This is a genomic window from Marinomonas polaris DSM 16579, assembly GCF_900129155.1.
In the GTDB taxonomy this organism is placed as follows: domain Bacteria; phylum Pseudomonadota; class Gammaproteobacteria; order Pseudomonadales; family Marinomonadaceae; genus Marinomonas; species Marinomonas polaris.
Genome location: NZ_FQVF01000003.1, coordinates 1 through 57,671 on the forward strand (window position 1 = coordinate 1; position 57,671 = coordinate 57,671).

55 protein-coding genes (1 of these 55 running past the window's edge) are annotated in these 57,671 nt (G+C 42.2%); 29 read left to right on the forward strand and 26 right to left on the reverse strand.

Annotation, left to right across the window (positions count from 1 at the left end; translation table 11 throughout):
• On the forward strand, positions 1–256 hold a 256-nt coding region (locus BUA59_RS02115; protein WP_139248825.1), incomplete at its 5' end, for a transposase.
• Between the two features lie 83 nt (positions 257–339).
• Here BUA59_RS02115 and BUA59_RS02120 read toward each other — a convergent pair.
• Entirely contained in the window at positions 340–1,653 is a 1,314-nt protein-coding gene (locus tag BUA59_RS02120; RefSeq protein ID WP_072838089.1) for a DNA recombination protein RmuC, read from the reverse strand.
• 195 nt (positions 1,654–1,848) lie between these two features.
• Here BUA59_RS02120 and BUA59_RS02125 point away from each other — a divergent pair, with 195 nt between their 5' ends.
• The 5 genes from BUA59_RS02125 (at position 1,849) to BUA59_RS02145 (ending at position 7,104) form a co-directional block, all read left to right on the forward strand.
• Entirely contained in the window at positions 1,849–2,466 is a 618-nt protein-coding gene (locus tag BUA59_RS02125; RefSeq protein ID WP_072838090.1) for a YigZ family protein, read from the forward strand.
• A gap of 2 nt (positions 2,467–2,468) precedes the next feature.
• Positions 2,469–5,297: an RNA polymerase-associated protein RapA gene (rapA, locus tag BUA59_RS02130; RefSeq protein WP_072838091.1), complete on the forward strand. Its 2,829-nt coding sequence runs from the start codon at positions 2,469–2,471 to the stop codon at positions 5,295–5,297.
• 6 nt (positions 5,298–5,303) lie between these two features.
• Positions 5,304–5,954, forward strand: coding sequence for an RluA family pseudouridine synthase (locus BUA59_RS02135; protein ID WP_245813076.1), 651 nt, complete (start codon positions 5,304–5,306; stop codon positions 5,952–5,954).
• A gap of 641 nt (positions 5,955–6,595) precedes the next feature.
• Positions 6,596–6,805 (forward strand): addiction module protein, encoded by a 210-nt coding sequence (locus BUA59_RS02140; RefSeq protein ID WP_072838092.1) that lies wholly within the window; start codon positions 6,596–6,598, stop codon positions 6,803–6,805.
• Positions 6,802–7,104, forward strand: coding sequence for a type II toxin-antitoxin system RelE/ParE family toxin (locus BUA59_RS02145; protein ID WP_198515332.1), 303 nt, complete (start codon positions 6,802–6,804; stop codon positions 7,102–7,104). Before BUA59_RS02140 ends, BUA59_RS02145 begins: the two co-directional genes overlap by 4 nt.
• 907 nt (positions 7,105–8,011) lie before the next feature.
• On the opposite strand, the gene pdxR is transcribed toward BUA59_RS02145, so the two are convergent.
• Positions 8,012–9,502 carry a MocR-like pyridoxine biosynthesis transcription factor PdxR gene (gene pdxR, locus BUA59_RS02155; protein ID WP_072838093.1) on the reverse strand — a complete coding sequence of 497 codons (1,491 nt, stop codon included), beginning with the start codon at positions 9,500–9,502 and terminating at the stop codon, positions 8,012–8,014.
• A 95-nt stretch (positions 9,503–9,597) separates the two neighbouring features.
• Here pdxR and BUA59_RS02160 point away from each other — a divergent pair, with 95 nt between their 5' ends.
• The 3 genes from BUA59_RS02160 (at position 9,598) to BUA59_RS02170 (ending at position 12,220) form a co-directional block, all read left to right on the forward strand.
• Positions 9,598–10,794, forward strand: a complete 1,197-nt coding sequence (locus tag BUA59_RS02160; RefSeq protein ID WP_072838094.1) for a benzoate/H(+) symporter BenE family transporter — start codon at positions 9,598–9,600, stop codon at positions 10,792–10,794.
• A 70-nt stretch (positions 10,795–10,864) separates the two neighbouring features.
• The gene (locus BUA59_RS02165; protein ID WP_072838095.1) at positions 10,865–11,320 is read left to right on the forward strand and encodes a GNAT family N-acetyltransferase; all 456 of its coding nucleotides are present in this window, start codon (positions 10,865–10,867) and stop codon (positions 11,318–11,320) included.
• A 315-nt stretch (positions 11,321–11,635) separates the two neighbouring features.
• Complete coding sequence (locus tag BUA59_RS02170; protein ID WP_072838096.1) at positions 11,636–12,220, forward strand: DUF6151 family protein; 585 nt, start codon at positions 11,636–11,638, stop codon at positions 12,218–12,220.
• A 4-nt stretch (positions 12,221–12,224) separates the two neighbouring features.
• Here the strand turns inward: BUA59_RS02170 and BUA59_RS02175 are convergent, their stop codons facing one another.
• Both BUA59_RS02175 and BUA59_RS02180 read right to left on the reverse strand, forming a co-directional pair.
• Positions 12,225–13,151 carry a histone deacetylase family protein gene (locus BUA59_RS02175; protein ID WP_072838097.1) on the reverse strand — a complete coding sequence of 309 codons (927 nt, stop codon included), beginning with the start codon at positions 13,149–13,151 and terminating at the stop codon, positions 12,225–12,227.
• A gap of 108 nt (positions 13,152–13,259) precedes the next feature.
• Positions 13,260–14,360 carry an HD domain-containing phosphohydrolase gene (locus tag BUA59_RS02180; protein ID WP_072838098.1) on the reverse strand — a complete coding sequence of 367 codons (1,101 nt, stop codon included), beginning with the start codon at positions 14,358–14,360 and terminating at the stop codon, positions 13,260–13,262.
• A 150-nt stretch (positions 14,361–14,510) separates the two neighbouring features.
• Here BUA59_RS02180 and BUA59_RS02185 point away from each other — a divergent pair, with 150 nt between their 5' ends.
• Positions 14,511–14,969, forward strand: a complete 459-nt coding sequence (locus tag BUA59_RS02185; protein ID WP_072838099.1) for an EVE domain-containing protein — start codon at positions 14,511–14,513, stop codon at positions 14,967–14,969.
• Between the two features lie 85 nt (positions 14,970–15,054).
• On the opposite strand, the gene BUA59_RS02190 is transcribed toward BUA59_RS02185, so the two are convergent.
• Entirely contained in the window at positions 15,055–15,741 is a 687-nt protein-coding gene (locus tag BUA59_RS02190) for a hypothetical protein (RefSeq protein WP_072838100.1), read from the reverse strand.
• A gap of 217 nt (positions 15,742–15,958) precedes the next feature.
• Here BUA59_RS02190 and miaB point away from each other — a divergent pair, with 217 nt between their 5' ends.
• Genes miaB through lnt form a run of 5 tightly spaced genes read left to right on the forward strand, consistent with a single transcriptional unit; the run spans position 15,959 to position 21,290 of the window.
• Positions 15,959–17,314: a tRNA (N6-isopentenyl adenosine(37)-C2)-methylthiotransferase MiaB gene (gene miaB / locus BUA59_RS02195; protein ID WP_072838101.1), complete on the forward strand. Its 1,356-nt coding sequence runs from the start codon at positions 15,959–15,961 to the stop codon at positions 17,312–17,314.
• A gap of 13 nt (positions 17,315–17,327) precedes the next feature.
• Positions 17,328–18,374, forward strand: a complete 1,047-nt coding sequence (locus BUA59_RS02200; RefSeq protein WP_072838102.1) for a PhoH family protein — start codon at positions 17,328–17,330, stop codon at positions 18,372–18,374.
• Positions 18,374–18,838, forward strand: coding sequence for an rRNA maturation RNase YbeY (gene ybeY, locus BUA59_RS02205; RefSeq protein WP_072838103.1), 465 nt, complete (start codon positions 18,374–18,376; stop codon positions 18,836–18,838). Before BUA59_RS02200 ends, ybeY begins: the two co-directional genes overlap by 1 nt.
• A gap of 12 nt (positions 18,839–18,850) precedes the next feature.
• Positions 18,851–19,717 (forward strand): CorC family transporter, encoded by an 867-nt coding sequence (locus BUA59_RS02210; protein WP_072838104.1) that lies wholly within the window; start codon positions 18,851–18,853, stop codon positions 19,715–19,717.
• On the forward strand, positions 19,659–21,290 hold the full coding sequence (gene lnt / locus BUA59_RS02215; RefSeq protein WP_232728823.1) for an apolipoprotein N-acyltransferase: 1,632 nt from the start codon (positions 19,659–19,661) through the stop codon (positions 21,288–21,290). The genes BUA59_RS02210 and lnt overlap by 59 nt, the downstream gene beginning before the upstream one ends.
• Before the next feature lie 336 nt (positions 21,291–21,626).
• On the opposite strand, the gene BUA59_RS02220 is transcribed toward lnt, so the two are convergent.
• Entirely contained in the window at positions 21,627–22,073 is a 447-nt protein-coding gene (locus tag BUA59_RS02220) for a hypothetical protein (protein ID WP_084122097.1), read from the reverse strand.
• Positions 22,074–22,250: 177 nt separating this feature from the next.
• Between BUA59_RS02220 and leuS the strand changes: the two genes are divergently transcribed.
• The 7 genes from leuS to BUA59_RS02255 all read left to right on the forward strand — a co-directional run bounded on the left by leuS (position 22,251) and on the right by BUA59_RS02255 (position 32,671).
• On the forward strand, positions 22,251–24,698 hold the full coding sequence (gene leuS / locus BUA59_RS02225; protein ID WP_072838106.1) for a leucine--tRNA ligase: 2,448 nt from the start codon (positions 22,251–22,253) through the stop codon (positions 24,696–24,698).
• Between the two features lie 17 nt (positions 24,699–24,715).
• The gene (locus BUA59_RS02230; protein WP_245813077.1) at positions 24,716–25,279 is read left to right on the forward strand and encodes an LPS-assembly lipoprotein LptE; all 564 of its coding nucleotides are present in this window, start codon (positions 24,716–24,718) and stop codon (positions 25,277–25,279) included.
• A 25-nt stretch (positions 25,280–25,304) separates the two neighbouring features.
• A complete protein-coding gene (holA, locus tag BUA59_RS02235; protein ID WP_072838107.1) occupies positions 25,305–26,333 on the forward strand; it encodes a DNA polymerase III subunit delta in 1,029 nt (342 codons plus the stop codon).
• Positions 26,334–26,464: 131 nt separating this feature from the next.
• Entirely contained in the window at positions 26,465–28,474 is a 2,010-nt protein-coding gene (locus BUA59_RS02240) for a methyl-accepting chemotaxis protein (RefSeq protein ID WP_072838108.1), read from the forward strand.
• An 89-nt stretch (positions 28,475–28,563) separates the two neighbouring features.
• Complete coding sequence (locus BUA59_RS02245; protein WP_072838109.1) at positions 28,564–29,223, forward strand: TIGR02466 family protein; 660 nt, start codon at positions 28,564–28,566, stop codon at positions 29,221–29,223.
• Positions 29,224–29,420: 197 nt separating this feature from the next.
• The gene (locus BUA59_RS02250) at positions 29,421–30,029 is read left to right on the forward strand and encodes a flavin reductase family protein (protein WP_072838110.1); all 609 of its coding nucleotides are present in this window, start codon (positions 29,421–29,423) and stop codon (positions 30,027–30,029) included.
• Between the two features lie 26 nt (positions 30,030–30,055).
• Positions 30,056–32,671, forward strand: a complete 2,616-nt coding sequence (locus BUA59_RS02255) for a cyclic nucleotide-binding domain-containing protein (RefSeq protein WP_072838111.1) — start codon at positions 30,056–30,058, stop codon at positions 32,669–32,671.
• Positions 32,672–32,724: 53 nt separating this feature from the next.
• Here BUA59_RS02255 and BUA59_RS02260 read toward each other — a convergent pair whose 3' ends face one another.
• Entirely contained in the window at positions 32,725–33,345 is a 621-nt protein-coding gene (locus BUA59_RS02260; RefSeq protein ID WP_072838112.1) for a LysE family translocator, read from the reverse strand.
• 367 nt (positions 33,346–33,712) lie between these two features.
• On the opposite strand from BUA59_RS02260, the gene dapA reads away from it, so the two are divergent.
• On the forward strand, positions 33,713–34,585 hold the full coding sequence (gene dapA / locus BUA59_RS02265) for a 4-hydroxy-tetrahydrodipicolinate synthase (protein WP_072838113.1): 873 nt from the start codon (positions 33,713–33,715) through the stop codon (positions 34,583–34,585).
• 71 nt (positions 34,586–34,656) lie between these two features.
• Here dapA and BUA59_RS02270 read toward each other — a convergent pair whose 3' ends face one another.
• Positions 34,657–34,896 carry a GlsB/YeaQ/YmgE family stress response membrane protein gene (locus BUA59_RS02270; RefSeq protein WP_012070611.1) on the reverse strand — a complete coding sequence of 80 codons (240 nt, stop codon included), beginning with the start codon at positions 34,894–34,896 and terminating at the stop codon, positions 34,657–34,659.
• A gap of 239 nt (positions 34,897–35,135) precedes the next feature.
• On the opposite strand from BUA59_RS02270, the gene BUA59_RS02275 reads away from it, so the two are divergent.
• The gene (locus tag BUA59_RS02275; protein ID WP_072838114.1) at positions 35,136–35,819 is read left to right on the forward strand and encodes a P-loop NTPase family protein; all 684 of its coding nucleotides are present in this window, start codon (positions 35,136–35,138) and stop codon (positions 35,817–35,819) included.
• Positions 35,820–35,925: 106 nt separating this feature from the next.
• On the opposite strand, the gene BUA59_RS02280 is transcribed toward BUA59_RS02275, so the two are convergent.
• Both BUA59_RS02280 and BUA59_RS02285 read right to left on the reverse strand, forming a co-directional pair.
• Positions 35,926–36,789, reverse strand: coding sequence for an isocitrate lyase/PEP mutase family protein (locus BUA59_RS02280; protein ID WP_072838115.1), 864 nt, complete (start codon positions 36,787–36,789; stop codon positions 35,926–35,928).
• 287 nt (positions 36,790–37,076) lie between these two features.
• Positions 37,077–38,813 (reverse strand): tannase/feruloyl esterase family alpha/beta hydrolase, encoded by a 1,737-nt coding sequence (locus tag BUA59_RS02285; protein WP_072838116.1) that lies wholly within the window; start codon positions 38,811–38,813, stop codon positions 37,077–37,079.
• A 359-nt stretch (positions 38,814–39,172) separates the two neighbouring features.
• Between BUA59_RS02285 and BUA59_RS02295 the strand changes: the two genes are divergently transcribed.
• Positions 39,173–40,459, forward strand: coding sequence for a cation:proton antiporter (locus BUA59_RS02295; RefSeq protein WP_072838118.1), 1,287 nt, complete (start codon positions 39,173–39,175; stop codon positions 40,457–40,459).
• A 251-nt stretch (positions 40,460–40,710) separates the two neighbouring features.
• Complete coding sequence (locus BUA59_RS02300) at positions 40,711–41,562, forward strand: alpha/beta fold hydrolase (RefSeq protein ID WP_072838119.1); 852 nt, start codon at positions 40,711–40,713, stop codon at positions 41,560–41,562.
• 21 nt (positions 41,563–41,583) lie between these two features.
• On the opposite strand, the gene BUA59_RS02305 is transcribed toward BUA59_RS02300, so the two are convergent.
• Positions 41,584–42,231 carry a hypothetical protein gene (locus BUA59_RS02305; RefSeq protein WP_072838120.1) on the reverse strand — a complete coding sequence of 216 codons (648 nt, stop codon included), beginning with the start codon at positions 42,229–42,231 and terminating at the stop codon, positions 41,584–41,586.
• 115 nt (positions 42,232–42,346) lie between these two features.
• Here BUA59_RS02305 and BUA59_RS02310 point away from each other — a divergent pair, with 115 nt between their 5' ends.
• Together BUA59_RS02310 and BUA59_RS02315 are read left to right on the forward strand one after the other, a co-directional pair.
• Positions 42,347–42,952, forward strand: coding sequence for an MSMEG_1061 family FMN-dependent PPOX-type flavoprotein (locus BUA59_RS02310; RefSeq protein WP_072838121.1), 606 nt, complete (start codon positions 42,347–42,349; stop codon positions 42,950–42,952).
• Between the two features lie 87 nt (positions 42,953–43,039).
• The gene (locus BUA59_RS02315; RefSeq protein WP_175550741.1) at positions 43,040–43,951 is read left to right on the forward strand and encodes a homocysteine S-methyltransferase family protein; all 912 of its coding nucleotides are present in this window, start codon (positions 43,040–43,042) and stop codon (positions 43,949–43,951) included.
• An 82-nt stretch (positions 43,952–44,033) separates the two neighbouring features.
• Here BUA59_RS02315 and BUA59_RS02320 read toward each other — a convergent pair whose 3' ends face one another.
• From BUA59_RS02320 to rluF, 9 genes are all read right to left on the reverse strand, one after another.
• A complete protein-coding gene (locus BUA59_RS02320) occupies positions 44,034–44,636 on the reverse strand; it encodes a PqiC family protein (protein ID WP_245813078.1) in 603 nt (200 codons plus the stop codon).
• A 14-nt stretch (positions 44,637–44,650) separates the two neighbouring features.
• Entirely contained in the window at positions 44,651–46,297 is a 1,647-nt protein-coding gene (pqiB, locus tag BUA59_RS02325) for an intermembrane transport protein PqiB (protein WP_084122099.1), read from the reverse strand.
• Positions 46,294–47,565 (reverse strand): paraquat-inducible protein A, encoded by a 1,272-nt coding sequence (locus BUA59_RS02330; RefSeq protein WP_072838409.1) that lies wholly within the window; start codon positions 47,563–47,565, stop codon positions 46,294–46,296. Before BUA59_RS02330 ends, pqiB begins: the two co-directional genes overlap by 4 nt.
• Positions 47,566–47,745: 180 nt before the next feature.
• Complete coding sequence (locus BUA59_RS02335) at positions 47,746–48,246, reverse strand: DUF2867 domain-containing protein (RefSeq protein ID WP_072838122.1); 501 nt, start codon at positions 48,244–48,246, stop codon at positions 47,746–47,748.
• Between the two features lie 121 nt (positions 48,247–48,367).
• Positions 48,368–49,210 carry an LEA/WHy family protein gene (locus tag BUA59_RS02340; protein ID WP_072838123.1) on the reverse strand — a complete coding sequence of 281 codons (843 nt, stop codon included), beginning with the start codon at positions 49,208–49,210 and terminating at the stop codon, positions 48,368–48,370.
• A 6-nt stretch (positions 49,211–49,216) separates the two neighbouring features.
• Entirely contained in the window at positions 49,217–50,218 is a 1,002-nt protein-coding gene (locus BUA59_RS02345; protein WP_072838124.1) for a hypothetical protein, read from the reverse strand.
• A 26-nt stretch (positions 50,219–50,244) separates the two neighbouring features.
• Entirely contained in the window at positions 50,245–50,598 is a 354-nt protein-coding gene (locus BUA59_RS02350) for a DMT family protein (RefSeq protein WP_012070624.1), read from the reverse strand.
• Positions 50,599–50,789: 191 nt separating this feature from the next.
• Positions 50,790–50,939 carry a hypothetical protein gene (locus tag BUA59_RS23790; protein ID WP_175550742.1) on the reverse strand — a complete coding sequence of 50 codons (150 nt, stop codon included), beginning with the start codon at positions 50,937–50,939 and terminating at the stop codon, positions 50,790–50,792.
• A gap of 554 nt (positions 50,940–51,493) precedes the next feature.
• Complete coding sequence (gene rluF / locus BUA59_RS02355) at positions 51,494–52,543, reverse strand: 23S rRNA pseudouridine(2604) synthase RluF (protein WP_072838125.1); 1,050 nt, start codon at positions 52,541–52,543, stop codon at positions 51,494–51,496.
• Between the two features lie 245 nt (positions 52,544–52,788).
• Between rluF and BUA59_RS02360 the strand changes: the two genes are divergently transcribed.
• On the forward strand, positions 52,789–53,274 hold the full coding sequence (locus tag BUA59_RS02360; RefSeq protein WP_072838126.1) for a cytochrome b: 486 nt from the start codon (positions 52,789–52,791) through the stop codon (positions 53,272–53,274).
• Between the two features lie 14 nt (positions 53,275–53,288).
• Here BUA59_RS02360 and BUA59_RS02365 read toward each other — a convergent pair whose 3' ends face one another.
• The 6 genes from BUA59_RS02365 to BUA59_RS02390 form a co-directional block, all read right to left on the reverse strand.
• Positions 53,289–53,648, reverse strand: coding sequence for a ribbon-helix-helix domain-containing protein (locus BUA59_RS02365; RefSeq protein ID WP_072838127.1), 360 nt, complete (start codon positions 53,646–53,648; stop codon positions 53,289–53,291).
• A gap of 147 nt (positions 53,649–53,795) precedes the next feature.
• A complete protein-coding gene (locus BUA59_RS02370) occupies positions 53,796–54,365 on the reverse strand; it encodes a DJ-1/PfpI family protein (protein WP_072838128.1) in 570 nt (189 codons plus the stop codon).
• Positions 54,366–55,093: 728 nt separating this feature from the next.
• A complete protein-coding gene (locus BUA59_RS02375) occupies positions 55,094–55,705 on the reverse strand; it encodes a LysE family translocator (protein WP_072838129.1) in 612 nt (203 codons plus the stop codon).
• Between the two features lie 388 nt (positions 55,706–56,093).
• Positions 56,094–56,873, reverse strand: a complete 780-nt coding sequence (locus tag BUA59_RS02380) for an alpha/beta fold hydrolase (protein WP_072838130.1) — start codon at positions 56,871–56,873, stop codon at positions 56,094–56,096.
• A gap of 154 nt (positions 56,874–57,027) precedes the next feature.
• Positions 57,028–57,333: an NIPSNAP family protein gene (locus BUA59_RS02385; RefSeq protein WP_012070633.1), complete on the reverse strand. Its 306-nt coding sequence runs from the start codon at positions 57,331–57,333 to the stop codon at positions 57,028–57,030.
• Positions 57,334–57,463: 130 nt separating this feature from the next.
• On the reverse strand, positions 57,464–57,671 hold the 3' end of the coding sequence (locus tag BUA59_RS02390; RefSeq protein WP_072838131.1) for a hypothetical protein. The gene runs 365 nt beyond the window's last position; 208 of the gene's 573 nt are visible here — the last part of the coding sequence; its start codon lies beyond the right edge, outside the window; its stop codon occupies positions 57,464–57,466.

Genomic DNA, 57,671 nt, shown 5'->3' on the forward strand with positions numbered 1-57,671 from the left:
CAAGCACAACGAATCTGGTAAACGGGCAGGAAAAACAACCTTGAGTAAGGAAGGGCCAGGCTATATCAGAGCGAAGTTGTATATGGCCGCAATCGTAGCTGGGCAACATAATACCGATATAAAAGCGCAGAAAACGAGATTACTAAAACAAGGCAAAACAAAAATGCAGGCGCTAGGTGCAGCGATGAGAAAGTTGTCACAAATATGTTTTGGTGTTGTTAAGAATCAAACAGAATATCAGCCTCAAGTTAGTTAAATAAAAACTTGAGGCTGATTAGGAGAGATGGTATCTACAATTTACGCAAAAAACGACGAGTAATGAAACACGACAAGATTCAATTACTCGTTCGGTTCATCGGTAAAAACATCATCATTTAGATACCCTACTGGCAGCGCCTTACTGGTCTTCGCCCCCATCAACTTTAGCTTCTCCGCTCTCGCCACCAAATTACCGCGTCCTGCCGTTAGCTTTTTCAAGGCTGAATCATGAGTACGACTCACGGCTTCTAGCTTGCTACCAATGTCATCCATATCCTGTACGAATCCCGAAAACTTGTCGTACATTGCACCGGCTTGACGCGCAATTTCAATAGCGTTTTGACTCTGTTTTTCATTGCGCCAAATGTTTTGAATGGTACGTAAAGTCGCTAATAAATTAGACGGCCCGACGATAATAATATTGTGTTCGAAGGCTTCACTAAACAAACCATTGTCGCCTTGTAAGGCTAAACCAAACGCCGCTTCAATTGGGATAAACAACAACACAAAATCCAACGAAGTGACGCCCGGTAAATCGTGATAAGACTTTGCGCTCAGCTCCTTCATATGACGACGCACTGCATCCAAATGCTGTTTAAGCGCTCGATTTCTGTCTTCATCGGTTTCGGCTTCCATATAAGCCAGATAACTAATCAGCACCATTTTGGAGTCGACAATGATTTGCTTACCTTCAGGCAAATGGATCACTACATCTGGCTGTAAACGTCGACCTTCTGTAGTTTGATAAGAAGCTTGCGTCTCATATTCACGGCCTTTTTCCAAACCTGAACGCTCTAAAATTCGCTCCAGAATCACTTCGCCCCAACCACCCTGCAGTTTATTTTGACCTTTCAATGCATGGGTTAGACTCACCGCATCATCGCTGATTTTTTGATTCAGTAACTGCAGACCTTTAATTTCTTTCACCAACGAAAAACGCTCGCGGGCTTCTTCTTGATAACTCTTTTCTACACTTTCTTGAAACTTCTGGATTTGCGAACCAAGCGGCGTTAATAAAGAACCTAACTGGCGCTCGTTTTCTTTCGCCAATTGCTGCCCCTGCTGACTCATGATTTCATGGGCCATTTGCTTAAATTCGGTTTCGTTTTGCTTTTTTTGCTCGCGGTAAAAGGCTTCCTTTTCCTGCCAAACACTTTGCGCGGCAGCAAATTGTTGCTCTAAAGTCAGTGACTCTTTCTCCAAATAATGAATCTGATCTTTCGATTGTTCTAAAAGACGCTTTAATTCCTCATTTTGTTGCTGCATTTTTTCTTGTGTGTGCTGCCACTGACGGCGCATAGCCTGTACAATAGCGCCAGCAATGCCAGATAGAAGAATCGCGCCGATACAAAAGCCCGATAACACCCAAACTGATTGCGAAAGCCAATCTGTCATATGAATTAAAACTCGCTATTTTAAATGTCTGTTTTTAACAAAGTGAGGCATTTGCATGACGTCACGAGCAAAGGCAAGACGAGGCAAAAATAGACGAAAAAGCGGAGTTTATAGGTTATAAATGAGCATTTTGAGTCTATTTTTAACACTGTATTGGCGCGCGCAGCAGTCATGCTAAGGTCTCGATAAGTTTACATGGATTACTACCTAAGCCCAACACACACGCAACGCTTTGATCTAGAAATAAAAAATAGTCAGTTTATTACGACGGTTTGTCGTACGAACGGCCGTGATGCGGCAAAGGCTTTTATTGAAAAAATGCGCCAGCGTTACCCTGATGCTAACCATCATTGTTGGGCGTTTATTGCAGGTATGCCAAATAATGCCCATCTATGGGATCAAAGTGACGATGGTGAGCCTAAAGGCACAGCGGGTAAACCTATGTTGAATGTGTTACAGCATTCAAATTTTGGTGAAACCACAGTAGTCGTGACACGCTTTTTTGGCGGTGTGAAACTCGGTGCGGGAGGCTTAGTAAGAGCCTACAGCCAAGCTGTACAAGAAGCGCTTTCGCAAACAGAATATGAAAATGTGTACCCGCGCAGCCCCGTTCAGCTGAAAATCGCCTACTCTTTATTGGGTAAGGTTGAATATTGGCTAGAACAGAGCGATATAGAAATAACCAACAAAACATACAGTGACAGCATAGTAATTGATCTTGCTGTTATTGAACGTACTTGGCCTGAACATAAAATCGCATTGACGGATTTATGCCAAGGCAGTTTAACTTTAATTGAACCGGACAACGAATAACTATGTACCAAACTGGACAAAGATGGAGTAGCCGCAACGAGCCTGATCTCGGCGTAGGCATGATAGTAGACAAACAAAACAAGTCTTTTACCTTGCACTTCCCTGATGCGGAAGCGGATCGTCAATACTCAAATGACCAGACTAGTCTTGTTCGACGCACTTTAACTGTCGGCGATCAACTGCACTTTCAAGATGAGACCTTCACCATATTGGAAGTAGAAGAAATTGATGACCTTATCGAATACCGTATCAGCGAAGACGATGATTGGTTAGAAGAATCCATCATTCAATTCCCACGTAACGACAAGAACGAGCTCGATTCTTTATTGGCACTTTCGCCAGCTCGTCGCATGTGGTTCGACCTACGTCGCCATACGCTTGAACACCAAGCGGCCAACGCAGCATCACCAGTTCGCGGCTTAATGGGCTTGAAAGCAGAGCTTCTACCGCACCAGATTTATCTGGCTCATGAGATTGCCAATCGCCCGAAAGCTCGCGCGCTTTTGTGTGACGAAGTCGGTATGGGTAAAACCCTAGAAGCCGGTTTGATCCTGCATCAACGTCTACTAAACGGCCTCTGCAAACGCGTACTTATTCTGACTCCAACCAACCTGCAACATCAGTGGTTGGTTGAGATGCTACGCCGCTTCCACCAGCCATTCTCACTGATCAACGAATCCGTGTACGAAGACTTTATGGAAGGCGACGACAACCCGTTTGAGCAACAACCTTTTGTTATCTCGCCAATCGATTGGGCGAGCCAACACCCGAAAGCCACTCAGCATATGCTAGATGCGGAATGGGACATGGTTATTGTCGACGAAGCCCATCACCTTGCTTGGCATCCAGAAACACCAAGCATTGGTTATCAGGTCGTGGCACGTCTAGCCGCGAAAACAGAATCGTTATTGCTGTTGAGTGCAACCCCAGAACAAACTGGCGAACGCGAGCATTTCTCCCGCTTGCAACTGTTGGATGCTGATCATTATCACGATTTCGAGCATTACCAAGCACAACAACAAGCATTCAAACAAGCGGCTGAATTAGCAGAAGCTCTGTTGCCGTTCAGTCAAGAAGACGGCTCACCAGAAGCGCTAGATTGGAACACGGCGTTTGGCTCTTACTTACAAGAAGTCAGTGCCAAAGACTGGTTCCAAGCACTTACAACCAAATCTGGTGCAGAACAAACCGAAGCCGCAAAAGAAGCCATTAGCTGGCTGATTGACCGTCATGGAACTGGACGCGAAATGTTCCGTAACACCCGCGCCGCTGTGGGTGGTTTCCCGGATCGTTACCTTCATTCTTATCCGTTAGAAAACAATGAACACTTCGAATCTGCAGATCGCCATGTGCAACCAGAAACCGAAGTGTCTGACGGCTTGTGGGAAAAAGATCCACGCTGGGTTTGGCTAAAAGAATTCCTAGAATGCCAAGCAGACAAAGTCCTCGTCATTTGTCACACCGCCGACATGGCGCAATGGCTAAATGACCAACTGACTTTTGCTGGCTTCCAAAGTGCCGATTTCCACGAACAAATGCCACTGATCCACCGTGACCGAGCTGCTGCTTATTTCGCAGACGATAACGGTGCACAAATTTTAGTGTGTTCTGAAATCGGCAGTGAAGGCCGTAACTTCCAGTTCAGCCATCACATCGTTATGTACGATTTGCCAGAGCACCCAGACTTACTCGAACAGCGTATTGGTCGTCTTGATCGTCTAGGACAACTAAACGACGTGCAAATTCACGTCCCTTATATCAAGAAAAGTGTGCAAGAGCGCCTATTCAACTGGTACCACCACGCCCTAAACGCATTTTGTCGTACTACGGGTTCTGGCGATAAAGTCGAAGAAGCTTTTGGCGACAGCTTGCATGCCTACTTGCATGGTCAAGACGACGACACTGATTTGCTAAAAGAAGCAAACATCTACCATGAAGCGCTACTAAAACAAATGGAAGAAGGTCGTAACCGCTTGCTAGAAATGAGTTCGTGCCGTCCAGAACAAGCGCGTGCATTAATCGAACAGATTAACAACCAAGCGACAAAAGGCCTGCATCATTACATTGAGCAAGTTACTCACGCGTTCAACATCTACGCAGATTGCATCAATGATGATCCAGATCGCGCCGCTTGGTTCTTGCGCCCTTCTACTGACATGATGCTCGAAGCACTGCCAGGCATAGAAGAAGAAGGTAAAATGCTCATGCTTGATCGCCGTCAAGCTAGCCAGCGTGAAGACGTAGCGTTCGCAACTTGGGAACACCCTCTGATCACCATGCTAATGGACGAAGTTCAAGGCTTTGACTCTGGCAAGCTTACTTCGGCTATCTTGCCAATCGCTGCATTGCCAGAAGGCACAGTATTGGTAGAAAGTATGTTCGTCATCGAAGCGACGGCTCACCCACGTTTGAAATTGGCGCAATCTCTGCCAATGACACCAATGTGGCAATTGTCTGACTCAAACGGCAAATTCCTCCATCAACAATTTACTGCCGACAAATGGGCCGAAAAACTGAAAGGCGTGCCAAACCGCGTCGCGGAACAATGGGTTGCTGCCTTGCGCAAAAACCTTATTGAAGTGCTGCAAGCTCACCAGCTGAATGCCCAAGAGCAAGCGCGTCCGATCGTTCACGCAGCGAAAACGTCTTACCAACATCGTTGCCAAAATGAAATCGAACGTTTAGTGGAATTGAAAGCCTTCAACGACACCATTCGTGATGAAGACATAGAACGTCTTGAAACCAACATGCAAGAAGGTTTGACACGCATCGACGAGCACCAAATCCGCTTGGATGCGATTCGTATCATCTTAACCACTAAGCCGGAATAACATTCTGTGCAGGATGCCGTGCCGAGTTTAGAGCTATCTCGCTTAGAGATATTGTACGAAGACGAATGGTTTGCTGTGATAAACAAACCTGCTAACTGCTTATCTGTGCCCGGTCGTGGCCCAGATAAGCTCGATTCTATCTTGCATCGAGCAGAGTGTTTATTTGGCGAAGCCTTTGCCATACATCGACTGGACGAAGCCACCTCAGGCTTAATCCTCGTGGCGAAAACCCACGAATGTCAAAAACGTATGTATGCGCATTTTCGTGAACGAGAAGTCCAAAAAGAATACCGCGCCTTGCTGCGCGGTCATCTTTTGGGTGAAAAAGGCGAAGTACGAAAACCACTGCGCTGCGACTGGCCAAATCGCCCAAGACAAATAATCTGCACCGATGAATGGAGCAAAGACTCCATCACCTACTGGGAAAAAATGGCCTACGAAAACAACACCACCCGTGTTAGACTCGTGCCCTTTACTGGTCGTTCTCACCAACTTCGCGTCCACATGCAAAGCCTAGGACACTCGATTATTGGCGATGAATTCTATGACCCAGAGTTTCAGAACGACCCTCGGTTGTTATTGCACGCCTATCGGCTAGAGTTTAGGCATCCGTTTACCAAAGCATGGGTTGCGTTTGTAGCGGCTTGCCCTTTTTAACTCCCGCCCACAGCCCTAGAAGCTGAGCAACATAATTCGTGCTTAAACCACTACACGTCATTCCTGCTTAAACAAAGTCATTCCCGTGAAAGCGGGAATCAATCTCTTTTTGGACTACGGTATTTAGGTTCCATTCGAGTACTTTATATTCCCGACCTTTTTTCCGCTCTGCTGCGCGGGTAACTTTTTGCTAGCACCCAAAAACTTCAGTTTAAAGGAAAGCAAAAAATCGCTTTATCGGGCTATCACCCAAACGTCTCATTCATTTTGTTTAATACTGGTTTAGCAAGACGGTTTACATCGTAAGGCCTAGATTGTTCACTCGGTGGGAGATAGATCATCAAACAATGACTCTGAAACTCCATAAAGTCGCGCAATCAGGATTGCGTCGAACTGACTTCATCGGGATCTCAAGCGCAAAAGGTAACAACTACTTATTACCAAGTCCCTTCCCCTTTTTCTTCCAAGGGGAAGTCGGAGGATGGGGTTAATCTCTTCTTTGGCTCCATTCAAAAAGTGATGCCCTACGAAAACAACATGTACGAAAATAAAATAGGAAAGAACCAAGTGAAAAAGAGGAAATGATTATTTTGTTAATATAGGTATACTTATTTTCAAGAAACCAAACAAAGGAGCTTGGTATGTTGATTGACACGAAAAAAATCTCAGAACTGCCATTTGATGGGCAAATTGAATTAATGGAAGCCGTAATGAGTGCATTGGCTCAGAACCAAGCTGAATTTGACTCACCTAAATGGCACCTGCAAGAATTAGAAGCTCGCACACATGAGCTTAACGAAACTGAAAAATGGCGTAGTTTTGAAGAGGTACGAGAAAGGCTTAAATCGTGATATTTAACATTTTCTTTACGCCATCGGCCGAAAATGATTTGCTCAATGCGAAAAAATTCTATGCAAAAATAAATGAGGCACTTGGTCAGTATTGTGTTGATAGTTTGATGTTAGACATTGAACGGTTGCGATTTTTCGCAGGTATTCATCCTAACATTAATGGCAGATTCCGAGTGCTTTCACGCAGCTTTCCTTTTTCAATTTACTACCAAGTTATAAAAGACCAAGTCTTGATTTTAGCCGTATTAGATAATCGCCAGAATCCTAAAAGCATTGAACATAGACTTACCAACAGTTAAATATGATACCGTAAGCCAGATGAGACGAGGCGCTTACCTGTAAAAAAAGTGGCAATATTACATCACGATTATAACCGGTATTACCTTTTAACAAGAGCCGCTTTACTCACGATGCCCTACGAAAACTGACTCCCCCGTAGATCGAAATTTATCTCGACGCGGAATGTAGGTTCCATTCTAACACTTTGTATTCCAACCTTTATTCCACTCTTTAATTAAGGGAAAGCTGAGCATATAACTTTTGCTAGTGCCCAAAAACTTAAGTTTAAAGGAAACCAAAAATTCGCTTTAAGATCTTTAATGCCTCAGTTCCTTCATAGGCACATGATTGCTACCTACGCTCGTTATACCTGATAGTAGAACCAAAGAACGCAGGTCAGATAAGACGAGGAACGAGGCATAATCTGACGATGGAAGCGAAGCTTTCATTTTGTGGATTAACACTGGTTCGAAAAAACTAAAGCGTCACGTGAAATAACCATTAATTGGGCAATAAAATTAAAAACATATACTAAAATAGCGCTGGCTCGTCATAAAAAATAGACTGAACACATTATAAGCTTCACCTGAATACGGTCGCCAAAGGCTTTACCAGTTTCGCTTCTTATTGATAGCGGTTTTGTGTATCACAAAGGTCGATGGTATGTTGTATGTTTAACCAAAACTCTGGTGTATTGCCAAAAGCGGTTTAGGATGGTGTGTGAATGATGCCGATACAACAGTAATTACTCATCAGAACCCTGAGGATTCGGTTGTTATGTCATTGGATATTACACAAGAGCCTGCCGTTACTACGCTCTCCTGCCAATCCTGAGCATTTGAAACGTTATCTTACGTAATACCAATCAAATTAAAGTTATTCAGATTTTCTGCAGCTCAGGACTAAAGGTGTATACAGTCAGTTTTATTACTCCTTTCTCAGTAAGGTTCGAAACACCTTAGCAAGGAGCTTTATAGCGGCATCCATTTCCATTGGAGTATACGCGGCGAAGCCCAACAAGAAACCAGCTTGGGGCTGGGCAGATGCGTAAAGCGCAGTTAATCCGAAAAGGTCTATACCTTCACGACGAGCACTATCAATAACCGTCTGCTCAGAAATTTCACACACCAACTTGCAGAATATTTGCATGCCTCCATCCGGTACTATTGGAATAACGTACTCAAAGAGATGCTTTTCAATTAATTGCACCAACACATTCAAACGTCCGGCGTAGATGAGTCGCATACTTCGTACATGAGCACCAAAGTGGCCAGCTTCGATAAAACGTGCAAGCGTTAATTGCGGAATCGGTGCACTGTGCCCGTCCAACAGAGTACGTGCGCGAGTCATTGGTTCGACAAGGGAATCAGGCAATAGCATGTAACCTATACGAACACCAGGAAACAACGACTTAGTAAATGTCCCCACATAAATCGTACGCTCGTAACGGTCCATCCCCTGAATACAAGCAGTCGGCTTACCTGCATAATGAAATTCACTGTCGTAATCGTCTTCGATAATCCAAGCCTTCTGTTGAGCGGCCCACTCTATTAATGTCAAACGCCGGTCCAGTGTCAATGTTGCCCCAGTAGGAAACTGGTGTGATGGGCTTAAAAACACAACCCTAGCCGACACCGATGAATTACAAAGAGCATCAACCTGCAAACCGTGCTTATCAACTGGAATCGGAATACATTCAAGTCCAGCAGCTTCAAACGCCTTTCGCGCGCCATGGTAGGCTGGGTCTTCCATAAAAATCCGCTCACCGGTATCCAATAACATCTGCGCACAAAGCGCTATGGCCTGCTGTGAACTTGTTAAAATCAGAATACGTTCCGGAGTTGCCCGTGCGCCACGTTCAAGATTAATATAATCAGCAACAGCACAACGTAACGCCTCCATACCTTGCGGCGGACCTGCCTGCAACGCTAGATGGCCGTATTCTTTCAACACCTGTCGTTCCAAACGCTCCCAGACCGGCAACGGAAAATTACGTGTTTCTGGCACGCCCTGAATAAAAGGTCTAGGAGCTGAAAAATTTTTAATACCTCCGTCAAGAAACATAGCCATACCTCTTTGGCTCAACATTGTTTCATGACTCTCCGACGGAATTGAATGCTGCACAGGCCGTTTAGATAATCGATGAGCCCTCATTGAAACAAAACTACCACTTCCTACGCGCCTATCTATAAAACCTTCAGCATGTAGCTGGCCATAGGCGGTTTCAACAGTATCCCTAGAAACAGCCAATGACTTTGCCAGAGCACGTGTTGCAGGCAAGGGCTTTCCGGAGGTAAGAACGCCATCAAGAATGAGCTGTTTTATCGCTCGCTGAATTCTTATATGCAATGGAAATGCCGAATTGATTGGGTTAACCAACCAAGTCTTTACCGTCTCCAATTGGGAAGATTTAAACAATTGGACTGGACTCCTTTAAAAAAGTGGATGGGTAAATCAGGCCATTTAATTGCTATAAATACAAGTCTAATTTATTGCCAAAAGAGTTGCCGACCATGTACGCATATTTGAAAAAATCCAAACAATCACTTGATGTACTCCCCCCTGCCATAGCTGCACTGATGACTGTAATCGTCAATTATGGAGGGACCTTTGTACTGGTATTTCAGGCCGCAAAAATGGCAAACTTATCGCCGGAATTAACAGTATCTTGGGTTTGGGCTTCATCCATTGGCGTTGGGCTTACCTGTATTTTTCTGAGCTGGCGTACCCGTGAACCTATCATCACAGCATGGTCCACACCGGCAGCAGCATTTCTGATTATCGCATTACCGACGATCTCCTACGCGGAAGCTATTGGCGCCTACTTGGTATCTGCCGCTTTATTTATCATGCTAGGTCTAAGTGGCTATTTTGAAAAAGTAATCCGGTTAATTCCACCCGGCATTGCCGCTGGCTTACTCGCTGGCATTTTGTTGCAATTTGGTATTGGTGCCTTTGCTGTTATCAATGTCGAGCCATTCTTAGTGGTGTTAATGGTATTAAGCTATCTAGTATTAAGACGGAGTGCTGGTCGTTACGCCGTAGCAGGCATGATGATAGCCGGACTAATATGGCTATTGCTGCAAAAACGACTGGATTTATCTAGCATCGAGCTGATCGTAGCAACACCAGTTTTTACTACACCGGTTTTTTCGTGGAATGCACTGCTAAGTATAGCGCTGCCGTTATTCCTGATTACGCTAACAGGCCAATACATTCCTGGAATGCTGGTACTACGCAATGATGATTATAAAACCAGTGCCAGTCCTATTTTGACCTTTACCGGTCTAGGTTCATTGCTATTTTCGCCGTTTGGCTCTCACGCAATAAATATTGCAGCGATTACTGCTGCTATTTGTACTGGCAAAGAAGCACATCAAGACCCAACGAAACGCTGGATTGCTGGTGTTATTGCAGGCGTGTTGTACATTCTTGTGGGGATATTCGGCGTTACGCTGGCCACACTATTTATGGCATTTCCTACTGCCTTTATAACAGCTCTTGCCGGTATAGCCTTGATCGGAACCATTTCCAGCAGCCTTACTGCTGCCATCAGTGACTCAGCTTCGCGTGAGGCATCTCTCATTACCTTTTTAGCAAGCGCATCTAATATCACTCTGTTCGATATAGGTGGCGCTTTCTGGGGGCTGCTAATCGGCCTCGCTGCCTATGCTTTATTAAGCACAAACTTTTCAATGAAAACAAAATAATATTTGTAATCAGTATTTAATCAAAAACTTTATGAAATAAATTTTCACCAAAAAAAAGCGAGTATGAACTATGAGCCAAAGCCCTAATATCATTATCACAAGCGTTAAACCGGAAGACTATACCCAATGGCTGCCCTATTGGCTGAGCTACCAAGAATTTTACAAGGTCCAATTAGCTGATGAAGTGACTGCAGCCACTTGGAAACGCTTCTTTGATGAAAACGTGCCGGTGTATTGCGCAGTAGCAAGGGAAGGGGAAAAAATTCTCGGCTTTGCCCATTATTTATTCCACGATTCAACTTGGGGAATAAATAACTTCTGCTACCTCGAAGATCTATTCGTACATCCAGCCACCCGTGGGAAGCACATTGGAAAAAAACTAATTCAATATGTAAAAGAAAAGGCACAGGCTAAAAACAGCGACCGCTTCTACTGGCATACCCAAGAAAGCAATAAAGTTGCGCAACGGCTTTATAATTGGGTTGCAGAAGAACCAGGCGTTATTGAATACAGAATGACACTGTAAGGGCCCATTACAGTAACAACTCAATAACGCCTTTTAAATAAAGAGCCTCGTCTGAGGCTCTTTATTACTTAAAAACTCAATCTTATATATTAGGAACTACTTTCATGCTTCTCATAAAAAACTGACCTAAATAACACCTAACATTCATTAGATAATCTAGCTTGTTCGAAAGCCCATTTAACTAACACAATTGTTAAATCAAACATCATGATAATCCCCAATTGAGTTCTATTCATTCACTCGCATTTCCCATTTATTTTTAAAACGCTGCTAAACTGTGAACGATGCGTTTTCACAGCAAGGAGACTTAACCCAATGCCTGAAATAGATTTGAAATGTGCCTGCGGAACCGTAAAAGGAAAAGCCACTGCGGAAAGTGCCAAAATGGGCACAAGGATTACTTGCTGTTGTGACGATTGCCAAGCATTTGCTCAATTTCTAGGGCAAGAAGATAGTGTTTTAGATCAGTACGGTGGAACGGATATATTTCAAATACCGGTGTCTTATCTCACGATTAGTGAAGGAAAATCAGAAATTGCCTGTATCAAGCTTAGTTCTAAAGGCATGTATCGCTGGTATGCAAAGTGTTGCAATACACCAATTGGCAATACGTTTGGCGTTGGCGGCCCATTTATTGGGGTGATTCATAGCTTCATGGATAATACGCAAACACGTGACGCTGATTTAGGAAAAAGCAGAGGTTACGTTCTTACTAAGTATGCCAAAACACCTGTTCCAGAGAATCTTAAAGCTTCTTCGTTGAGTATTAACTTTAGAATGGTGACCAAAATCCTTTCATGGAAATTAAAAGGTCTAAATAAGCCCTCTGAGCTTTTTAATAATGACGGACAGCCAATTTGTGAACCTCACATCCTTGATAAAAAGGTTCAGGGCTCTTAAAAAGCTACAAAAGATATTCCTTCCAAACCTGATTCGCTGCTTGATGCAGCAAGCTATGTCGCCATGCGACTTTTTCTTCTTGTCTATCGTAACCACCGCCGATGACGCAAGCTGTCGGCAGTTTAAGGGCGACGCAAGTTTCGATAACGTATTTATCGCGTTCTAAAATACCTTGATCGGTTAAGTTAACGTAGCCGAGTCGATCGTCTTGGTGGACGTCAACTCCAGCATCGTAGAAGATGAAGTCTGGCTGGTGTTCTGCCAGTATCGCTGACAAGCTGCTTTTTAGGATGGATAGGTATTCTTGGTCATTTGCGCCTTTGGGGATGGCGATATTGAGGCCAGCAGTTTGTTTGATTGGAGGATAGTTTTCTTCACAATGCCACGAGACCGGAATGATATCGGTTCTATCTTTGAAGAAGGCAATAGTTCCGTCGCCTTGGTGTACATCGCAGTCTAGGATGAGGATTTTCTTCGCCCTACCCGATTCGATCATGGCAAGTGCGGCGACAGCAAGATCGTTGAAAATGCAGAATCCCGATCCATGAGAAGGATGCGCGTGATGTGTGCCACCAGCAAGATGACACGCCAAGCCATGTTGCAGCGCGAGTTCGCTAGTGAGTATGGTGCCAGAGACAGCACGTAAGGTTCGTTCGACTAACCATTCAGACCAAGGTAAACCAATTTCTTTTTCTTCTTGCTTGCTCAGCTCGCCACGAATAAAGCGTTGTACGTATTCTTTATGATGAGCAGCCATTAATACTTTAAGAGAAAGCGGCGTTGGCGTGTATTCGTTTTCGTCCGTCAGGATCCCCTGCTCTCTTAAGGACTCCGCCAACAGACCAAACTTGCGCATGGGAAAACGATGCCCTGCGGGAAATGGGATGCTGTAATTAGGATGGAAAACGAGTGGTAACAAAGCGGCATTCATAAAACAGATTACTTAACTCTTCAGAAAGAGAGCTATGCTAGCAAGGGTCGCTTAGGTTATGCCACTTTCTTTTGAGACTTGTTTTACTTAATGAATACAAAGCAGAGATTATTTACTCTTGGCAACGAGGACTTTTCGAATTGCACCATTAAAAGACTCAATAAGATGTGGCGGGAAACCTTTACCACTTTCGAAGTTCACCATTTGTACGGCGCGCATGGCACTTTTGTTATAATCACTACCGGATTTCCCCCAAACAGCATCAATAAACATAACAGCCATTGATAAGATAAAAGCACCTTGAGGAATCAAAGAGCCCACCAAACCTTCGGGGAAACCTGTACCATCAAAACGTTCTTTATGAGCCTGAACCATGGCAACCGCGTCTTCCCAGCCTTCATGTTTGGAAAGAAGTTTAGCGCCAACCATTGGATGGTTATGCTCTGCTTGGCGTTTTGCAGCTTCATCGTCTTTGCAGTTTAGAATCAGCGCCATACCCATATTATGCATATAAGCCGCTGCACTTAATTGAGCTGGATCTATAGAGCTTTTACATTCAGCATTGATCAATTGACAAAGCTTGAGGATACGCTCGCTCCGTTCTGATGAATAACCAAGTAAGCGGTTTAATTTTTGGCTAAACCCAATAAATGACTCAATGTCATCCTTTTGTTCATCGGTATATTCAACTTTAACAATCACAGAAGTAGCTGCTGGTTCTTCTTTTACTTCTTCTGTTACTTGGTTGCATTGCCTGAGTAAGGTTGCAGCCATTTCGGGGCGTTTGCTATCATCCTCTTCGGCATAAATTTCATCTAAACCGCGCTGTAATTGATCACGCACTGCAATTTCAGCGACATGGGATCGATAAATTTGCTGAAGCAAATCGTAAACTTTTTCAATAACCACAATAATCAGTTCACCCAAATAAGGGTGATATTGAATGTACCCACCGCGCATGCCATCAACTATTTCTTCTAACTTGTGAAGCACACCAACCAAGGGATCAAGAAAACAAACGGAACAATTACCTTTCATGCTATGCAACGAACGAAAAAGCTTGTCTAATTTATCGAATGAAAAACCATCGCCTTCGATGCTATTAATGGTTTCTTCAATTTCTTGTTGTGCTTCCACATAGCATTCGAGCAAGTCATCCTTAAGTTCTTTTTCCAACGCTGAAAACGCTTTACACGCAAAATGGCTCATTTTTCTCTTCCATTACAAGGAACTTACAACCCCGACACATACTTAAGTCTGCCCAAAGAATTGGCAATTTATAGCATCATCCTCTTATTGTAGTTAGAATAATTGTAAGCGTGCACATAGAGTATGTTTCATTATGCAAACGAGGTATCCATGCCAAATTACTGGCTTATGAAATCTGAACCCGATGCGTTTTCAATAGATGATTTAAAACGACTAAAACACTCACCTTGGGATGGTGTAAGAAATTACCAAGCCCGAAACTTTATGAGAGAAATGAAAGAAGGTGATTTGGTGTTTTTTTACCATTCAAGTTGCACTCCAGCAGGCATAGTTGGAACAGCCAAAGTCTGTAAAAGTGCTTATCCAGACCACACCAGTTGGGACAAAAATAGCGCGTACTATGATGCGAAATCAACGCCAGATAGCCCACATTGGTTTATGGTGGACGTAGAATTTATTGAAAAGTGGCCGTCCATTCTGACGTTAGCAGAATTAAAACAAAACCCTGAATTGACTGAGATGTTATTAACAAAAAAAGGCAGCCGTCTATCTGTAATGCCTATTACACAAAGTGAATGGGAATACATCTCGACCATACTGAAAAAATAAATGATGACCTTTGCACGATTACTACGTTAGTAACCTTGTGAAAAGGTCTCAAATATTTAGAAAAAGTTAATGCTAAATTGATGTTTTAATGGAACTCTCGATCCCGCTGTTTTAAAGACACCGCGTAATCGAAGTAATACTGAACAACTACACCTAAATAATCGTAATCATCCCCTGTTCTTGCAATGACACCAACGCTCCCCATTTGACGGTATTTTTTCGGTTGGAAGTACGTTTCAAGACGCCAGCCAACTTCATCTAGATTATACTTTTCCCTATACAGTGAAGTTCGTAGATCTTCATTGAAATAATAACCTATACCGATACGTGAACTAGTCACATTACTCAATGTTGTATCAGTGGATATATAGTTGGTCGTCAACGAGAAAGATCCTAAAAATGCTTCTCCGATAAACTGCCCAATCACATCTCTCTCGCTTTCTAACTCTTCATCCATAGGCTCTAGTTCAGAAATGCCAACTCCAACCCCCAAACGACCATATTCGTTATGAAGAAACCAGTTCGAAGAAAGCTCGGATTGGGCAAAGCTACTTTTTGATGAGCCAGTGATAAGATAGTTGCTGTTTAACAATACTTGGGTGGATAAATAATCGTTAATAGGAATATTGACTTTAAAGTCAATATTCATCAAAGACTTCTCATCCAAAAGCCCATAACCTAAACCAAAAGCAAAGTTAGGCGGCTCTCTCTCTGCGTGGGCAGCACCACTAACAAAAAGACATGAAACAAAAATACGGGCTAATACAGTCAAAACACTCTCTCAATAAAAAGACGCTCGTAAAAACAAATTGTGCAATTATTGTGGCTGATGTTTTGCAAAAGCTCCAGTAAGAAAACAAGACTATTTCAACTTACTTTTTTACGTTAAATTACAGGGAATTCAGAACACCTCTGGGATTCGGAAGCAAAGCCCAATATAATAGCGCCAAAGTCGATTAGACGAACACATTTTTAGGTTAATACGTTACATGGCAAAAAAACTTTTTATCCAGACTCATGGCTGTCAAATGAACGAATACGATTCATCTCGCATGGCAGATTTACTTGGCGAAAGCCATGAAATGGAACTCACAGACAATGCAGAAGAAGCAGACGTACTGCTGCTTAACACCTGTTCTATTCGTGAAAAGGCGCAAGACAAGGTCTATCACCAACTAGGACGTTGGAAAAAACTTAAGCAAAAAAATCCTAACCTTGTTATCGGTGTTGGTGGTTGCGTAGCGAGCCAAGAAGGCGATGCTATCCGTAAACGAGCTAAACACGTGGATATGATTTTTGGACCTCAGACACTGCATAAATTACCAGAGATGATCAATGCAGCCGGAAAACATATTCCGATCACTGACGTGACCTTCCCTGAGATCGAAAAATTTGATCATCTACCAGCCCCTCGCGTTGATGGTGCTGAAGCGTTTGTTTCTATCATGGAAGGCTGTAGTAAATACTGTACTTTCTGTGTTGTGCCTTACACCCGAGGCGAAGAAGTAAGCCGCCCGTTTGACAGCATTTTGAAAGAAGTCGTACAGCTTGCTGAGCAAGGCGTACGTGAAATTCACTTGCTAGGACAAAACGTTAACGCGTATCGTGGCGATACTGCAGAAGGTGACGAAGCTGATCTTGCTGACATTATTCATGCGGTTGCACAAATCGATGGTGTTGAGCGAATTCGTTTCACTACGTCGCATCCAGTGGAATTCAGCGACAGCTTAGTAGAAGCGTTCCGCACGCAGCCGAAACTGGTTAGTCACTTACATCTACCAGTACAGAGCGGTGCAGACAATATCCTAAGCGCAATGAAACGTGGTCATGATCGTCAATATTACATTGATAAAATCAACCGTATTAAAGACGCGCGCCCAGGGATCAGTTTGTCTTCTGACTTTATCATTGGCTTCCCAGGCGAAACAGATGACGACTTTGTTGATACCATGAATCTAATTCAGGAAATCGGCTTTGATCACTCGTTCAGTTTTGTATACAGTCAACGACCAGGCACACCGGCGTCTAATCTAGAAGATGACACGCCAGAAGACGTGAAAAAAGAGCGTCTAGCCATTTTACAACGTCGTATTAGCCAACAAGCCTACGACATTAGTTTGTCTATGGTCGGTGAAGTGCAACGTATTTTGATCAGCGGTTATTCACCTCGCGATCCTGGACAGCTTCAAGGTCGAACTGAAAACAATCGGATTGTAAATTTCCGTGCGTTCGATCCGCAATTGATTGGTAAATTCGCAGATGTTGTTATCACAGATGCTTACCCTAACTCCCTATTGGGTGAGTTAGTAGGCTCTGAACTCGACTCTGACTTTGTACTACAATAATCAAAGGTAAATCTTGGAAATCACACAGACAACTCAACAAATCCGTTTAGTCCCTGCCGAAGCCGATGCTTTGGTTGGACTATGCGGTCAACTCGACGAGAACATCAAGTTAATAGAAAAGAGACTTGATGTTTCTATCAAATACCGTGGCGAGCTATTCGACATTTCCGGTGAAGATTCTGAGCACGTAGCTGCAACAAAAACGCTACTAGCAAACCTCTACCGTGAAGCATTGGCGAATACAGAAATCACACCTGAAATGATTCACCTTTACCTGCAAGAGTCAGCAATTGAATCACTGACGAGCAGTAAAAGAGAGAAAGCTGACCAGCTAGTGATTAAAACTCGCAAAGCCTTCATCAAGCCAAAAGGCAAAAACCAGCAAGGCTACGTCAAGCAGATTCGTAAGCACGATATTAACTTTGGTATCGGACCAGCTGGTACAGGTAAAACCTATCTAGCCGTAGCTTGTGCAGTCGAAGCGCTAGAAGCTGATCGTGTTGAACGTATTATGCTGGTTCGTCCAGCAGTCGAAGCAGGCGAAAAACTGGGATTCTTGCCAGGTGACTTGTCACAAAAAATCGATCCATACTTGCGCCCTCTTTATGATGCTTTGTACGAAATGCTTGGTTTTGAATTGGTTGATAAGTTGATCGAAAAAAATGTCATCGAAATCGCACCGCTTGCTTTCATGCGTGGCCGTACCCTGAACAACGCCTTCATTATTCTTGATGAGAGCCAAAATACCACGCGCGAGCAAATGAAAATGTTTTTAACGCGTATTGGTTTTGGCTCAACCGCAGTAATCACTGGAGACACAACGCAGGTAGATTTACCACGCGGCACTACATCTGGCTTAGCGCAAGCAATGCACGTTTTAAAAGACGTAAGCGGCATCAGTATGACGCTATTTAGCTCTTCTGACGTTGTCCGTCATCCGCTGGTTCAGCGTATTGTTGAAGCTTATGATAAATTTGACGTTGAAGTGGAAGCTGAAAAAAAAGCACGCACCGAAGCTCGTCTAACCGCACAAGCAGCACAGTCTGCAGGTAGCAAATAATGGCGTATTTAGAGCTTGATTTACAAATAGCAACAGAAGAAACTGCAAATTTACCAAGCGAAGCGGATTTTAGACTTTGGGTCGAAAAAGCCCTTCCAGACGTAGATGAAGAGTTTGAAGTTACCATTCGCATAGTCGACGAAGAAGAAAGCCACGCACTTAATCACGAGTATCGTGGTAAAGACAAACCTACCAACGTCCTATCTTTCCCATTCGAGGCACCTCCTGGGTTAGAGCTTCCATTATTAGGCGATTTGGTCATCTGCACTCAAATTGTGGCAAAAGAAGCCGCAGAGCAAAATAAAGAGTTATTCCATCATTGGGCTCATATGACTATTCATGGCATCTTGCATTTACGCGGCTATGATCATATAAATGATGATGAAGCAGATGAAATGGAATCGATAGAAACAGAGCTACTGGCTTCCCTATCTATTTCCGATCCTTATTTGATTAAAGAGTGAGCTAATACCCTAATGAGTGACGACCGATCGAGTTTATCCAACGATCAACAAAAATCTTGGTTTGAACGTTTAACCCAAGCATTCAATGATGAACCACGCAGCCGTGGTGACATCGTTAAACTTCTAGAAGCTGCAGTGAAATCCGATGTTATTGATCGCGATGCTTTCACTATTGTTGAAGGCGCACTAGAAGTTTCTGAAGTTCAGGCACGTGACATCATGATTCCACCATCTCAAATGGTGGTCATTAAGTCCGAAGATGACCCTAAAACGTCAATCCGCAAAATAATAGATTCTTCTCACTCACGGTTCCCTGTTGTAGGTGAGGATTCCGATGAAATTCTCGGCGTCCTGCTTGCCAAAGACTTATTGCCTTTATTATTTAAAGAAGGCGATGTAACAATAGAAGATATCTTAGCGCGTTTACGCCCTGCTAATTTCATTCCTGAAAGCAAACGCCTAAACGTATTGTTGAATGATTTTCGCACCAAGCGTTATCACATGGCATTAGTTCTAGATGAATACGGCAGCGTGTCTGGCTTAGTGACGATTGAAGACGTATTAGAACAAATCGTTGGTGAAATAGAAGATGAAACCGACAAACTTGATGACGAAGGCATTCAAGTAACCACCGAACCCGGTGTTTATCTTGTGCCAGCATTATGTCCAGTTGAAGACTTTAATGAGTTCTTCAAAGTCGAACTAAACGAAGAAGAGTTCGACACCATTGGCGGAATACTTGTGCAACAGTTTGGCCATGTGCCATTGCGTGATGAAGAGCTTTTCTTCAACAACTTCCATTTCCGCGTGGTGAAATCGGATGGACGCCGCATTAAAACCATTCAAGTCACCAAACCAACCATCAACACACCAGATTAATATGAACATGCCTCACCCCGACTTAACCAATACCAAGACGGGGTGGGAGCCTCTCTTGGTGGCGAAAATATCCAAACTCCCTCCCCCTTTTATTGGCCTTATCGGCATTATTGCTGGTGCTTTAGGCGTAACCAGTTTCTCACCTTTTCATTTTTGGCCCGGCTATTTTATTAGCTTAATCGTATTTAGCCTGCTCGTTTTAACAAGTACAACAGCAAAATCTGCCTGCTGGCGTGGTACAGCTGTCGCGTTAGGCTTTTTTGGCGCAGGCGTTTCTTGGGTTTATGTCAGCATTGCTGAATACGGGCAAGTTGGCAGCATAATAGCCGGACTTATCACCTTTGCATTTGTCGCTGTGCTCTGCGTTTTTTGGGCACTTTCAGCCTGGGCATCATGGAAACTCATTCAGCGCTTTCAGAAAATACCTGCGAGTCTATGGGTCACACTAGGTTTATTGATTGCTGAGTTCGCCCGTAGCACTCTTTTTACTGGCTTTCCTTGGTTATTGCCCGGCTATTCGATTGAAAACACCTGGTTATTTGAGCTTTTGCCCGTTGGAGGAATTTGGCTCACTAGCGCATGTGTAGTATTAACCTCTAGCGTGATCGCCAGCATACTGCTTAAGCAAACCAATCAACTCATGCTAGTTTTCGTGCTCGTTATTGTCTGGTTAGGTTCGGCCTATTTAAGCTATTACCCAGTTTCATGGGTACAACAAACTGGCACATTAAAAACCACCTTGGTGCAAGGCAATGTAAAGCAGGACGAAAAATGGCTGGCTGAAACAGCAGGAAAATCTCTAGCCTATTACCAACAAACTACCATTGAACATTTAGACAGTGAATTAGTTGTCTGGCCTGAAACCGCAATTACTTATTCTTATCCACGAATAAAACCCTATTTTGAAGGCTTCAGCAAAGAACTTGAGGACACTAATACCACTCTGATTACTGGTATTCCAGATGTTAGTGAAGACAATAAAGATTACTACAATGCTATCTGGGCAACAGGAAATGGTTTTGGGCTTTATTACAAACGCAGACTCGTTCCTTTTGGCGAATATATTCCGTTTGCACAATACATAGGTCCGATCCTAGATGTGTTTGGTATGCCTATGTCGAGCTTTAAACCCGGCGATGAAAACCAACCTGTACTACAAGTCGGCGAATGGGGTATAGCGCCGTTTATTTGCTATGAAATTGTTTATGCCGAACAAGTAAGACGCATGGTAAGAGACAGTGATTTCTTAATAACCATTAGTAATGATGGTTGGTTTGGCACATCTTTTGGTCCTTGGCAGCATTTACAAATAGCGCAATTTAGAGCGAAAGAAGCCGGTCGTTATGTCATCCGCGCCACAAACACTGGCATTACTGCGTTCATCAATGAAAAAGGCGAAGTGGTCGCACAAGCGCCGCAATTTGAAAGAACAACGCTGACAGCTGAGGCAAAAGCCTTTACAGGTAATACACCATACGTGCAATGGGGTTATTGGCCAACACTTTTGCTAATGGGGATTTGTGTGATATTTGCTTATTTAAACGGCTTAATTCTAAACCGCAAAAACAGATAACCAATAACGAAATGAACCTTGGAATTTGATTCACGCTGACGCTTGGATCTTGCGAAACAGGCGCAAGTATTTTTTATTTTAAGAACTGAATACCAAGGTTCATGGTATGCATTACTACGCAGGACACCTACAGGGATGTAGGGGGTAGAGCCAAGTCAGGAACAGAGACCGAGCGTGGGAACAAGGAAAGAACAAGGGTAAACAACGGATAAAAAAGAGCCTTGGTATTTGATTCACGCTGACGCGTTGAGCTTGCGAAACAGGCGCAAGTGAATGGAATACCAAGGCTCATGCTATGCATTACCACGCAGGAGCGTGGGAACGAGGAACAATGAATTACTCAGTTTTATTGGTCTGATCATCATGGGTCGACATCAAACCATAATGGCAGATCTCACATGGCGCTAATGCTTGCTTGGTTTCGATAACGTTATCATGTCCACAAGACATACAATGATAACTTCCTGGCTCAACAACCGTACCAACCACATGACACTCTTCAAGCGGCACAGGGTTGTTATTCGCATGGTTAATCAGCCATAACAAAGCTGTATCCTCTTTTTCGTCAAGCTCTTCGACCAATTCATGACTCTCATCAAGCACGTAATGCCAGTTCGCATCTACCCATGCTTCGGTGTAACCCATTTTGTCATGCCAATAGGCCGTCATTAAAGCAACATCTTCTAAAAACCAATCCTTTGCTCCAATCAATGTCTTACGCGCTTCTTCAACCAAATTGGAATCGATTTCGCTTTTTGATGAATCTTTTTTCATAGATTTCATAACTCCTCCTCTATGCACCTTCTAATTAGGGCTCCATCTCTATAAAATAACGGATATTTTCAAACTCTGCTGGCCATTGCACCATTATCTTGCGTTATGTCGCTATAATGGTCCTCTTTTCATTAAAGAGAATACAGGTCTACCAACCTTTCGTCGATCACGGGATAAGAATACATCATGCAAGAGCAATATAATCCGCAGCAAATAGAACAAGCTGCCCAATCTTTTTGGGACGAGAACAAAGTCTTCAAAGCCATCGCTGATTCTAGCAAAGAAAAGTTCTACTGCCTTTCTATGTTCCCTTACCCAAGTGGTCGTCTGCACATGGGTCACGTTCGTAACTACACTATCGGCGATGTCATTTCTCGCTACCAACGCATGCAAGGCAAAAATGTCCTACAGCCAATGGGCTGGGATGCTTTTGGTCTTCCTGCTGAAAACGCAGCGATCAAGCACAAAACTGCACCAGCAAAATGGACCACAGAAAACATCGCCTACATGAAAGGCCAGCTTAAAGAACTTGGTTTTGGTTACGACTGGGATCGTGAGATTGCTACCTGCACTCCTGAATACTACAAATGGGAGCAATGGTTCTTCACACAATTAGTTGAAAAAGGCTTGGCATACAAAAAAACCGCTGCCGTTAACTGGTGTCCTGAAGACCAAACGGTATTGGCTAACGAGCAAGTTGAAGATGGTTGCTGCTGGCGTTGTGGCACTAATGTAGAGAAGAAAGAAATCTCTCAGTGGTTTATTCGCATCACAGATTATGCAGAAGAACTATTAAACGATCTTGATCAATTAGATGGCTGGCCAGAAAAAGTAAAAGCCATGCAACGTAACTGGATTGGTCGTTCAGAAGGTCTAGAATTTAGCTTTGCTGTAGAAGGCAAAGACGAGCGTCTATCTGTTTACACAACTCGTCCAGATACCATCATGGGTGTGACTTATGTTGCAGTAGCAACACAGCACCCTCTTTCTTTAGAAGCGTCTGCTAACAATACTGATCTTGCGACGTTTATCGAAGAAAGTAAAAAAATGTCGACTACTGAAGCTGATATGGCAACGGTTGAGAAAAAAGGCATGGACACTGGCTTCAAAGCCATTCATCCGATTACTGGTGAAGCAGTTCCGGTTTATGCGGCTAACTTTGTGTTGATGGATTACGGTTCAGGCGCGGTTATGTCGGTTCCTGCTCATGATCAACGCGACTTTGAATTCGCGAAAAAATACAACCTAGCAATCAAACAAGTTGTTCAGCCTGCTGGCGACGACGTGATTGATCTAGAAAAAGCCGCTTTCACTGAAAAAGGCGTATTATGCAACTCTGGCGAATTCGACGGCTTAGCATTTAAAGAAGCATTTGAAGCCATTGCAGCTTGGATGGTTGAACGTAAGTTAGGCGAAATAAAAGTGAACTATCGTCTACGTGATTGGGGTGTTAGCCGTCAGCGCTACTGGGGAACGCCAATCCCGACAATCAACCTAAAAGATGGTTCTGTTGTACCAGTACCAAAAGATCAGCTACCAGTTGTACTACCAACAGATGTGATCATGGACGGTGTTAACTCACCGATCAAAAACAACCCAACTTTTTCTTCAGTTATGTTTAATGGCGAAGAAGCAGAACGCGAAACCGATACTTTCGACACCTTCATGGAATCGTCTTGGTATTTTGCTCGTTACTGCTGCCCAGAAGCAACAGATGCGATGCTAACAGAAGAAGCGAATTACTGGCTTCCTGTTGACCAATATGTTGGTGGCGTAGAGCACGCTATTCTTCACCTATTGTACTCACGCTTTTTCCATAAATTGTTACGTGATGCGGGTCTTGTGAACTCTGATGAACCATTCAAACGTCTGTTGACGCAAGGTATGGTAAACAAAGACGGCACTAAGATGTCTAAATCCAAAGGCAATACGGTCGATCCACAAGAAATGATTGAGAAGTACGGCGCCGATACCGTTCGCTTGTTCATGATGTTCAGTGCACCACCAGAGCAATCACTTGAATGGAACGATGCCGGTGTAGATGGTGCTTCTCGCTTCCTGCGCCGTTTATGGGCGTTATCTTACCGTCATACCAATGCGGGTAAAGTTGGCGAACTAAACATTGCCGAATTGAATGGTGCTCAAAAAGCTTTGCGTCGTAAGACTCATGAAACCATTCAGAAAGTATCAGACGATATCGAACGTCGCCAAACCTTCAACACAGCCATTGCGGCCGTGATGGAGCTTTGTAACGAGATCAGCAAGTTCGAAGACACATCCGAATTGGGTCTTGCTGTAGAACAAGAAGCATTAGAAGCCGCGACTTTGTTGTTGTCTCCTATTGTGCCTCACATTGCCCACCAGTTATGGAGCGAGCTAGGCCATAGTGACAATATCGTTAATACACCTTGGCCAACGCTAGATGAAGACGCATTGATCAAGGACGAGCTAACTATTGTTGTTCAAGTACTTGGTAAAAAACGTGCTGAATTGACCGTTTCCGCTAGTGCTGACAGTAAAACAATTGAAGCAGAAGCACTTGCTCATCCAAGTGTTGCCAAGTTCCTTGAAGGCAAAACAGTTCGAAAAGTTATTGTCGTTCCAGGTCGTTTGGTCAACATTGTTGCCAACTAATTGAGGTACACTAAGGGATGGCTGAGCCATCCCTTTTTACCAACAACAATACAGAGATCACGGATATGATAGCCGCACTTACACAAACAACTCGTCTACTATTATTGGCATTACTGACCATGAGTCTTGTCGCCTGTGGATTCCATTTACGTGGCCAAACTAACATACCAGCAAAGCTTAAAGTTATAACACTAACGTCAGAAAGTGGCTCTGATAGTTTCGATAGAGCGCTGCGCATCGCACTTACTAAAGCAGGCGTTGTTATCGTCGATAAAAACAGTGCGAATAAAGACACCCTTAATCTGAAAATCAATGCTATTACAAAAACTGATATAGAACTGGCTCGTGATTCAGACAATGATTTATCACAATTGCAGCGCCGCTTAACCAGCCACTATTTTGTTCGTCAAGCCGACGGCAAATCCCTCTATGGCCCTAGAACCATCAACACAACAAAAACACTGACTAATCAAAATGCGGAAGAAAGCGCCAAGTTATCTTATAACCAAGCGCAAGAAGAAAGCATGAATGAAGATCTAGCCAATCAACTAGTTTACGACTTAAGTTATGCCCCATTATAACTCGCATCACTTTTAGGCGGACATTATGAAAGTCAGAGCTGACCAACTAGAATCTCAGCTAAAAAAAAACTTGGCGCCTATTTATATTATTTCTGGTGACGAAGTTTTATTGTGCCAAGAAGCGGCGGACAGCATTCGTAAAGCGGCCCAACATCATAATATTGATGAACGTTTGCGTTTCGTGGCAGATGCACAATTTGATTGGCAAGATGTCATCAACGAAAATCAAAGTTTGTCGTTGTTTTCCACGCGTAGAATGTTTGATATTCAAATAGACAAGATGGGCGAAAAACATAGCAAAGCATTGGCTCAATTAAGCCAATCGCTTAGCGAAGACAATATCATCTTGCTCACCTTGCCTAAAATTGACGCTCGAACTCAAAAAGCCAAATGGTTCACGCAATTGGAATCGCAAGGTGTTTTTGTACAAATCTGGCCAATAGACGCAAACCGACTTCCTGCATGGGTACAGCAAAGAGCACAAGCGCTAGATTTATCTCTTACTCGTGATGCTGCCAGCATGATTTGCGAACGCGGAGAGGGAAATCTTCTAGCCCTTTCTCAAGAGCTAGAAAAGCTTGCCCTAGTCCATGGACAAGGCGTGCAAATTGATGCCGAAAAAGTTGCTGAATCCGTGGCTGACAGCAGTCGTTACTCAATTTACGATTTGAGCGATAGACTGTTAATGGGCAAAACCAAAGACGCTATGCACTGCCTACATCAGTTGCTAGGCGAAGGGGTTGAAGCCAGCATCATTCTTTGGCTATTTAATCGCGAAATTCAAACCTTAGCGAACCTACTACAAAGCATGCAATCCTCCAGCTTTAAGCAAGCCTGCCAAAATGAAAAAATTTGGGACAAGCGAGTACCCTTTTATGAAAGCGCTATGTCGCGACACAACAAAGTCACCCTGCCTTACATGCAAAACTACCTAGCCTTGATTGATAAAAGCATCAAGGGATTAGAAGGCCCAGACAGCGAAACAGGCTTTCGCAACCTAGTGATGATGTTTTGTGGCTACAAACCTGTGGTGACTGAATTGGACTTACCATAAATAATATTTATTGAAATATTTTTTATTATCAATATGTTACGTATTTAAACTAATAGAAACATAAAGCTGACATTGTTCTATCCTTAATAATGGGATGATAAGAAAAATAATCTAGCTTTATGGAGACTTCTATGTCTTGGTTTAAACGAAAAACATTAGCGCCATCTGATAGTACCGGTAAAAATCAAGGCGTTAAAATCCTTCAGTTAACTCACGCTGAACTGTCTGAAGCCACTCTTGCTGCATTAAAATTTCCAGAAAAGAAAACACAATTAATCCTCGCCTTTGTGTCTTCCAATCTCGACTTTGAAAGTACTGTTGAAAAAATCCAGCGATTCACGCCTTTCTGTGAAAAAGTCGTTGCTGTGATGACATCTGGCGAACTTAACAGCCAACAAGCAAATTTTTATCAAACGACCGATGGAAAATGGGACTCGATCGTCTTACAAAGCTACAGTGAAGAGCTGCTAGCATCCACTGAAATAAAAACTATCCCGCTGCATTGCGAAGATTTAAAGCAAGGTAAAGTAACCAAAAACAAGCAAGATAGAATTCGCACTATTCAGTCCGAGATAGAAAAAATAAATGTGAAAATGGCCATCAACTACCAAGATACCATTGCCATTACATTTATTGATGGGCTGTCGTCCAGCGAAAACTTCTTTATGAAAGCCTTGTACGATAGCCAGCGTTTTCCTTGTCATTTCATTGGTGGATCGGCGGGTGGGAAGCTAGACTTCAAACAAGCGTCTGTCTACGACGGCAGCAAAGTTGCTCACAATTGCGCTGTGGTTATTTTCACTAAGTTAGCAGACAATATTCGCTACGGCATACTAAAAACACACAATTTCCAAAAGACCAAACGCTCTTTTTATATTGCAGAATCAGACCCACAAAGACGTACTGTTACTACAGTCATTTCCAAATCTACTGGTAAAATAGTCAACATTGTCGACCACCTTTGTGACTATTTTAAATGCCAACCAAACGATCTAAATACAAAATTAACAAACCACTCATTTGCCGTTGAAATTGGTAGTGAATTATTTATACGCTCCATCGCCAGCATTGATTTAGATAACAAGATCATTCATTTTTTCTGCGACCTAGATTTTGGCGACGAGCTTATTCTGGTAGAAGCTAAAGGCTTTGCCGATAGTACCAAACAAGCCTTTGACGAATTTATGAAAGGCAAGCCTCAGCCAATCGCGATGCTAGCTAATGACTGTATTTTACGTCGTTTAAATAATGCAAAAGCACTCAAAGAGCTAACAGCCTTCCAGAACATTAAAGCCGCGGGCTTTTCTACTTTTGGCGAGCTATTAGGCGTGCATATGAACCAAACACTCACTGCATTATTTCTATTCAAAGTGTCAAAAAACGAACCATTTTCGGACCCTATTGTTGATAATTTTCCGATTCATTACAGTTATTTCAAAGAATTTTTTACGTTATCTAGATTGAATAGTTTAATGCAAATCAATCGCTTACAGGCAGACCTGATTAACTATCTATCTGAGTATCGCCCTTTACTTGAACAAGTGGTAGTCAGCTTTAACAAAATCACAAAGTACTCGCAGCAGACAGAAGCGATTATTAGCGATGTAAGTGGCACCTTCCATGACCTAAGAAATGACATTAATGCGCAAGAAGATGGCCGCAAGGCACTGAATGGAAACGTAGCTCAGCTAAAAAACAATTCAGAGCAAGTACTTGCCATTTTAAAAGTTATTTCCGGAATTGCTGATCAAACTAACCTTCTCGCACTTAACGCTGCGATTGAGGCGGCGCGAGCAGGCGAAGCTGGTAGAGGGTTTGCTGTGGTTGCCGATGAAGTTAGACAACTATCTAAAAACACTCAAGACAGCTTAAATAAAACGGGAGAAACGATCTCATCTGTCACCAAATCAACCAGCTCTATCAGTCAGTCGATCGAAAGTATTGAACAGTTTATGTCTCGGCTCACCAATAATACTGGCGAGTTAACGGCACAAATTCAATCCCTAGGTGATGCTTCCAACATGGCAAGTAGAGATGTCAGCGAGAACATACGAGCGATTCAAGATATGACTGCTCGCATGTCTGAAATAGATAAAGAAGTCAAAGTAATAGAGAGCCTAAAGCAGGCTAATAACCTGTAACGCGATAAAGTGAAGTTTACTTTGCTAGACTTCACTTATTCTCGCAGCCTGTTATTATGCGGCCTCATCATGCCCTAGGTAAAAAATAAATGAATAATGAATCCGTTGTCTTGGAAGAACTCACAGTTTGGAGCACACCACTTTTCGTCACCCAAATGCCAGATCATGACTTTTTAAAAGAGGCATTACTCGCGGCGGTATACCAACAAAAAGCGACTCAAACCACTGCAATTGAGAGCCAAATTGCTCCAAAAGCAAAACATGCACTCCACGAAAGTACATTGGATTTTCTGGATCTCGCTGACGCCAATGTTATGGAAGCCAAACGCGCTTTTGAAGAGCTGATTCTAGAGATTGCGGCTTCGGTAAATCAAGCTTTTTGGCCAGAAGATATGGAAGCGGACGCACATATTATCGAGTCTTGGTATCATGTTACGCAAAAAGGCGGCTACCATGATGCCCACTCTCATCCAAATTGCTCTTGGTGTGGCATTTATTATTTAGAACCCGGTGATGCCAATATCGAAGGCAATGGTGGCCTCAATCGTTTTTACGATCCAAGAGTCAACGCGGAACATTATGCTGATCCAGGCACCGCTTACTTAGGTGGACATGGAGTCTGGGATTTCACTCCTACAGATGGGCAAGTGATCATTTTTCCGTCTTACTTAAAGCACTCTGCTTTGCCGTATTTTGGTGATAAAGATCGTGTTGTCATTGCTTTTAACGCCATTATCGAAGCCTACTGACCCGCCGACATAAAACATTTCTATAAATTACGAGCCTTCTAGCTTTCATAAAGGATTGAGTTGGCTCGTATAACCACTTACCCATCCAAAACTCTGCTTTTTTACAATAAATTTCATAAGTTTCCACTCAAAGATTCACAATGGATTGGTATTTGTAGTAATTTAACAAGTAATGTTTCATAACCACGGGGTAGTCTATGCGTTTCCAGTTTGATCAACTCAGCGGTAATCAACGCTACCACCTGATCACTCAGACAATTACTCCACGCCCTATTGCGTGGATCATGACGAAAAATGAAAACGAGAGTTTCAACCTCGCCCCATTTTCATATTTTGCTCCTATATCTTCTGACCCTGCTCTCTTAATGGTTTCCATTGGCAACAAAACAACAGATATCGCCAAAGATACGAAGTACAACCTACTTAGGGAAAAGGAATGTGTTTTGCATATTCCAAGCGGGGACTTAATAAATGCCGTCAATGAGAGCTCGGCAAGCTTATCCTATGGTGAATCTGAACTAACCAAAACAGGCTTGTCACTGACTGAATTCACCAAAACATTACCCCGTATTGCAGAAGCAAAAGTCGCTATCCACTGCAAACTGTTTGACATGCATACGTTAGGAAACACGTCGTTCAATGCGATTTATTTGGAAATACTAGACTTATACGTTGATGAAGATCTTGTAACTGAAGAAAAGTCTCGAATTTTCATCGACAACAAAAAACTCAACCCTCTTGCACGAATAGGTGGCGATGACTATGCACTTTTAGGCGAGACAGTGACGATCAAACGTCCTAACTAGGGCAATACAGATTTGAGGTAAAAAAGATGGACATAACAAAACACATAAATACATTTCCTTTCATGGCAGATATTGATGCTGAGTTAGCATCATCCTTAACAGATCTCGCGTCTATTAAAACACTAAAAGCTGGTGACATTCTGGCCAAACAATTTGAGATTGGTCAGAACATCTATTTCCTTCTAGAAGGCGAAGTCGCCATTTCCGTTCCATTGCAAGATACCGGTAAATCTTACAACGTCGGCATGATCAGTAACCTCCTTTCTCCTATTGGCTGGTCTGCTTTTCGTCACCCTTCCCGTTATGCGACCACATTCACAGCGACCAAGTCTTCTAAACTACTCTATTGGCCGATTGTTGAATTACAAAAAATTCTCGATGCCAATTTGCTTTTCGCTAGCCAATTTCTGCAGTTTGTATATCAAGAGTCCTTACCTGTTCTCACCAACGTACAGAATCAAACACGCCCTTTCTTTTCCAATGAATCATTAGCTTTTGAAGAAACGCGCCCTTTAATCGATTCTGAAACGCAAGTTCATGCACTAAAAGATGCCATCAGCCTTCTAAACTACGCGCCTTTTTGTGAGACGTTTACTCAAGCTGAAATACATACTTTAGCCAAAAAATCGTCCATTTTATTAGCACATCAAGGGGATATTTTAAGCCAACAAGATCAACCAGCTAATGGCTTATATATTCTAATCAAGGGTAAAGTCGTCATCAGTTATCAAACTGACTCTGGCGACATTATTACCACCAGAACGATTTCCCGTACCGGAACCGTACTGGCTTGGGCAACCCAAAATAAAGAAATGAAAAATCGCACTTCGATCATTTCATCCAGAGACAGTAGCGTTTTGTTTATCAAACGCGATGATTTGTTAGAAATGTTCGAAGACAGCCCTAAGTTTTCAGTTAAATACTTATATCGACTCATTTGGTTGATTGGCGCACATCTATTAGCGGCCAGAATGCGCTACCTTTCACAGATAGCGAACGATGAAGTATTAGCGGTAAGTAACGTAATAGACCAAAATGCTGCACTTTTACCCGTTAGCTCGCCTCTGTATAAAGTAAGCGAATTACTGAAAAGCGCGATTACTACCGACGAAGCATTCGGTGTACTTTATAAATGCCTACACTTTGGCTGTGTGCTGGAACGCACCATTTCCGGTATGTGCTTGGACATTCTAAAAGATTTACAGCGCGAAAATGCTTTTTATCGCCATCTACAAAATGTCTATGACACGATAAATAATTTGCCAAAAGAGACTCCGGCTTTAGATGCAAGACGTTTAGGCACAGAGCTATTCAAACAAGCCTTCCAACAAGTTCCCTACGTCATTAAAGGACTAGAGAATTTACCTAAGAAAGCCGGCTCTCTGTTCATTTACAACCATTTATTAGGCTCTCCAACTAACCGTCTACCAAACGGTTTCCGCTTTTCTATGGATGCGCAATTTATAAGCGCCATGGTCATCGATAACCAGTATGGTATTTCTGGTCAACGTGTCGTACGTCGCAGTAAAGAAAGTGAGTTTTGGCGTGACGATTTTTATGGGAAATTTGGCAATGTATTCATCAATAGTTGGGAAGACCTAACCAAAGACACGCCCGAATACGATGAATTCATCAAACAATCTCAGGACACTTTACGCCAGAACTTCCCACTGATGATCTCACCAGAAGGACAAAGCTTTAGTACGCAACAATCACCAGGTACCTTGTTACCTCATGCCTTTGAACTCGCAGGTTCAATGGGGAACGAAGAGCCTTGGATTGTTCCAATCGTTGTGGCGAATTTTGATAAACGCGCCGATCACAACCTTTATACGGTGATCATCAAACCTGCGTTTAAACTGTCCAGCAAAGTCGATTACAAGGATAAAGAGGCGTTAGCACAATTCTTAGCCTCCTATCAGGAGCAGTACAAAGGTTACGTTAACGAAGCAGTTGAGCTATCAAGAGAGATTCGCCAATATCCTATATTCAGTGGTAAAAATGGCTATCGCTCTAACGTAATGAGCCTAAATCAAATCGATGTGGAATTCGAATCGGATGTACGAGAACTAGAATTTCACCTAGCCTATCAAGAATATAAAGAACAGCCAGTCGCGTTCTACGGATCATCTACCGTGCGTTTATGGAATGATTTTGCTCATAATTTCCGCGACAAGAACGCGATTAACTTAGGCTTTAGCAGCGCAACATTAGAAGCTTGCGTTTACTATTTTGAACGTATCATCTTGCCACACAAGCCTCGTTCTTTGGTCATTTATGCTGGTGACAACGATATTGGTAACCACTGTGACAGCAACAAGGTTGTTGACTTGTACATAGAGCTACTGCAAAAAATAGATCGCCATCTTCCAGGCATACCGGTCACGTTAATCAGTATTAAGTGCAGCCCAGCGCGATTGAAGATGCGTAAAACCATTGAGCAAACCAACAGTCAATTGGTACGCCTTGCTAAAACGCGCCCTAACACTCAGTACGTTGATTTGTTCTCTACACTGCTCGACAAACATGGTGAGATAAAAGAAAACCTATTTGAAGGTGATAGACTGCACTTGAACTCAAAAGCATATGAGCTTTGGACCAAAAAACTGCTTGAAACAGAAAGCTTTATCTTTCAAAAGTAAGGACTTTAATTAAACAAAAACATAAAAAACGCTCCTAGGAGCGTTTTTTATGTCTAAGCAAATGCACCGATCACGACTTTTAATCCAAGCAATATTAAAATGCTGCCCATGCTTCTATCCACCCACACCGTATGGCGACGCAACCAAGAAAGCACTGGGCCACCAGCTAATAACAAGGCCACTATCACATACCAGCCAGTATCAATCACGACAACCGTTGCCCATAACTGAAACTTGATCAAGGTGTTAATTTCAGTAGGAATTAACTGGCTAAATAAAGCTAAGAAAAATAACGCAGCTTTGGGGTTCATCAAAGAAATCATCATGCCATCACGAGCAGACTCCCAATAGGAAGACTTTTGGCCTTCGACTTTGATTTCATGACCTTGTCCAGCATAACGCCATGCTTTAAATCCTAACCAAGCCAGATAAAGTCCACCTAAAACAGTCAATACAGAGAATATGTTTTGGTGCTTGGCCATCAAAATAGCAAGACCTTGCAGAGTCAAAAAAGCCCAAAAACCAATACCTAAACCATGTGTTATCGCAGCCAAAACACCATGAAGCGGGGATTGAGAAACTGATACACGCAAGATGACAGCTAAGCTTGGCCCAGGAGAAATTGCTCCCATCACACAAACTGCAACCAAAGAAAGCCAAGTAGTAAGATCCATATTTTTCTCTTATTAATATTATTAAAAGCGCATTTAATTACGCCGATATTTTATCCAATCTAACACGAAAAAACGAACATCCCAGAGCTAAAAACAGTTCGAATAAAAAACACGTTAGTGTATTGACCTTTTTTAAAAAAAACGTCAGCATAGAAAAACTGACTATTTATAAAACTGAATAAAGATTTTCTATTACCCTATGAATAACAACATCTTAAATAAACGCAACGGCGATAAACGTAAGGCTAAGAAGCTTTGCGGCGCTGACGTGTGGAATTAAGATTTAAACAACTCCCCGGCAGCATTCTAGCTGACGGACTACTTCTCTTTTCAGCAGAGTGCATACCGGCCTAAATGAGGCAAAAGTATGTTCTACGGCGCAATCACTGCATTAATCACTCCTTTTCGTAACGGTCAATTAGACGAAGACGCTTTGCGCAATATCGTCCGCTGGCAAATTGATCAAGGTATCAATGGCTTAGTACCTGTTGGCACAACTGGTGAATCCCCTACCTTAAGCGAACACGAACACAAACGTGTTATAGAAATTACCGTACAAGAAACCAATAAAGCGGTACCAGTTCTGGCAGGTGCAGGTTCGAACAACCCAGTGGAAGCGGTGAATTATTCTGAATACGCTTATCAAGCTGGTGCTGATGCAACCTTACATGTAGCAGGTTATTACAACCGCCCAAATCAAACTGGCTTATACGAACACTTCAAATATGTACACGACAACAGTAAATTGCCTATCATCCTTTACAACATTCCACCTCGCTCGGTTGTCGGTTTAGAAGTTGCTACATTGGCTCGCCTTGCTGAACTACCAAGAGTGATTGGCGTTAAAGATGCAACTGGCGACTTAACGCGTCCTATTCGTGAGCGCGCCTTAATTAACAAACCTTTCAATTTCTTAAGTGGCGACGATATCACCACAGTTGCTTATAACGTCGGCGGTGGTAACGGCTGTATTTCGGTTGCGTCAAACGTAGCACCAAAACAAGTCGTGGAATTGCAACGCCTATGCCGCGAGGGAAAATACGTGGAAGCAGCACAGTTGCAGGACAAGTTATTTGCGCTGCATAATGCGCTCTTTATTGAGCCAAATCCCGCGGGACCAAAATACGCCATGTCATTATTAGGTCTTTGCACCGAAGAATGTCGATTGCCTATGGTGCCACTACAAGACAGCACAAAAGCGATCATCCGTCGAATTATGGAAGAGTTAGAACTTATCTAAGCCCTAGCTTAAAAAGCACACATAAAAAAGCCCGCATCTAAGAGCGGGCTGATTTATTAAAAAGTCTAAAACTAGGATTTAGCGAGCCGTACAACATAAAGCAGGATAATCGCCCCCACCGTTGCCGTAACTAGAGAACCCAAGAAACTACCTGAATACAAGCCGAGCAGTTGAAATGTGAATCCGCCGACAAAAGAACCAACTACACCGATAACAATATTACCAATCAAACCAAAGCCGCCACCTTTTACTAGCTGACCAGCTAACCAACCCGCCAAGGCACCAATAAACAAAAAAGCTAAGATCTCCATAAAATGATCCTTATATTATGTAATTTACAGTTATTCAGACTAGCACCTATTTGTTTAAGTACCTAGAAAAGCCACTCAATCCCCTATACTACTAACCCATTTATTCTTTTTTCTGTTACTTTGTCATGAAAGCGCCAAGCTTTTTCAAAAAATGTTGGTAGCATGTATTTCATACAAAAAATGTTTTCAGTAAGCCTTTAAAACACATGGTCAAGTTAATCTTCAATGAGGAAATCTAGATGGGTAAGGTACATTTTGTAGGCGGTGAAAAAGGCGGTGTCGGAAAATCTATGACCGCTCGTGTCTTGGCACAATTCTATATTGACAACGATCAGCCGTTTCTAGGGTTTGACTGTGATGCGTCGCACGGTACATTTTCACGTTTCTATAGTGAGTTCGCTTCTCCTATTTTAATTGGCGAAGAAGACAGTTTAGATGGCATGTTAGCGGCCATTGAAGAATACCCAGATCGTGATTTAATTATTGACCTAGCAGCTCAAGCATCTCAGCCGTTGGGTAAATGGATTGAAGAAACCGATGTATTTGGTTTACTAGACGAAATGGGCTACCAAGTCTGCCTATGGCATGTCATGGACGATGGTGCTGATTCAGTGGCGCTACTGGATGATTTGCTTGACCGTTACACTCTGCCATCAGTTGATTTTGTTGTGGTACAAAACTTAGGTCGCGGTACTGACTTTTCTCGTTTTCAAAAATCTGACACCTTTAAGAAAGCTGTAAGTCGCGAAGCCCTGATCATTGAATTACCAAAACTACAAAGTAAGTTAACTCAAAAAATTGACTTTAATAACAGCAGTTTTTGGGCCGTTGCCAATGATAAAGGCATCATGAATATTGCTGAACGTCAACGCATGAAGGTCTGGCTACGTAATACATATGAGCAATTAGCTCAGCTTGGTTAATCGTATTATTTTTAGTCGCTTAAGCACTTAAGTAACCCAAAAAAGCACAAAAAAGGCCAGCTACATAAGCTGGCCTTTTCGCTTTTTGGATATTAATTATTAACTATTACTCTTGAACATCCATATACTTATTCGCCCATACACGGTTTTCTTCTAACGTTGAATAGCGCGTAGACAGTTCAGAAGCATCCAAGGTACCTTCTGCAATACCACGTTGCTCACGCAGGCAGTCATACGTTGCTTTAATCGCAGCAAAATAAGCAGCATGACCATTTACAACAATGCGCACACCGTTAGCAGCAAGACGCTCACGATCACGTAGCTCAGGATTATCGTAAGCCACAAGCATGATTGGAATAGAAATATGTTGGCTGATCTCTTCTAGATGAGCGAAATCACGAATACCAACCATACAGATGCCATCCACACCAACGGCTTGATAAGCTTTAACGCGCGAGATGGTTTCTTCGGTGGTCAACTGACCAGCATTAGTACGAGCAATAATACTCATAATAGGGTCAATACGCGCTTCTAAAGCCGCTTTCAATTTACCAACAGCTTCTTCTACTGGAATCAAATCTGTAGATTTATGACCGTATTTTGCTGGCAACAAAGTATCTTCTATCGTTAATGCCGCAACACCAGCACGCTCAAGTTCAACAATAGTGCGCATCACATTCAGTGCATTACCGTAACCATGATCAGCATCGGCAATGATTGGTAAACGAGCAACACGGCCAATTCGAGTCGCTTGCTCCGTAAATTCACTTAAAGTAATCAAAGCAAAATCTGGCGCAGCTAAAACCTGCAAAGATGCAACAGAGCCACCTAAAATCCCTACTTCAAAGCCAAGATCTGCAGCAATACGAGCCGACATTGGATCGAATGTCGAAGCGGTGTAATAACATTTACCGCTTGCTAGTAATGCTCGAAAGTCATTACGCAAATCATGTTGGGAAGGTGTTGCCATAATATACTCCTAAAAGATGTCACTAAATTTCATATAGTGGAAATGCTCGGCATTATACGCCCCTTGTGCATTTGCTTCATCTGTAACAAACCGATTGGTTAGGTTTTGTAAGTAAATTACGACTAAAAAGACTAAGTTTTTAAAGAAATGAAAGGAATTTACAAACTATGAAAAAATCATGAATGCCATTATGACTTATTGGAAGCTACACACGGTATACTTAGCCAAACTTATGTATAGAAAGAGCTTGCCTATAACATAAGCAAACCCTTCTGTTCCTGGAAAAATCACATATCTTTCGGGACGTCACATACGAAGCTTTTTGCACTTTCTTCATCACCCTTGCCGTCATAAGTCGCTACACTAGGATAAGGACAAAGAGGTCGGGTGCGATTTGCACTCCAAGAAGATGGCAGTTCTTCATTTACGCCACCTGGATTCCCTTCTCCACGTGCTGTAGCAATAACTTGTTTAGGTTTCTGCCCTTTTTCCACCCAAGCAACCAGTGGCGTTAACATGTCAAACTGATCCGTAGCTTTTCCACCGCGGCAATGCCCCATACCCGGCACTGGATAAAACTGAGCAAAATCGCCAGCATGTCCATTGTTTTCAGCCTCTAACGCCAAATACCAAGCCTCTGTATCCTGCACAGAAAAGATTGCATCCGACACTCCGTGATACACCATAATCTTGCCGCCATTATCGCGTAAAGTAGACATATTTTCTGGCGTAGGCGGCGCCATAAATGACATGGCAGATTCCTTATAGACACCAGAAACAGCATTCACTTTTGCCACTAATTCATCAACATTGGCTTTCCAAACAAAATCGGCACCATTAAAATTACGAATACTGTAGTCTTTAAGTTCAACTGGAGGAGTACTAAAAATCATCGCTACCGCACCAGAATCTCGCTCAATCGGTGATGTATACTCCCAAATAATATGATCGCTATCATTAATGCCGGTATCGTATGGAAAAGAGGAATAAAAACGCTTTCCGTTACTCGTGGTAACCCCTTTATATATGGTATCCACAGCATCTTTCTGCGGTTGAGTAAGACAACTACCATCGCGATCAGCCTTACAGGTCGCCACGTCTGTTTGAATACTAAATGCAGCCTGACAAGATTTAAAATCTTGAATCATGCCATCTTGCAGGCCATCAAGAGCATCACATTTTGCCAATATTGCATTCGAAACTGTTGTGCGTTCAGCTAAAGTAAAAGCTGTTTTTAAATCTTTTTTATCCGTATTAGGCACTGAAGCATATACCTGAGCACCGGCAATACTTGCCACTGCAGCCAGAGGTAAACGATACCCAGGTGAGCCAACTAAAATACCGTCGTAATCATTAGCGTATCGAGTCGCCGCCACCATGGCATGACGACCGCCATTGGAACAACCTGCAAAGTAACTACGATCAGGACCTCTGCCATAAACCTGATGGATCACGTTTTTTGCCATCGGTGTCAGCTTGGCAACAGCCTGATAACCATAATCAAGTCTCGCTTGCGGATCATAAGCAAACGTTGGGATTCCCTTATCGTGGCCAGCGTCCGAACTAATTACCGCAAAGCCCTGAAATAAAGCCCCTGTTAATGGACCGCCACCTAGTGCGCCCTCTGCTGTTCTCACTGCCCCATCTAACCCACCATTTGCTTGATGAAGAAAGCGACCATTCCATTTCTTCGGTAAACGCAACTCAAAACCAATCGCATAAGACTTTCCATCTACGTCGCCAATACGCTCATACATTTGTCCTTTGACTAAACAATGCTCTTCAACATCATTATCGCCCAACTTCATTATCCCTTTAGCCACAGTCTCAACAGAGTTGATCGCGGTGTTTCTTGCGCTTAAAAGAGAAGATAGCCCTTCACAGCTAGTAGTAAGTACAGAGGATTTCGCTTCACTTAACTGCGGTATAGCAGAAGGGGTTGCAGAGCTAGCGATACAGCTATAAGCAGCAACACTACTGATGGCTAGAGCAAGTAAACTAGGTTTATATGAGAACTGACGCATAGAGAGCTTCCTTGTTATTTTTATTATTAACTGTTTTATTTTTTAATTGTTTCAATGAACAACAGAATAGAAGAGGTAAATATAAAAGGAGAATAATTTTTTTGCTCGCGATATTCGAAAAATGCACAACACAACATCAATTCCGTTGTAATTTTCCTACAAGAAAAGCCAAAACCACCCCAAATAAACAGCTTTTGAAATAAAATTTCCTCTTTTTTGAAAAAAATGGGTACTTCAGGACTACTTTTTGTACAGTCAAACAGTGACAGAGGCATATTCTAGGGATAACATACTGCCCAGCATCCCCCATGCACCCTTTTATGACTCTCACTCTTATTGATAAATGTTAAGGTTCTCAAATGAACGCTTGGTATCTCATCTGTTTTCTTTCGGCATTAGCGGTTTTTATCGCTTTTACCAACCAATACATACTAAAAATGCAAACTACGATCGCCATTACCACAGGATCAGTCGTAATTTCATTACTCCTAATTCTTGCGGTTAAAATGCTTGGCGATGAAACAGCAGTATTCATTACTCAAGTTGTTTCCGGCATCGACTTTAATCAGCTGTTATTAAAAGGCATGTTGGGCTTTTTACTATTTGCTGGTGCATTAGAGATCGACCTTGCGGCCTTAAAAAGACAGCGTTGGGAAATCACCATATTAGTGCTGTTTTCCACGCTAGCGTCGACCTTTATTGTCGGCTACCTAAGTTACTACGTATTTGCTCTACTCAACTTCCCTATACCTTTCATCTACTGCCTACTATTTGGCGCTTTGATAAGCCCTACTGACCCGATTGCAGTATTGGCTATCATCAAGCAAATGAGTGCACCGCAGGGTATTTCGATCCAAGTAGAAGGCGAATCCTTGTTTAATGATGGTGTTGGTTTGGTTATTTTTACCACAATCTTTGCGGTCGCATTTTATGGTACTGAAGCCAACTTCCAAGACGTCGCTGAGCTATTTTTAGTCGACGCTATTGGTGGCATAGTGTTTGGTCTTGTTATTGCTCTGGTTGGTCACTTTGTTATCATCAATTGCAAAGATATCAATACACGTCTATTGGTTACCCTAACCATTCCGTCAGCGGGTTTTGCTTTAGCCAATATTTGGGAGATTTCCGGTGCACTTGCGATGGTGACCAGTGGTATTCTTCTTGGCAACATCACACGAGCAAAAGCTTCCAAGAAAAGCGGTCCAGATGGCACTCGTTACGTAAAAGATTTTTGGCATGCGACTGATAGCTTCTTGAACGCCTTGCTTTTCCTAATCATTGGTATGCTGATTGTGACTATGCCATTAAGTTGGGAAATTATTGGTTTAGGTTTGGTCATGGTTCCCGTTGTTCTACTGGCTCGCTTTATCAGTGTTGGCAGTCCTTACCTAATTTTCAAACGCTACCGAGAGTACGATAAACACTCTGTTAAAATCTTGACTTGGGGTGGTTTACGAGGCGGTTTAGCACTTGCTATGGCTGCGGCGATCCCAACGAATAAAATGATGATTGAAGGTTTAGATTTACACGACATCATGGTCATCATTACCTATGTTGTTGTTATCTTCTCCATCATAGTGCAGGGTCTAACTATTTCGCCGTTGATTCAAAAAAGCATTCAAGCAGCAAAAGACAAAGCGAAATAACCATTCGCCCCATCCCTCTATAACAGCCTTTTATAGAACCTATATAGAAAGCTTCATTGTTAGAGTATAAAACGCCAACATCATGTTGGCGTTTTTTTTACTTCCAGTGCGATTCAGACATTCACTCCTTGAATAAACCTTGCTGTAGATCATAAAAACGATCGAGCGGGTATTATAAAATAGCCTTATACCTGTGATCTAAAACCTAGATGATAGATAGGATTGAAACGAATAAAGAACGGAGCACTTTAATGCTAAAAACACCACAAGCAGAATCCAAGTCAGTAGACATTATGCTTCGTAATAATATCAAGCTAATAGGCAAAGGCGAAAAGACTATTATTTTGGCTCACGGTTTCGGCTGCAATCAAAACATGTGGCGTTTTATACTGCCTTTTCTTGAAAAAACATACCAAGTTCTACTGTTTGATTATGTCGGTAGTGGCAACTCAGACTTTTCAGCGTATGAAAAAAATCGCTACCAACAATTGGAAGGCTACTCCTTAGATATCATTGAAATATGTGATGCTCTAGAGCTTAAAAACGTCATCTTTGTCGGCCACTCAGTGAGTAGCACCATAGGCTGGATAGCCTCTAAGCAACGCCCTGAGCTTTTTTCTAAGATGGTAGCAGTTTGCCCTTCTCCTTGTTTTTTAAACTTGGACGAAGAATACCAAGGCGGTTTTGAAAGACAAGATTTGGAAGGACTAATCCAGTTAATGGAGAAAGACTATATCGGCTGGGGGAACTATTTAGCACCCATTGTTATGGGAAGCGACTTATCTCCTATTGGCCCAGGAATGTCAGAAAGCGATACATTAGTACATGAGTTACTTAGTAGTTTTTGCGCTACTGATGTAACTTATTCTAAGCCTTTCGCTGAAGCGACTTTTTTCTCCGATTATCGATCTTTATTGCCTGACATATCTCACCCATGCTTAATATTACAAAGCTCAAACGATACTTTGGTTGCCGTTAGCGTAGGCGAATATATCAAGGATAAGTTACAAAATGCCAAGCTAGAAATAATAGAAGGCAATGGACATTGCTTACATATGACTCATCCAATGCATGTTTTTAATTCTATGAAGGCTTTCTTATGAGAAAACGAATAGCAGGGACAGCTACTCTCGATGTACAGAAAAGATAGCGCCATTTTCGTGGAACTTAAGCAATTCCCGAATGTTAAATGGCGTCACTTCATCCGCATAATAAAACGCTTCTTTGGCTTTTCCGTTATGTAGGTCTTTTCTCACCCCGCTTTTGCCATCATAAGCATGAGTACTACTTTGTACCTCTATAACATTGAGATTAACGGAAATCACCACCATGTTGCCGTATTTGTAAACGGGATCTTCGTTTTTAAATATCTTTGTAAAATCTACTGCGTAGATATCATTTACCTCTGGTTTTGCCAGATAAGCGAGTGTCTTATTTTCTTGCTCGGCATTAAAATAATCTACTGCTAAAAAAATGCAGGGAACTATGATGGCCCAAACTTCAATCGGCAAAAATAACAAAGTATGCGCAGGAGATTTAGTCTTTTTTCCTGTTTCGGAATCAACCTGAATAATACAGTCTCGACTATTTAATAAATAACCAATAACACCGACTAAGAATGCAACCGCAACTAAAGCGATAACTTTTATCCAGCGGTTATCACTATAAAAACCATCTCCCATGAAATAGTCAACGACCAGTTGAACATCCACAAAAAAAGCAATAAAAATAACAGGTGTAATCCAACCCTGCCCTTTCCAAATTGGCAACATATCCACTTCCTATATATGATGTCTGCTGTTATTCATTAAATTTTAATTCCCTATAAAACACAAGACGACCTTATAAATAGTCAAAATATAGCATCAAAAAAATAAGGATATTGTTATGTACATAGAATCTGAAGAGGCTCTAAGAACCATATTTGGTTTCCCAAAAGGCAGAGCAAAAGACAAGCTATTGAAAAAATTAGAAAAACATTCAATGGCATTTATCAACTTATCCCCATTTTTCACCCTAGCCAGCTACAACACCGAAGGTCATACTGATTGTTCACCTCGAGGAGGAAAACCAGGCTTTGTAAAAATCATCAATGAGCAATGTATCGTTATTCCCGAATCAAAGGGCAATAATCGTTTAGATAGCTTAGTTAATTTATTAGAAACCAAAAACATTGGCTGTCTTTTCCTAATCCCCGGAGTGGATGAAACTCTACGCATTAATGGGACTGCTCGTATTAGTACAGCACCTGACTATTTAGCGCTCTTCTCGGAAGAGCAAAACCCACCAAGAGCCTGTATTGAGGTACAAATTACAGAGGTTTTTCTGCATTGTGCGAAAGCCTTAATGCGCTCAAAACTCTGGTCCAGTGAGGTAATAATCGAACGATCTTCTCTACCTTCTATGGGTGTCATGATTAATGATCAACTAGGCAGTGACGAGAAGCCTGAAACTAACGCGGATATGCTTAAACGCTATACAAAAGACCTCTAGTTTCACCTGGATAATGTGTGTTGCCATTGAATACTTTAAAAATCTGTCTAAAATCGCGGCATACACAAATATACAATAGGATTTTATATGACTTCATTCACTATTCTTGATGGCGGTATGGGCCGAGAACTTGAACGCCGCGGCGCACCATTCAAACAACCAGAATGGTCAGCCTTGGCGATGATGGAAGCACCAAACATTGTGAAAGAAGTGCATCAGTCTTATATCCAAAGCGGCTCACGTGTCATCACTACCAATAGTTATGCTTTAGTGCCCTTTCATATAGGCGAAGAGGTCTTTAAAGAGCAAGGCCGTATATTGGCCGTACTTTCAGGTAAAGTCGCTCGTGAGGCCGCTGACGAAAGCGGCACAGATACAAAAGTAGCAGGTTCTCTTGCGCCATTGTTTGGTTCATATCGCGCAGATCTTTATCAAGCAGACCGTGTGGAAGAATTGGCCGTTCCGCTCATCGAATCGCTCAATCCTTATGTGGATCTTTGGTTATCAGAAACACAAAGTTTGATCGATGAAGTCACTCGTGTAAAAGCCCTTGTAGATAAAATTGATACAGATCACAAACCTTTCTGGGTGTCTTTTACTCTTGAAGATTCAGAGCCAACCGCAGAGCCTTTATTGCGTTCTGGCGAAACCGTTGTTGAAGCAGTAAAAGCCATGCAAGCCATCGGTGTAAATGCGATTCTATTTAATTGTAGCCAGCCCGAAATTATCGGTGAAGCCATTCAAGTCACTCAAACAGTATTGTCTTCTTTAAATGCTAACGATATCCAAATCGGTGCTTACGCTAATGCTTTTCCACCACAACCAAAAAATGCCACGGCAAACGATGGTCTTGATGAGCTACGTGCTGATCTAACGCCACCAGCCTACCTAACTTGGGTTAAACAATGGGTAGAAGACGGGGCGACTTTGATTGGCGGGTGTTGCGGAATTGGGCCTGAACACATTGCAGCCATAAACGAGTTCAACAAAGCTGACTAATAAGCGCTATTTAATACTTCAATCAAAAAAGGGTCAACGGATTTATTCGTTGCCCCTTTTTGATTATGCTTTTTAATGACTTTTAGTTTTTAAACGACTGGGCTATTTCTTTTGCCATGGGATCAATCACCTGATCAAACCAACTGGCGGAAAGTGTTTGTACCATAGTTGAATAGCCATCTGATTTTAATTTACGCTGAACTTCAAACGTATTGGAAGCAGACAACTCACCCGTTGCAGCAATAACCTGCCAGCGCCCAGAAATATGTATCATTCCCTCTAAATCCGCGTAAAAGTCATCCACTTCAATATTCAATAAAGCAATAGCATAAGAAGGTAATCGCTGACCACCAAACCAGGTAATATTAGGCAAAGTCTTCTCTAATCGCTGTTGCGTTAGACGAGTTAATTGAGGAGACAAAGACTCAGCCCACAAATTACTCTGGGAACGATGAACATCTCCCCGTTTTGTTACTAATACAATTTCGTTACCAGCTAAGTAATTGGCAACTACGATTGGCATCAGCTGCACAGACATTTTTTGCGTTGCTTGAGCTTGGGCATTTTTCAATCCTGTATCCATTAACAGATATTCTTTGCTAGGTGGTGTTGGTGTAGCACAACCAGCCATCATCCAACTTAGCAATACCAGCAAAAAAGTACGCCCATAAATCATCATATTCATTTTATTCCTTTCAACTACTTCGCCGCTTTCGGCTCAACATCTGCTCGTGGTTTACTGTCAAAAATCAAAGTATTTGGATTCTCTCTCAACTGACGAAGCAATGGCTGCAATTCATTTAACGCTCGTCCTAACGACACCATATTTTCTTTCAAAGGACGACCAATTTGACCATTTGCCTGATAAGTTTCCAGTGTTAGATTCAACTCATTAATCGTTGCAGCAAGATCTGCTGGAAGCTGTTGAGTCTCTGATTTATCAATCAGCTGTTTGACACTTTTACTCAGTTCTTGTAATTGGCGTAATGTTTCGTTGGCCTCATTCATCGTTTGACCAAGCTGCTCAAACGTCTTATTAAGAGGCACTTGAGACACATTATCTAAGATGGCACCCACTTTTGTTTCAATATTAGCGAGCGCGTCCGGTGCCGTCGGAAAAATCTGGTAACCGGCAAATTCCTTTATTGTCACTGGTGGTGGATTTTTCATAAAATCAATATTAATAACTTTTGCGCCATTCAAGTAGTTACCAATTTTTAAAGAGGCCCTAACCCCTTTATTAATACGATCTTCGATTAATTCATTCCATTTCTGCAATGACATCGCACCAGAGGTATCTAAAGAATTCAAACGCTGGGGTTCGATACGTGCACGAACAGGAATTAAAGGCGTATCAAGGGAAGTCAACGAATCCATTGGGATGCCGTTAAATGGCACATCAAGCACAGTACCAATTCGTACACCGCGAAACTCAACCGCGGCACCAGGCGTTAAACCACTAATATTGCTCTCAAACAAAAAGACATAGTTAATAAATTCACTAAACATATTATTAGCGGCACTTTCTCTAGAAGAGAACAGGCGAAATGGAGCCATATCTTTAACGGGTTGTCCTGCGGTTCTACCAGGAGGTAACCCAAAGGAAATACCACCCGCAAAAAATGTCTCTAATGAATCGAGTCGAATTTCAAAACCACTTGCAGAGCTCTTAAATGATAACCCAGGCGTCATCCAAAACTGCACATCACTATTTACCAAAGCATCATAAGGCGAGCGAATTACAACACGATAAGTGATGGCGCCTTTTTCTGTGTCAAAGCCGACTTTTTCAACATAGCCGACTTCGTAACCACGAAAATGTACCAAAGCACCAACGTCCAGTTTAGAACCTTCAGTGCTAGATAAAACAAGACGTACACCTTCATTTTCAGTCGAAAGTGGCGGCTGACTTAAAAGCGTAAAATCCGTTTGTAAACGCCCTTTCATACCAGGAGTCATATCAATATAAGCCCCAGATAGAAGAGTACCAAGGCCACTTACCCCTTCTTTACCAATTCGAGGCTTTACCACCCAAAACCTTGCGTCATCACGCAACATTTGTTCTGTACCGTGGTTCATGCGAACTTTAATAATAGCGTTCTCATAATCTTCACTAAGACGGATATCGATCACCCTACCCACATCTACGTTACGAGATTTAAGTTTTGTCTTACCTATTTCTAATCCATCGGCATTGGCTGCCAACAAAGTAATAACAGGCCCTTGGCTTGACCAGTTTTGATAGAGCATCCAACCTGCAACCAAAAGCGCGATTAAAGGCACGAGCCAAATAGAGTTAAATCGGACTTGACGCATATTTTCGACTTGCTTGTTCGGATCACTCACTCTTCTCTCCTTGCTAAAGAGGAGGCACTAGGTGCATCGTCTTTATCCCATAGTAATCTTGGATCAAATGTCATTGCCGCTAACATAGTTAAAACAATAACGGCCGTAAAGGACAACACCGCAGGACCCGGCAAAATTGACATGAAATTTCCCATCTGAACTAAACTGGTCAATATAGCCACCACAAAAACATCAATCATTGACCAACGCCCCACCAGCTCAGTAATACGATACAGTTTTATTTTTTGCTCGGTCTGCCTATGACTTGGAAAATAACTTTGCCAACACAACCAACTCAACGCCAACACTTTAGCTAGAGGAATCACCACACTCGCAAACAAGATAATCAAGGCAACAGGATAGGACCCCAACGACCAAAGCAACAACACGCCTCCCATAATGGTCGAGGGTTCGGTACTGCCTAAAAACGTGGTCTGCATAATAGGAAATACATTCGCAGGTATATACATAACTAAAGAAGCAATTAACAAGGCAACAGTTGTCATGATACTTTTCGGACGCCTACTATTAATAGAGTGGCCGCAGCGATCGCAATGCTTCGCATTACCAAGCTGAGTTGCACCGCAAAAATGGCAACCAATTAACCCTTGCTGCTTAGCCGTCGTATCAATCATAGGGTGATCAGCCGCCTTACCAGCGACCTGATTCCAAAACCAACGTTTATCAACTAAAGTGATGGTTTTTAATAACAAAATGACGTAACCACAAAAAGCCCAAAAAGACAGTTTCAATGAAATATCAGCCAAGCTACTCATCTTGACTAATGCCACTAGAATGCCAACTAAAAAAACATCGACCATCAACCAAGGCTGAACAACCACAAGCCATCGAATACAATAGCGCTGAGCAAAATTCAGCACTTCTTTATGTTGAAAAGACCAAACTAGAAATAAAACCGAAAACAAGTAAACAAGAGGAAATACAAACAGCGCTAAGCTAATGATAGCCCCTAGCACAAGATAGCCATGACTAAGCAAGACACTCAACGTATTAAATAAAGTAACACTACGTTCAATACCGTTGGTAGAAAAACCAAGAAAAGGAAAACTCATGGCTAACGCCAGCATCAACAAAGCTGACAAACCTGCCCCCATAATTCGTGCTGCAACATGTTTATGAATGCTCACTAAAACATGGCCACAATGTTGACATCTAAAACGCTCACCACTCTGCAGCGGCGGTATACTGTTAACGAAATCGCACTCTTCACAAGTCGTTATATTTTCGTGAAACACGTAATGACTCATACCAAAACCACGACTCAATAAAGAACCCTAATAAAACGCCCAAGAACCTATCTAACACGAGAACACAGACAAGAATCAAGCTATCTAAGATATAACGTTCAAAAGCAATTTATGCATTGATAACCTACCTAGTTAACAATCCACACTCACAAGGCTCTATAAAAGTAAAAGATACTCTCATTAAACTTTCGGTAGCCGAGACAAAATCGCTGGCACAATTAATTTATGGACTGGTCCAACAAACAGCATGTAAGCCTTACCTAAGCGGTTATTAACATGTACAACCGTCGTGATAGAAACTTTTTGAACATCAACTTCCGACTCTATATACAAAGACAACCTAACATTAAGATGCTTATCATTGTCTTCCAGAATAACTTCGTTTGCTTCATTCATAAAAACAGAAAAAATGCCGACTCGATCTCCTTCTAGATAATCATCAGCTTGTTTTGAAGAAATAATATCTCCCAATGCCCCAAGGTCCTTCAATCCCAGACAGCTAACAATTCTGTTACGTAGAGACATTAAGAAGTTAAACCACTCAGGGGCTTCTTTCGCCATAGACAACCAAATTTCCATGGCAGTCTGATTTTTATTTACGACATAACCAACAAAGCAATCCATAAAATACGCATTGTCAGTCATCAACGAAATAGCAGCTTTTCGAGGGGGATTATTCATATTTTTATTCCTTTAAACCCTTTCCTTTAATCTATTTACTTTTGTTTCCATTGTTTAAAGAAAGACGTCATATCTAATCTTACGAACACAAAAAAACAAAAAAACAAAAAATCAATCATCGCTAACGATTCAATATCTGCTTAGTTTCAAATGACAACGGGGTGGACTTCCAGCCGCCAATATTAGTATCCACATCGGCACCAACACTCACATCTACCGCTATAGGATCAGAACTTGTCAAAAGGCGGTACAAACTAGAACCCATACCACTCATAGCGATAGAAAGTGGTATCGAAAGGTGCTGAGTCTTACCTTCCAATAAGTCGATATTTTGAATCCTGCCTTCGCCTAGTGATTTACCCTCTGTCTTTAACTGATAACGAACGTTACTCAAGTTCACATCAAAGCGGTTAGGATTAACAATCTCCAAGTCGACACTAAGCTTAACGCCACTTAAACCAATTGAATCTATATTTAAATTTTTAAACGTAATGTCCGGTTGCTTAGGGATAAGAAGAACACCTGCAAAATCAACTGGCATATCAAAATCACCTAATACAGGTAAATTGATCGCCACTTTGCCTTCAACTGCGTAATCCAATTCTGTTTTGTTTGCCAAATCACCTACGCTCTTAATGACTTGATCAAACATCAATGTTACAGGCAACCGCACACTATTACTGCCTTTTGCAGGCAAAGATAAACTGCTATCAGGCTGATTTATCGTCGCTATATTGTGTTTATTGACTAACAGATCTAGATCAAAACCTGCTGTCTTAAATGCAAAAGAGTTAGGGTTAGTAACTTTCACATCGACCAACAGAGTCACGGCCTCGGTCGATAAACTCTCAATCGAAACACCCGTTACCGATGCCGTTGGCTTATGGACATCCATCGTCTTCTGTAAGGCGCTACAGCCAGACAAAAGCACAATGAGCGCCATTCCTATAAAACGATAAAACATACTACCCTACCTTCTCTTAATCACTGGAAGATAGCCTTGTATACGCTCAGGCAATCGTTGTACAAATACAGACCGAACCGCATGCCAATAAATAGATAGCAACAACAAAGATGCCCCCATCACAATACCAGTAATCGCAAAGCTATAACCAACACCGCCGTAATTTTCAATTAGACTCGTCAAAGCGTAAATCACATACATCAATGACGACACCATGAAAGCGCGACGATCAATAGAGATAGATACCATCGTCATCAATAAATACAGAAGCACAATCAGCAACATATTACTCAAACTTTCATTACCATCTAGCACCCCAAGGCTTGAAAAAATAGGATGGATAATCAAAGGTGCAGACAACAAATGCAACCAAAAAGCCACATCAGATTTGCGTGTTGTACGGCTTGTATCGCCAGCATCCCAATACATAGCTAAAACAAACGCCACACAACCGCATAAAAACAAGGTCACCATGACAAACCCTGCACTGTCAGGAAAAATACTCAGCACTGTAGAGCCCAATAAAGCCAGCCCAGTCCCTGTCCCAACAGCAACCGTAATAGGCACATTAAAACGGCGCCAATGAAAGTAAGCAGCCAGAGTTGAAAAAGCCGTAGCGAAAATCACCGCGTAACTAGATTGAATACCAAATAAAGACACCGTAAAAGCAAACACTCCACCAACAAATGCCAGCAATAACACAATCGCTGGCAAAGCCATTTTCCGGCGCAGTACAAATACTTCTGCTAGCCCCCAAGATAAGGCAGCAAACACCAAATAGCCTAAGCTTTCATTAATCGACATCAACACCCAAAGCGATGAAAACAACAGCAAAGCACAAGCAATCACAATAAAAATATCGTTAAAACCACCTACCAAACGAAAGTTCTCTTCATCTACTGCCGAGGAGCCATTTGAGGACGATACAAGCTGGCGAAACTCCTCTACCGACGTAGCAGAAAAGACACCATTCTTGACCGCTAAATTTAAATCTTCGTCTGTGTACATAACCATCCTTAACAATACAATTTGTGTTACACGCTAAACTTACTGCGAAAGGCAAAATAAACTGCGCCAACTAAACATAACCCAGCCCATAGGTAATCCAGTTTTAAAGGCTCTTTTAAGTAATAAACCGAAAATGGTACAAAGACCATCAAGGTTATCACTTCCTGCATAATTTTTAACTGCCCAACATTCAGTGCAGTGTAGCCAATACGATTAGCAGGCACCTGCAACAAATACTCAAATAGGGCAATGCCCCAGCTGATCAAAGCAGCAATGATCCAAGGCTTATTATTCAACTCTTTTAAATGAGCATACCAAGCAAACGTCATGAAAATGTTGCTACAAATTAATAAAGAAACACTCAAGGCAATAGGATTCATATACTTTCCAGAGAATACAAATAGGTGGCTAATAAACAGTACTTTTACAAATAAACTACGGAACATCAGCAGAACAAAAATACTTGCGAACATTACCAAATAGAACCCAATTTCTAAATCAAAATTAAGCTCCACATCCGAAAAAAAAGGAACGTCAAAACGTTCCTTCTATGACAATAATTTTATCACTCTCATGGGTGCATAGCAGGAGCGCCGCCATACCCTGGTCCACCGACATATCTAGGACCAGGCGGTCCAGGAGGCGCCATAACACAAGCTGTCATCGTCACCACAACAATACCAACCGATAGAAATCGAAACATTTGCTTGATGATTTTCATAATAAACCCCATTGATGAAAAATCATCATAGAAACTTGCTTGGCGTTACACAAACCATCAAACAACATTATACAAAAGTATTCTTAATTCCCCCTTAAAAGCCTCAAAAAACTGACAAAATGAGCACCAAAGCATAAGTCATATTGAACTAAGTAACTTTCTTAGCACTATTGAATAAAGTATCCCTTTACTTGCTCCACAATAAGAACATACTCAGTTTGCTACGTAACAAATTTCACGGCGTCTATTACAACCGTGCGCAGCAACAGCCCTTAAGTTGGTGAGAACCGACTGAGGTTATACAGTGATGACTAATGGTGAATATCATGAGCAAGGGTCAAAACAGTAAAAAAGAGACAAAAAAGAAACCGCTTTTAACGGCAAAAGAAAAGAAAGCAGCGAAGGTGACCAAAAAATCTCCGACCAATGTATTAGGTAATTAATCCCTCCAGCTAGCCACCATATTGTCATGGTGGCGTTAAATTCGAGTCATCTAAGCCCTAATTTGATTAGGGCTTTTTTATTAAAACCACCGTTGTAACGCAAATCAATTACTATGGGCGCGAAGACTTCTGCGAGCCTCTACCAACTGACGGACGCTTACCATTTGTAGCCGGCTTGCCATTACTTTTTGGTGATCCACCCGGTTTACCGGTTGGTCGTTTACCGGCACCGTTGCCTGCAGGCTTTTTACTATCACCAAAAGGACGTCTGTCTTTGCCCTTAGAACCTGCTGGTTTTCTAGCGTCATCTTTAGGGTATTTGGTATTCCCTTTTGCTGTGCTCATTGGTTTTGACGACAAGTTTGATTTTGAAGAGCCGTCAGTACGAGTATTCTTTCGCGGCGCATTGCGAGACTTCTTCGCTGGCGCACTGGCTTCTGAAGACGAATCTTCAATCGATTTCAGCAACACAGACAATTCTTTGGGCGTTAAATCTCGCCACTCCCCCACTGGAATGCCTTTTAGACTGACGTTCATAATCCGTGTTCGTTCAAGCTTCATAACTTCATAGCCAAAATGCTCACACATTCGGCGAATTTGACGATTCAAACCTTGCACTAACGTGATGTTAAACACGTTAGCAGCAACCTTAGTAACAGGACATTTCTTTGTCATCGTTCCCAAGATAGGCACACCACCGGCCAAACCAGCAATAAAATCATCAGTGATTGGCTTATTTACCGTCACCAAATATTCTTTCTCGTGATTATTGCCAGCACGCAATACTTTATTAACAAGGTCGCCATTGTTGGTCAAAAAAATCAAACCTTGGGAATCTTTGTCCAAACGACCAATTGGGAAAATACGAACTCCATGGCTAACAAAATCAACAATATTATTTTTTTCAGAACTTTCCGTGGTACTCACAATACCAACGGGCTTATTCAGCACAATAAAAACAAAGTCATCCGCATCCTGCGGCTCAATGATCTGCCCATTAACTCGCACCGTATCACCGGCAACAACTTGATCGCCCACCGAAGCACGCTTGCCATTGATGAACACATTACCTTGTTCAATAAAGCGGTCAGCGTCTCTTCGAGAGCAGATACCGCTTTCGCTGATGTATTTATTTAAACGAGTAGATGAAGCGTTAAACATAAAGTGCCATTTTTACCTAATAAAAAGCCTTTCTTATTAAAAAAGAGCCTAAACTGAATGAATCGTCAACAACGAGATGGCGCCCATTATATAGGAAACGCAGTGAGCATTTTAGGAGAGAAAGCCAGAAACCTAGAAATATATCCATAATCGTATAACTGTTAAGAAAGTCTTAATCTTGCATCGCTAGAATTGATGAGCAAAAGCGGTGGCACCACCTCAATCGGTTATCTATGGAGATTCAAATGCAAAACCAAGAGCGATCTTACAACACAGCGCAAATTTTACTGCACTGGGCCATTGCGGCTTTAATTATTTTTAACTACTTCGTCAGTGAAGGAATGGGACGCGCTTTTCGTCAACATCTAGACGACAGCAACACTGGTTATAACTTAGTTTCATCACTGCATGTATATGTCGGCTTGGGCATAATTGCTCTGGTTGTGATCCGCATTATCGTTCGCTTCATGTCTAAAAAATCCAAAACAGACTCGAAGAGTTTACTCGACCGCGTCTCTCGTATCGTCCATGAATTCTTATATTTACTGATGTTTTTAGTGCCAGTATTTGGCGCAACAGCTTGGTACTTAGGCATTCATATCATGGGAGATGTACACGAAATAGCGATGAACATCATGATGACGTTAGTCTTGCTACACGCAGCTGCAGCATTGTTTCATCAATACGTATTGAAAGATGGAACACTACTAAAAATGTTTGGGCAGAAATAGCGACCAATAAATTGTTACTGATGCGTCTCTAGATAGTATCTCTCCTGTTCAAGAATACGATCTGTATTAAGAGACGCTATGCTCACTTCATGGGAGTGAGGCAGCATACCAATGGTTTGCAAATGCAGATAGCGCATTGCACAAACTCGTAAAAAAGACGTGAAATTATCTAAATCGTGACCAGCGTCCAAGGCTTCATGATTGAGCTTGGCGATCATTTGCGACAGAGACAACTTGTCGCGCTGAGCTATCTCTTCCAGCGTAAACCAAAAGAAACTTTCCAATCGAATACTGGTGACCATGCCATCAATACGCAAAGAACGAGTGACATTTTGCCATAGGCTAGGATCTGAATTCACAAAGAGCTTACACATTGTATTTTCCCTACTGAATGACGTTTTTTTATTATTGAAATGAATGGCTCAATGCAAACAGTCTAGCCCAAGATACGGGGAAAAAGTCGGATGAGTTCATACTTTTACACTTACTAAACTCACCCGAACTCACTCAGTACATTTAACTTAGCTTTCCAATAACACATAAAACTGAGCAAGCCACGCCGGATGCGCAGGCCACGCTGGCGCTGTTACTAGATTACCGTCAGTCACAGCTTGATCTACTGGAATATCCATAAACTCACCTTTCGCAAGCTCCACTTCAGGCTGACAAGCAGGATACGCAGAACATTTTCTGCCTTCCAACACACCTGCTGCCGCAAGCAACTGCGCGCCATGACAAACCGCCGCCACAGGTTTATTGGTATCAAAAAAGTGCTTCACCATCGCAACTACGGTTTTATTCAAACGAAGATACTCAGGTGCTCGACCACCTGGAATCACCAAAGCGTCGTAATCTTCCACCTTGATATCGGCAAACGTCGCATTCAAAGCAAAACGGTGACCCGGCTTTTCTGTGTACGTTTGATCACCCTCAAAATCATGAATCGCCGTCGCCACCGTATCGCCAGACTTCTTATCTGGACACACCGCATGCACCGTATGACCGACACTCATCAACGCCTGAAACGGCACCATAGTTTCGTAGTCTTCCGTGAAATCACCCGTGATCATTAAGATCTTTTTATTAGACATGACACTTTCTCCTGTTTTGGTTAAAACGTCCTATGTTGTAACAGCTAGAGAAAGGGAAAAGGTATTAAGGGGTTATTACATTGAGGTTTCGCCGCTGGCGATTTGGTTTTCTTTGATTCCATTCAAACGCTTTGAACTTCCGACCTTTATTCCGCTCTGCTGAGCGTGTAACTTTTGCCAAACGACGCAAAAGTTACCAAAAGGTCTGTTTAAGATCTTTAATGCCTGATTTTCTGCGTAGGAACATGATTGCTACCTACGCTCGTTATATCGTAAGGCATGGATTGTTTTTGATGTGACAAGGAAGGGTATTTTTAACTGACTCTGAAACTCCATAAAGTCGCGCAACTTCGTCGCGTCGAACTGACTTCATAGTGGAACCCAAAAACGTAGGTCTGATGAGACGAGGAACGAGGCGTAATCTGACGCTGAAAGCGAAGCTTTCATTTTGTAAGTCGCACCTTTAGGCCGATGTGGAGCTTAAGCTTCTCTCAAACGCTCCATATTCGCAATGTATTGGTCAACTAATTCAGCTTTGTTGAACGGGGCTTAGTCCCTTCCCCTTTTGCCTTCCAAGGGTCAGGATGGGTTGTTCTTTAGATCTTCTGGGTATATTTGTTACCTATCAATGACTCTAAGATGCACACTAATTCAGCTCAGCTGAGTAGAATAAAGGTTGGAAGTTCAAAGCATTTGAATGGAAATTCCTTGCCACCCTAAAGAGTTTGCTACTTACCAGCAGCCGCAAGAGCAACACCAAAGCCGATAAATGTTCCACCGCCAAGACGATTAACCATACGTCCACCTTTTTCAGAAGAAAGCCAGCCACGTGCTGATTTTGCTAGATACGCATAGAGCAAATGAATGATGACAACGAGACTGCTGTAGGTAACGACTAGGAGCGTAAATTGCCCGACGTAATTCGAGGTGAAGTCGATAAATTGTGGGAATACTGACATAAAGAAGAACACCGCTTTTGGATTTGTCAGTTGAATTGTTAAGCCTTCAATAAACTGTCGTTTTTTGCTTCTTATAGCAGAACCATTACCTTCGATTTTTCTAGCAGGTGAACGCCATAATTTAATACCAAGATAAACAAGGTACGCAGCTCCTACAAATTTCATGATACTGAATGCAAGTGTCGATGTTGCCAGTAAAAGCCCTAAACTAGTGGCTGATATACCTGCAACAATAAATGTACCGCAGGAAATCCCGAGAATCCCACCAATAGCGCCAGACATACCATAGCGAATCGAGTTAGTAAGCGTCAAAATCACACCTGGGCCGGGGCTTAATACGGTTGCTATGGCAATGATTAAAAATAAAGCATAACTGTCCATCCACATCTCCTTCGTTACATTATCTTGTCGTAGTCTACTTAACTAATCATCCACACTTTACATCCTCTTATCTTCGAGAAAAACAAATATTAGGAATACAAAACGCTAGAATAGAAATTTATCTCGGTTTCAGTTCCGCCAAAGCATCAGATAACTTTTTGGCTGTAACAATAAAGTTGACTTATAAGTAGGTATAAATGAAGTAAAGCCGAGAAAGCTTTTTATCATCAACACTCATGGCCATAAACTCTGGCGAATTGGCTTCAAATGAAAAACGAATCTATTTTTCACCTGAAACCAATTTAATGATTACGTTTTTTTAGTCATTATAAAATGAGCATCACAAATCAATAATAGTGATCTTTGAAAATCAAACTTATCTGATAAGTTAACACTCTGGTGAAAATATGTTCTTAATATATTGCGAGAACTCTCTTGGCTTCTCTTGCGGCATCATGTGACTTTCACCGAGTAATTCTATTCGTAGGCTACTCCCTAGCAACTCTGACGCTCTAACGGTTACCAACTTAAAAAGGTCACGGGTGTTCTCACCATAACCAAAAACAACAGGAACATTGATTGTTGACACAGTCTCAGCATTTATCAAAGGCTGCTCTTTTTGATTGAGCTGATAAGACAAAGTATATTTTTTAGCCAGCTGAAGAGCCTTCACCGACTCACTTTGACCATGAAAATAGCCTTGCTCATTTCCTGAGCCATCAATCAAAGACTCCACCGCTTGCACAAGGTTACCACTTGAGAAATGCTCAAACACAGGACCAAACATCTTGTTAGCATCCAGCTGCCATGCCCCCAATTCTGGTTCTTGCAAACATCCGGGATAACCAAGCTCATAGAGAAAAACCTTAGCAACAAACAAGTCGTGCTTTACTAGAGCATTCAACACCACATCTGCTCCATACGACCAGCCAACTATATTGACGGCTTTCTCCTTGGAAAGCTGATTAACCAACTCGGCTAAATCATCAGCGTGAGTATTTAAACCAAAACCTTCTACATCACCTTCATCGAAACAACGTAACGTAATAGACACCACTTCAAAATCAGCAGCTAAATACGCCAAGTGATCATTCCACATAGAGCTATCAGTCAATGCTCCATGAACCAATACAAGGTAATCTCCGTTACCCTCTCTTTTGTATTTCATTATCAAATCTCGTTAAATTATTAATGCCAGCTTAAGTGGCTGGCAACCTACTATCAAGAGCTTCCTCTTAGCACAGTAACCGCAAAAGCCAAATCCAACTAAAACTGCCAAACGTTAAGAATCCGTCTTAAAGCGCTTGTTATCCGTAGATTGTTTAACCAAGTACAGGTCGAAAAAAACTACGCTCATAACTGATAATGCAGTCCACTTTATCAGCAAATTCGAAAGCTTTAATACACTCAGCGTCATTCAGAGACTTAGTGCGATAATCCTCGTAAGCAGACAAACTTTCAAATGTAAAAAGAGCCAAAGCGATATTATTTGCGCCTTCAGATGGTAGAAAATAGCCATTGTGTTGGCCACCAAATTTCTCAACGAGAGGAATCCACATTTTCGCGTATTCTTCGAACTCCCTAACCTTCTTGGGATCTATCACATACCTGACATAGCAAGTAATCATAAACATCAATTCCTTCTAATTGCTTGATTTTGTGGGTTAGGCATGGCACCTAGAACAGGGGCGCAACGTAGGTTTGTCCCTTACTACTGATTGTTATGTGGTGCGCGCGGAAATATCAACATCTCGCCAACTATATTTTCCAAATCCTGACGCTGAAGTGATCGTCTGGATACTCGCGTTTAACATGAATACTCGATATTTCTACACCAAACAGAGCTTTCTTTAGATTGACGTTCACTTCGTCACTTTCATATTCGGGAATTACAAGAATCATGTATTTTTCAATATCTTGATCCGGTATGCCTTTCAAACGCACAACATCCTTTAGCAAAGATCCT

Bases quoted from the DNA above. Each gene is read 5' to 3' on its own strand.
- BUA59_RS02120 (WP_072838089.1), bottom strand. From the start codon at position 1,653: ATGACAGATTGGCTTTCGCAATCAGTTTGGGTGTTATCGGGCTTTTGT.
- BUA59_RS02125 (WP_072838090.1), top strand. From the start codon at position 1,849: ATGGATTACTACCTAAGCCCAACACACACGCAACGCTTTGATCTAGAA.
- rapA (WP_072838091.1), top strand. From the start codon at position 2,469: ATGTACCAAACTGGACAAAGATGGAGTAGCCGCAACGAGCCTGATCTC.
- BUA59_RS02140 (WP_072838092.1), top strand. From the start codon at position 6,596: ATGTTGATTGACACGAAAAAAATCTCAGAACTGCCATTTGATGGGCAA.
- BUA59_RS02160 (WP_072838094.1), top strand. From the start codon at position 9,598: ATGTACGCATATTTGAAAAAATCCAAACAATCACTTGATGTACTCCCC.
- BUA59_RS02165 (WP_072838095.1), top strand. From the start codon at position 10,865: ATGAGCCAAAGCCCTAATATCATTATCACAAGCGTTAAACCGGAAGAC.
- BUA59_RS02170 (WP_072838096.1), top strand. From the start codon at position 11,636: ATGCCTGAAATAGATTTGAAATGTGCCTGCGGAACCGTAAAAGGAAAA.
- BUA59_RS02175 (WP_072838097.1), bottom strand. From the start codon at position 13,151: ATGAATGCCGCTTTGTTACCACTCGTTTTCCATCCTAATTACAGCATC.
- BUA59_RS02180 (WP_072838098.1), bottom strand. From the start codon at position 14,360: ATGAGCCATTTTGCGTGTAAAGCGTTTTCAGCGTTGGAAAAAGAACTT.
- BUA59_RS02185 (WP_072838099.1), top strand. From the start codon at position 14,511: ATGCCAAATTACTGGCTTATGAAATCTGAACCCGATGCGTTTTCAATA.
- miaB (WP_072838101.1), top strand. From the start codon at position 15,959: ATGGCAAAAAAACTTTTTATCCAGACTCATGGCTGTCAAATGAACGAA.
- ybeY (WP_072838103.1), top strand. From the start codon at position 18,374: ATGGCGTATTTAGAGCTTGATTTACAAATAGCAACAGAAGAAACTGCA.
- BUA59_RS02210 (WP_072838104.1), top strand. From the start codon at position 18,851: ATGAGTGACGACCGATCGAGTTTATCCAACGATCAACAAAAATCTTGG.
- lnt (WP_232728823.1), top strand. From the start codon at position 19,659: ATGGACGCCGCATTAAAACCATTCAAGTCACCAAACCAACCATCAACA.
- BUA59_RS02220 (WP_084122097.1), bottom strand. From the start codon at position 22,073: ATGAAATCTATGAAAAAAGATTCATCAAAAAGCGAAATCGATTCCAAT.
- leuS (WP_072838106.1), top strand. From the start codon at position 22,251: ATGCAAGAGCAATATAATCCGCAGCAAATAGAACAAGCTGCCCAATCT.
- BUA59_RS02230 (WP_245813077.1), top strand. From the start codon at position 24,716: ATGGCTGAGCCATCCCTTTTTACCAACAACAATACAGAGATCACGGAT.
- holA (WP_072838107.1), top strand. From the start codon at position 25,305: ATGAAAGTCAGAGCTGACCAACTAGAATCTCAGCTAAAAAAAAACTTG.
- BUA59_RS02240 (WP_072838108.1), top strand. From the start codon at position 26,465: ATGTCTTGGTTTAAACGAAAAACATTAGCGCCATCTGATAGTACCGGT.
- BUA59_RS02245 (WP_072838109.1), top strand. From the start codon at position 28,564: ATGAATAATGAATCCGTTGTCTTGGAAGAACTCACAGTTTGGAGCACA.
- BUA59_RS02250 (WP_072838110.1), top strand. From the start codon at position 29,421: ATGCGTTTCCAGTTTGATCAACTCAGCGGTAATCAACGCTACCACCTG.
- BUA59_RS02255 (WP_072838111.1), top strand. From the start codon at position 30,056: ATGGACATAACAAAACACATAAATACATTTCCTTTCATGGCAGATATT.
- BUA59_RS02260 (WP_072838112.1), bottom strand. From the start codon at position 33,345: ATGGATCTTACTACTTGGCTTTCTTTGGTTGCAGTTTGTGTGATGGGA.
- dapA (WP_072838113.1), top strand. From the start codon at position 33,713: ATGTTCTACGGCGCAATCACTGCATTAATCACTCCTTTTCGTAACGGT.
- BUA59_RS02270 (WP_012070611.1), bottom strand. From the start codon at position 34,896: ATGGAGATCTTAGCTTTTTTGTTTATTGGTGCCTTGGCGGGTTGGTTA.
- BUA59_RS02275 (WP_072838114.1), top strand. From the start codon at position 35,136: ATGGGTAAGGTACATTTTGTAGGCGGTGAAAAAGGCGGTGTCGGAAAA.
- BUA59_RS02280 (WP_072838115.1), bottom strand. From the start codon at position 36,789: ATGGCAACACCTTCCCAACATGATTTGCGTAATGACTTTCGAGCATTA.
- BUA59_RS02285 (WP_072838116.1), bottom strand. From the start codon at position 38,813: ATGCGTCAGTTCTCATATAAACCTAGTTTACTTGCTCTAGCCATCAGT.
- BUA59_RS02295 (WP_072838118.1), top strand. From the start codon at position 39,173: ATGAACGCTTGGTATCTCATCTGTTTTCTTTCGGCATTAGCGGTTTTT.
- BUA59_RS02300 (WP_072838119.1), top strand. From the start codon at position 40,711: ATGCTAAAAACACCACAAGCAGAATCCAAGTCAGTAGACATTATGCTT.
- BUA59_RS02305 (WP_072838120.1), bottom strand. From the start codon at position 42,231: ATGTTGCCAATTTGGAAAGGGCAGGGTTGGATTACACCTGTTATTTTT.
- BUA59_RS02310 (WP_072838121.1), top strand. From the start codon at position 42,347: ATGTACATAGAATCTGAAGAGGCTCTAAGAACCATATTTGGTTTCCCA.
- BUA59_RS02315 (WP_175550741.1), top strand. From the start codon at position 43,040: ATGACTTCATTCACTATTCTTGATGGCGGTATGGGCCGAGAACTTGAA.
- BUA59_RS02320 (WP_245813078.1), bottom strand. From the start codon at position 44,636: ATGAATATGATGATTTATGGGCGTACTTTTTTGCTGGTATTGCTAAGT.
- BUA59_RS02330 (WP_072838409.1), bottom strand. From the start codon at position 47,565: ATGAGTCATTACGTGTTTCACGAAAATATAACGACTTGTGAAGAGTGC.
- BUA59_RS02335 (WP_072838122.1), bottom strand. From the start codon at position 48,246: ATGAATAATCCCCCTCGAAAAGCTGCTATTTCGTTGATGACTGACAAT.
- BUA59_RS02340 (WP_072838123.1), bottom strand. From the start codon at position 49,210: ATGTTTTATCGTTTTATAGGAATGGCGCTCATTGTGCTTTTGTCTGGC.
- BUA59_RS02345 (WP_072838124.1), bottom strand. From the start codon at position 50,218: ATGTACACAGACGAAGATTTAAATTTAGCGGTCAAGAATGGTGTCTTT.
- BUA59_RS02350 (WP_012070624.1), bottom strand. From the start codon at position 50,598: ATGAATCCTATTGCCTTGAGTGTTTCTTTATTAATTTGTAGCAACATT.
- BUA59_RS23790 (WP_175550742.1), bottom strand. From the start codon at position 50,939: ATGAAAATCATCAAGCAAATGTTTCGATTTCTATCGGTTGGTATTGTT.
- rluF (WP_072838125.1), bottom strand. From the start codon at position 52,543: ATGTTTAACGCTTCATCTACTCGTTTAAATAAATACATCAGCGAAAGC.
- BUA59_RS02360 (WP_072838126.1), top strand. From the start codon at position 52,789: ATGCAAAACCAAGAGCGATCTTACAACACAGCGCAAATTTTACTGCAC.
- BUA59_RS02365 (WP_072838127.1), bottom strand. From the start codon at position 53,648: ATGTGTAAGCTCTTTGTGAATTCAGATCCTAGCCTATGGCAAAATGTC.
- BUA59_RS02370 (WP_072838128.1), bottom strand. From the start codon at position 54,365: ATGTCTAATAAAAAGATCTTAATGATCACGGGTGATTTCACGGAAGAC.
- BUA59_RS02375 (WP_072838129.1), bottom strand. From the start codon at position 55,705: ATGGACAGTTATGCTTTATTTTTAATCATTGCCATAGCAACCGTATTA.
- BUA59_RS02380 (WP_072838130.1), bottom strand. From the start codon at position 56,873: ATGAAATACAAAAGAGAGGGTAACGGAGATTACCTTGTATTGGTTCAT.
- BUA59_RS02385 (WP_012070633.1), bottom strand. From the start codon at position 57,333: ATGATTACTTGCTATGTCAGGTATGTGATAGATCCCAAGAAGGTTAGG.